General features: G+C 64.5%; 56 protein-coding genes, 1 tRNA gene and 1 pseudogene (1 of these 58 cut by a window edge). 32 read left to right on the top strand and 26 right to left on the bottom strand.

Annotation, left to right across the window (positions count from 1 at the left end; all coding sequences use genetic code 11):
- From GM676_RS13205 to GM676_RS13165, 9 genes are all read left to right on the top strand, one after another.
- Positions 1-1167, top strand: partial view of a carboxyl transferase domain-containing protein gene (locus GM676_RS13205; RefSeq protein WP_155464070.1) — the 3' portion only. Its footprint begins 441 nt before the window's first position; only the last 1167 of its 1608 coding nucleotides appear in the window; the start codon falls outside the window, past its left edge; its stop codon occupies positions 1165-1167.
- 11 nt (positions 1168-1178) lie between these two features.
- Complete coding sequence (locus GM676_RS13200; RefSeq protein WP_155464069.1) at positions 1179-1964, top strand: enoyl-CoA hydratase/isomerase family protein; 786 nt, start codon at positions 1179-1181, stop codon at positions 1962-1964.
- Between the two features lie 10 nt (positions 1965-1974).
- Entirely contained in the window at positions 1975-3315 is a 1341-nt protein-coding gene (bioA, locus tag GM676_RS13195) for an adenosylmethionine--8-amino-7-oxononanoate transaminase (RefSeq protein ID WP_155464068.1), read from the top strand.
- 2 nt (positions 3316-3317) lie between these two features.
- Positions 3318-4508: an 8-amino-7-oxononanoate synthase gene (gene bioF, locus GM676_RS13190; RefSeq protein ID WP_155464067.1), complete on the top strand. Its 1191-nt coding sequence runs from the start codon at positions 3318-3320 to the stop codon at positions 4506-4508.
- Positions 4505-5281 carry a dethiobiotin synthase gene (gene bioD / locus GM676_RS13185; protein WP_155464066.1) on the top strand — a complete coding sequence of 259 codons (777 nt, stop codon included), beginning with the start codon at positions 4505-4507 and terminating at the stop codon, positions 5279-5281. The genes bioF and bioD overlap by 4 nt, the downstream gene beginning before the upstream one ends.
- 17 nt (positions 5282-5298) lie before the next feature.
- A complete protein-coding gene (bioB, locus tag GM676_RS13180) occupies positions 5299-6345 on the top strand; it encodes a biotin synthase BioB (RefSeq protein WP_155464065.1) in 1047 nt (348 codons plus the stop codon).
- 65 nt (positions 6346-6410) lie between these two features.
- Positions 6411-8444, top strand: coding sequence for an acetyl-CoA carboxylase biotin carboxylase subunit (locus GM676_RS13175; RefSeq protein WP_155464064.1), 2034 nt, complete (start codon positions 6411-6413; stop codon positions 8442-8444).
- A gap of 9 nt (positions 8445-8453) precedes the next feature.
- Positions 8454-9386 carry a 2-hydroxyacid dehydrogenase gene (locus tag GM676_RS13170; protein ID WP_155464063.1) on the top strand — a complete coding sequence of 311 codons (933 nt, stop codon included), beginning with the start codon at positions 8454-8456 and terminating at the stop codon, positions 9384-9386.
- A gap of 1 nt (position 9387) precedes the next feature.
- Positions 9388-10299, top strand: a complete 912-nt coding sequence (locus GM676_RS13165) for a hydroxymethylglutaryl-CoA lyase (RefSeq protein ID WP_155464062.1) — start codon at positions 9388-9390, stop codon at positions 10297-10299.
- A gap of 64 nt (positions 10300-10363) precedes the next feature.
- On the opposite strand, the gene GM676_RS13160 is transcribed toward GM676_RS13165, so the two are convergent.
- From GM676_RS13160 to GM676_RS13150, 3 genes are all read right to left on the bottom strand, one after another.
- The gene (locus tag GM676_RS13160; protein ID WP_155464061.1) at positions 10364-11092 is read right to left on the bottom strand and encodes a LytR/AlgR family response regulator transcription factor; all 729 of its coding nucleotides are present in this window, start codon (positions 11090-11092) and stop codon (positions 10364-10366) included.
- A 2-nt stretch (positions 11093-11094) separates the two neighbouring features.
- On the bottom strand, positions 11095-12387 hold the full coding sequence (locus tag GM676_RS13155) for a sensor histidine kinase (RefSeq protein WP_155464060.1): 1293 nt from the start codon (positions 12385-12387) through the stop codon (positions 11095-11097).
- A 118-nt stretch (positions 12388-12505) separates the two neighbouring features.
- Positions 12506-12582, bottom strand: a tRNA-Pro gene (locus tag GM676_RS13150).
- Positions 12583-12656: 74 nt separating this feature from the next.
- On the opposite strand from GM676_RS13150, the gene GM676_RS13145 reads away from it, so the two are divergent.
- Positions 12657-13259 (top strand): hypothetical protein, encoded by a 603-nt coding sequence (locus tag GM676_RS13145; RefSeq protein ID WP_155464059.1) that lies wholly within the window; start codon positions 12657-12659, stop codon positions 13257-13259.
- Here GM676_RS13145 and rsmI read toward each other — a convergent pair.
- Entirely contained in the window at positions 13256-14158 is a 903-nt protein-coding gene (gene rsmI, locus GM676_RS13140; protein WP_155464058.1) for a 16S rRNA (cytidine(1402)-2'-O)-methyltransferase, read from the bottom strand. The genes GM676_RS13145 and rsmI overlap by 4 nt on opposite strands.
- 196 nt (positions 14159-14354) lie before the next feature.
- On the opposite strand from rsmI, the gene GM676_RS13135 reads away from it, so the two are divergent.
- Genes GM676_RS13135 through cynS form a run of 6 tightly spaced genes read left to right on the top strand, consistent with a single transcriptional unit; the run spans position 14355 to position 18258 of the window.
- On the top strand, positions 14355-15596 hold the full coding sequence (locus GM676_RS13135) for a penicillin-binding protein activator (RefSeq protein ID WP_229262667.1): 1242 nt from the start codon (positions 14355-14357) through the stop codon (positions 15594-15596).
- 7 nt (positions 15597-15603) lie between these two features.
- Complete coding sequence (locus tag GM676_RS13130; RefSeq protein WP_155464056.1) at positions 15604-15954, top strand: YraN family protein; 351 nt, start codon at positions 15604-15606, stop codon at positions 15952-15954.
- Between the two features lie 57 nt (positions 15955-16011).
- A complete protein-coding gene (locus GM676_RS13125) occupies positions 16012-16608 on the top strand; it encodes a phosphoheptose isomerase (RefSeq protein WP_155464055.1) in 597 nt (198 codons plus the stop codon).
- Positions 16601-17248 (top strand): BON domain-containing protein, encoded by a 648-nt coding sequence (locus GM676_RS13120; protein ID WP_155464054.1) that lies wholly within the window; start codon positions 16601-16603, stop codon positions 17246-17248. Before GM676_RS13125 ends, GM676_RS13120 begins: the two co-directional genes overlap by 8 nt.
- Positions 17248-17760: a peroxiredoxin family protein gene (locus GM676_RS13115; protein ID WP_155464053.1), complete on the top strand. Its 513-nt coding sequence runs from the start codon at positions 17248-17250 to the stop codon at positions 17758-17760. The genes GM676_RS13120 and GM676_RS13115 overlap by 1 nt, the downstream gene beginning before the upstream one ends.
- A gap of 54 nt (positions 17761-17814) precedes the next feature.
- Entirely contained in the window at positions 17815-18258 is a 444-nt protein-coding gene (gene cynS, locus GM676_RS13110) for a cyanase (protein ID WP_155464052.1), read from the top strand.
- On the opposite strand, the gene GM676_RS13105 is transcribed toward cynS, so the two are convergent.
- The 13 genes from GM676_RS13105 to yfcF all read right to left on the bottom strand — a co-directional run bounded on the left by GM676_RS13105 (position 18255) and on the right by yfcF (position 30751).
- Entirely contained in the window at positions 18255-19127 is an 873-nt protein-coding gene (locus GM676_RS13105; protein ID WP_155464051.1) for a DUF3034 family protein, read from the bottom strand. The genes cynS and GM676_RS13105 overlap by 4 nt on opposite strands.
- A gap of 18 nt (positions 19128-19145) precedes the next feature.
- A complete protein-coding gene (locus GM676_RS13100; RefSeq protein WP_229262666.1) occupies positions 19146-19622 on the bottom strand; it encodes a group I truncated hemoglobin in 477 nt (158 codons plus the stop codon).
- Between the two features lie 37 nt (positions 19623-19659).
- A complete protein-coding gene (locus tag GM676_RS13095) occupies positions 19660-22860 on the bottom strand; it encodes a TonB-dependent receptor (RefSeq protein WP_170304288.1) in 3201 nt (1066 codons plus the stop codon).
- A 34-nt stretch (positions 22861-22894) separates the two neighbouring features.
- A complete protein-coding gene (locus GM676_RS13090; RefSeq protein WP_155464049.1) occupies positions 22895-24172 on the bottom strand; it encodes a hypothetical protein in 1278 nt (425 codons plus the stop codon).
- Positions 24173-24247: 75 nt separating this feature from the next.
- A complete protein-coding gene (locus GM676_RS13085; RefSeq protein WP_155464048.1) occupies positions 24248-25732 on the bottom strand; it encodes a tryptophan halogenase family protein in 1485 nt (494 codons plus the stop codon).
- A gap of 178 nt (positions 25733-25910) precedes the next feature.
- Positions 25911-26333: a PaaI family thioesterase gene (locus GM676_RS13080; RefSeq protein WP_155464047.1), complete on the bottom strand. Its 423-nt coding sequence runs from the start codon at positions 26331-26333 to the stop codon at positions 25911-25913.
- Positions 26334-26335: 2 nt separating this feature from the next.
- Positions 26336-26998 (bottom strand): uracil-DNA glycosylase, encoded by a 663-nt coding sequence (locus GM676_RS13075; protein ID WP_155464046.1) that lies wholly within the window; start codon positions 26996-26998, stop codon positions 26336-26338.
- A gap of 2 nt (positions 26999-27000) precedes the next feature.
- Positions 27001-27657 (bottom strand): peroxiredoxin, encoded by a 657-nt coding sequence (locus GM676_RS13070; protein ID WP_155464045.1) that lies wholly within the window; start codon positions 27655-27657, stop codon positions 27001-27003.
- Between the two features lie 53 nt (positions 27658-27710).
- Positions 27711-27980, bottom strand: coding sequence for a type II toxin-antitoxin system VapC family toxin (locus GM676_RS13065; protein WP_211923221.1), 270 nt, complete (start codon positions 27978-27980; stop codon positions 27711-27713).
- Positions 27981-28082: 102 nt separating this feature from the next.
- Entirely contained in the window at positions 28083-28319 is a 237-nt protein-coding gene (locus GM676_RS13060) for a type II toxin-antitoxin system Phd/YefM family antitoxin (RefSeq protein ID WP_155464044.1), read from the bottom strand.
- A gap of 136 nt (positions 28320-28455) precedes the next feature.
- Positions 28456-29430: a lipoyl synthase gene (lipA, locus tag GM676_RS13055; protein ID WP_155464043.1), complete on the bottom strand. Its 975-nt coding sequence runs from the start codon at positions 29428-29430 to the stop codon at positions 28456-28458.
- A gap of 7 nt (positions 29431-29437) precedes the next feature.
- On the bottom strand, positions 29438-30097 hold the full coding sequence (lipB, locus tag GM676_RS13050) for a lipoyl(octanoyl) transferase LipB (RefSeq protein ID WP_155464042.1): 660 nt from the start codon (positions 30095-30097) through the stop codon (positions 29438-29440).
- 27 nt (positions 30098-30124) lie between these two features.
- Positions 30125-30751: a glutathione transferase gene (gene yfcF / locus GM676_RS13045; RefSeq protein ID WP_155464041.1), complete on the bottom strand. Its 627-nt coding sequence runs from the start codon at positions 30749-30751 to the stop codon at positions 30125-30127.
- Positions 30752-30862: 111 nt separating this feature from the next.
- Between yfcF and GM676_RS13040 the strand changes: the two genes are divergently transcribed.
- On the top strand, positions 30863-31756 hold the full coding sequence (locus tag GM676_RS13040) for a transcriptional regulator GcvA (protein WP_155464040.1): 894 nt from the start codon (positions 30863-30865) through the stop codon (positions 31754-31756).
- Between the two features lie 103 nt (positions 31757-31859).
- Here the strand turns inward: GM676_RS13040 and GM676_RS13035 are convergent, their stop codons facing one another.
- The 4 genes from GM676_RS13035 to GM676_RS13020 all read right to left on the bottom strand — a co-directional run bounded on the left by GM676_RS13035 (position 31860) and on the right by GM676_RS13020 (position 34653).
- Positions 31860-32135, bottom strand: a complete 276-nt coding sequence (locus tag GM676_RS13035) for a DUF493 family protein (protein WP_155464039.1) — start codon at positions 32133-32135, stop codon at positions 31860-31862.
- A 69-nt stretch (positions 32136-32204) separates the two neighbouring features.
- Positions 32205-32993, bottom strand: coding sequence for a hypothetical protein (locus GM676_RS13030; protein WP_155464038.1), 789 nt, complete (start codon positions 32991-32993; stop codon positions 32205-32207).
- 30 nt (positions 32994-33023) lie between these two features.
- Entirely contained in the window at positions 33024-33800 is a 777-nt protein-coding gene (locus tag GM676_RS13025) for a DUF2491 family protein (RefSeq protein ID WP_155464037.1), read from the bottom strand.
- A 1-nt stretch (position 33801) separates the two neighbouring features.
- Positions 33802-34653 (bottom strand): hypothetical protein, encoded by an 852-nt coding sequence (locus GM676_RS13020; RefSeq protein ID WP_229262665.1) that lies wholly within the window; start codon positions 34651-34653, stop codon positions 33802-33804.
- Between the two features lie 116 nt (positions 34654-34769).
- Between GM676_RS13020 and GM676_RS13015 the strand changes: the two genes are divergently transcribed.
- Positions 34770-35252 (top strand): phage regulatory CII family protein, encoded by a 483-nt coding sequence (locus GM676_RS13015; RefSeq protein ID WP_155464035.1) that lies wholly within the window; start codon positions 34770-34772, stop codon positions 35250-35252.
- 1 nt (position 35253) lies between these two features.
- Here the strand turns inward: GM676_RS13015 and GM676_RS13010 are convergent, their stop codons facing one another.
- Both GM676_RS13010 and GM676_RS13005 read right to left on the bottom strand, forming a co-directional pair.
- Positions 35254-37194, bottom strand: coding sequence for a DUF6600 domain-containing protein (locus GM676_RS13010; RefSeq protein ID WP_211923220.1), 1941 nt, complete (start codon positions 37192-37194; stop codon positions 35254-35256).
- Between the two features lie 78 nt (positions 37195-37272).
- Positions 37273-37911, bottom strand: a complete 639-nt coding sequence (locus GM676_RS13005; protein ID WP_155464034.1) for a LysE family transporter — start codon at positions 37909-37911, stop codon at positions 37273-37275.
- Between the two features lie 99 nt (positions 37912-38010).
- Here GM676_RS13005 and GM676_RS13000 point away from each other — a divergent pair, with 99 nt between their 5' ends.
- From GM676_RS13000 to GM676_RS12945, 12 genes are all read left to right on the top strand, one after another.
- Positions 38011-38931 (top strand): DUF808 domain-containing protein, encoded by a 921-nt coding sequence (locus GM676_RS13000; RefSeq protein WP_155464033.1) that lies wholly within the window; start codon positions 38011-38013, stop codon positions 38929-38931.
- 110 nt (positions 38932-39041) lie between these two features.
- Positions 39042-40661, top strand: coding sequence for a methyl-accepting chemotaxis protein (locus GM676_RS12995; protein WP_155464032.1), 1620 nt, complete (start codon positions 39042-39044; stop codon positions 40659-40661).
- Positions 40662-40667: 6 nt separating this feature from the next.
- Positions 40668-42080: an oxygen-independent coproporphyrinogen III oxidase gene (gene hemN / locus GM676_RS12990; RefSeq protein ID WP_155464031.1), complete on the top strand. Its 1413-nt coding sequence runs from the start codon at positions 40668-40670 to the stop codon at positions 42078-42080.
- A gap of 1 nt (position 42081) precedes the next feature.
- Positions 42082-42870, top strand: a complete 789-nt coding sequence (locus GM676_RS12985; protein ID WP_155464030.1) for a sulfite exporter TauE/SafE family protein — start codon at positions 42082-42084, stop codon at positions 42868-42870.
- Positions 42849-45296 (top strand): heavy metal translocating P-type ATPase, encoded by a 2448-nt coding sequence (locus GM676_RS12980; protein ID WP_155464029.1) that lies wholly within the window; start codon positions 42849-42851, stop codon positions 45294-45296. The genes GM676_RS12985 and GM676_RS12980 overlap by 22 nt, the downstream gene beginning before the upstream one ends.
- Positions 45296-45445, top strand: a complete 150-nt coding sequence (gene ccoS, locus GM676_RS12975) for a cbb3-type cytochrome oxidase assembly protein CcoS (protein WP_155464155.1) — start codon at positions 45296-45298, stop codon at positions 45443-45445. Before GM676_RS12980 ends, ccoS begins: the two co-directional genes overlap by 1 nt.
- Positions 45446-45521: 76 nt before the next feature.
- Positions 45522-46937, top strand: a complete 1416-nt coding sequence (gene ccoN / locus GM676_RS12970) for a cytochrome-c oxidase, cbb3-type subunit I (protein WP_155464028.1) — start codon at positions 45522-45524, stop codon at positions 46935-46937.
- A complete protein-coding gene (gene ccoO / locus GM676_RS12965; RefSeq protein ID WP_155464027.1) occupies positions 46934-47548 on the top strand; it encodes a cytochrome-c oxidase, cbb3-type subunit II in 615 nt (204 codons plus the stop codon). Before ccoN ends, ccoO begins: the two co-directional genes overlap by 4 nt.
- A gap of 1 nt (position 47549) precedes the next feature.
- On the top strand, positions 47550-47714 hold the full coding sequence (locus GM676_RS12960) for a cbb3-type cytochrome oxidase subunit 3 (RefSeq protein WP_155464026.1): 165 nt from the start codon (positions 47550-47552) through the stop codon (positions 47712-47714).
- Positions 47707-48648, top strand: coding sequence for a cytochrome-c oxidase, cbb3-type subunit III (ccoP, locus tag GM676_RS12955; RefSeq protein ID WP_155464025.1), 942 nt, complete (start codon positions 47707-47709; stop codon positions 48646-48648). The genes GM676_RS12960 and ccoP overlap by 8 nt, the downstream gene beginning before the upstream one ends.
- A complete protein-coding gene (ccoG, locus tag GM676_RS12950; protein WP_155464024.1) occupies positions 48645-50030 on the top strand; it encodes a cytochrome c oxidase accessory protein CcoG in 1386 nt (461 codons plus the stop codon). The genes ccoP and ccoG overlap by 4 nt, the downstream gene beginning before the upstream one ends.
- 11 nt (positions 50031-50041) lie before the next feature.
- Complete coding sequence (locus tag GM676_RS12945) at positions 50042-50539, top strand: FixH family protein (protein WP_155464023.1); 498 nt, start codon at positions 50042-50044, stop codon at positions 50537-50539.
- Here the strand turns inward: GM676_RS12945 and fnr are convergent.
- Genes fnr through GM676_RS12930 form a run of 3 tightly spaced genes read right to left on the bottom strand, consistent with a single transcriptional unit; the run spans position 50536 to position 52069 of the window.
- Positions 50536-51294, bottom strand: a complete 759-nt coding sequence (gene fnr / locus GM676_RS12940; protein ID WP_155464022.1) for a fumarate/nitrate reduction transcriptional regulator Fnr — start codon at positions 51292-51294, stop codon at positions 50536-50538. The genes GM676_RS12945 and fnr overlap by 4 nt on opposite strands.
- Positions 51295-51341: 47 nt before the next feature.
- On the bottom strand, positions 51342-51860 hold the full coding sequence (locus GM676_RS12935) for an RNA polymerase sigma factor (RefSeq protein ID WP_155464021.1): 519 nt from the start codon (positions 51858-51860) through the stop codon (positions 51342-51344).
- Positions 51857-52069, bottom strand: coding sequence for a YgaP family membrane protein (locus GM676_RS12930; protein WP_155464020.1), 213 nt, complete (start codon positions 52067-52069; stop codon positions 51857-51859). Before GM676_RS12930 ends, GM676_RS12935 begins: the two co-directional genes overlap by 4 nt.
- A gap of 196 nt (positions 52070-52265) precedes the next feature.
- On the opposite strand from GM676_RS12930, the pseudogene GM676_RS12925 reads away from it, so the two are divergent.
- Both GM676_RS12925 and GM676_RS12920 read left to right on the top strand, forming a co-directional pair.
- Positions 52266-53020 (top strand): annotated as a pseudogene (locus tag GM676_RS12925) (alpha/beta fold hydrolase).
- Between the two features lie 117 nt (positions 53021-53137).
- A partial coding sequence (locus tag GM676_RS12920; protein ID WP_155464019.1) for a PAS domain-containing hybrid sensor histidine kinase/response regulator family protein occupies positions 53138-56230 on the top strand: 3093 nt, incomplete at its 3' end.

The raw sequence follows: 56230 nt of genomic DNA, 5'->3' as shown, positions 1-56230 counted from the left end.
GCCAACCTGCCGAATCAGGATGACGTGTTCCCCGACCGCGACCACTTCGGCCGCATTTTCTACAATCAGGCCAACCTGTCGGCCAAGGGCATTCCGCAAATCGCGGTGGTGATGGGCTCCTGCACCGCCGGCGGCGCTTACGTGCCGGCCATGAGCGATGAATCCATCATCGTCAAGGAGCAGGGCACGATTTTCCTCGGCGGCCCGCCGCTGGTGAAGGCGGCCACCGGCGAGGTGGTGACGGCGGAAGATCTGGGCGGCGGCGATGTGCACACCCGCCTGTCCGGCGTGGCCGACCATCTGGCGCAGAACGATCTGCACGCGCTGTCGCTGGCGCGCACCATTGTCTCCAATCTGAACCGCACCAAGCCGCAGCAGGGCGCGTTGCGCGAGGCGGTGGAACCGAAGTACGCCGCGCAAGAGTTGTACGGCGTGATCCCGGTCGATACCCGCAAACCTTTCGATGTGCGCGAAGTGATCGCCCGCATCGTCGACGGCAGCGAGTTCGATGAATTCAAGGCCCGTTACGGCACCACGCTGGTATGCGGCTTCGCCCATATCTTCGGCATGAAGGTCGGCATCATCGCCAACAACGGCATTCTGTTCTCCGAGTCCGCACTGAAAGGCACGCACTTCATCGAGCTGTGCGCACAGCGCAAGATCCCGCTGGTGTTCCTGCAAAATATCACCGGCTTCATGGTCGGCCGCAAGTACGAAAACGAGGGCATCGCCCGCAATGGCGCCAAGATGGTGACCGCCGTCGCGACGGCCAAGGTGCCCAAGTTCACCGTCATCATCGGCGGCAGCTTCGGCGCCGGTAACTATGGCATGTGCGGCCGCGCCTTCTCGCCACGCTTCATGTGGATGTGGCCTAACGCCCGCATCTCGGTGATGGGCGGTGACCAGGCCGCGTCCGTGCTGGCCACCGTCAAGCGCGACGGCATTGAAGCCAAGGGCGGCGCGTGGTCGGCCGAAGAAGAAGCCGCGTTCAAGCAGCCGATCAAGGAGCAGTACGAGCATCAGGGCCACCCGTACTATGCCACCGCGCGCCTGTGGGACGACGGCGTGATCGATCCCGCCGATACGCGCATGGTGCTGGGCCTGGGGCTGTCCGCCGCGCTGAATGCGGAAATCGAAGACACCAGGTTCGGCGTCTTCCGCATGTAAGGAGCGATGAGATGACCTACACCACGCTCACGATTGAACGCGAAGGCCGCGTCGCCACTGTCACGCTGAACCGCCCGGACGTGCGCAACGCCTTCAACGAAACCACCATCGCCGAAATGAAGCAGGCCTTCAGTGAACTCGGCGATGATGCCGGCCTGCGCGCCATCGTGCTGGCGGCGAATGGCCCGGCCTTCTGCGCCGGCGCCGATTTGAACTGGATGAAAAAAATGGCGGGCTACACGCACGCCGAAAACCATGCCGACGCCCTGCAACTGGCGGAGATGCTGCGTACCATCTACCTCTGTCCCAAGCCCGTGGTGGCCAAGGTGCAGGGCGATTGCTACGCCGGCGGCATGGGCCTCGTGGCCGCGTGCGACATCATCGTCGCGGTGGAGGAGGCCAATTTCTGCCTGAGCGAAGTGAAACTGGGTCTGATCCCCGCGACCATTTCGCCTTACGTGATCAAGGCCATGGGCGAAAACGCCTCGCGCCGCTACTTCCTCACGGCCGAACGTTTCGGCGCGCAGGAAGCGCTGCGCATCGGTTTTGCGCACGAAGTGGTTTCCGCCGAGGCGCTCGACGCCAAGGTCGCGGAAATCGTCAAAGCGCTGGTCAACAACAGCCCGAACGCCGTGCAGCAAGCCAAAGTGCTGGTGCGCGAAGCGAGCGGGCAAGCTGTCAACGATGCGCTGCTGGCCGATACGGCCGAACGCATCGCGCAAATCCGCGCCTCCGACCAAGGGCGCGAAGGCGTGGCTTCCTTCCTGGAGAAGCGCAAGCCCGCCTGGTTGAATTAATGGAGCAGTTTTGGAATTGAACAAACAAAGCGACTGGGTCGCGCGCAGCCTGCGCAGCGTATGGCATCCGTGCACCCAGATGCAGCATCACGAAACCGTGCCTCTGATCCCGGTCAGCCGGGGCAAGGGCGCATGGCTGTACGACCATGAAGGCCGCCGCTACCTCGACGCGATCAGCTCGTGGTGGGTCAATCTGTTCGGCCATGCCAACCCGCGCATCAACGCGGCGCTGAAGGACCAGCTGGATACGCTGGAACACGCCATGCTGGCCGGCTTCACGCACGAGCCGGTGATTGAGTTGTCCGAGAAGCTGTCGGCGTTGACCGGCCATGTGCTGGGCCATAGTTTCTACGCTAGCGACGGCGCGTCGGCAGTGGAAATCGCGCTCAAGATGAGCTTTCACTCGTGGCGTAACAACGGCCATGAGGGCAAGCAGGAATTCGTTTGCCTCAAGGGCAGCTATCACGGCGAGACCATCGGCGCGCTGGCCGTGACCGATGTCGCGCTGTTCAAGGACGCTTACGGCCCGCTGCTGCGCGCCTCGCAAACCGTGATGTCGCCGGACTGGCGCCTCGCGCCTGAAGACGGCAGCGCCGAGGAGCGCGCGCAGGCGCAAGCGCGCCGCGCCGCCGCCGATGTCGAACGCCTGTTCATTGAACGCGGCGACAAGATCGCCGCCATCATCATCGAGCCGCTGGTGCAATGCGCCACCGGCATGGCGATGCACGATCCGCTCTACCTGCAACTGGTGCGCGCCCTGTGCGACCAATACAACGTCCATCTGATTCTTGACGAAATCGCCGTCGGCTGCGGCCGCACCGGCACCTTCTTCGCCTGCGAGCAGGCCGGCGTGTGGCCGGACTTCCTGTGCCTGTCGAAGGGAATCAGCGGTGGCTACCTGCCGCTGTCGCTGGTCATGACGCGCGACGAAATCTACCAGGCCTTCTACAGCAATGACGTCACCCGCGGCTTCCTGCACTCGCACTCGTACACCGGCAATCCGCTGGCCTGCCGCGCCGCGTTGGCAACGCTGCAAATCTTCGAGCAAGACGATGTGCTGAACGCCAACCGCGTAAAAGCCAAACGCTTGACGCAAGCGCTGCAACCGCTGGCCCAGCACGAACAAGTGCGCAACTTCCGCCAGCGCGGCATGATCTGGGCATTCGACGCCATCGATGCGCCGAAGGACTTCTCGCGCCGCTTCTTCGCCACCGCGACCGAGCACGAACTGCTGATGCGTCCTATCGGCGCCACCGTCTACATGATGCCGCCGTACATCCTCAGCGACGAGGAGATCGACGGCCTGGCCGCCAACACGCTGGCCGTGTTCAATAAAGTGATGGCGGGCTGACGATGGAACTGCTCAAGCGACTCAACCAGCAGCTGCAAGCGCTGGACGACCAACAGCTGATCCGCAAGCGCCGCACCGTCGATTCGCCGTGCGGCCCGCGCGTGAGCGTGGACGGCCGCGAACTGCTGGCCTTTTGCAGCAACGACTACCTCGGCCTGGCCAACCACCGCAAGATCAAGCTCGCGCTGCAAGAGGGCGCCGCCATCTACGGCGTTGGCAGCGGCGCCTCGCACCTCATCAGCGGCCATGCGCGCGCGCATGCGATGCTGGAAGAGCGCCTGGCACAATTCGTCGGCGCTCATCTGGAAGCGCCGCGCGCGATCAGCTTCTGCACCGGTTACATGGCGAATCTGGCCGTCGTCACCGGCCTGACCGCCGGCGACAAGGAAGCCGAAATCTTCTCGGAAGAGCTGAACCACGCCTCGCTGATCGACGGCGTGCGCCTCTCCCGGGTGAAGGCGCACGTCTACCCGCACGCCGACCTGCAAGCGCTGGAAGCCCTGCTGAAAGCCAGCAAGGCCGCCACCAAAGTCGTCGTGACCGACAGCGTGTTCAGCATGGACGGCCATTTGGCGCCGCTGCCGCGGCTGCTGGCCCTGTGCGAGCAGCACCACGCCTGGCTGGTGGTGGACGACGCCCACGGCTTCGGCACGCTGGGCGCCAACGGCCACGGCGCACTGGAACACTTCAACCTGCGCTCGCCGTACCTGGTCTACATGGGCACCCTCGGCAAGGCCGCCGGCGTGGGCGGGGCATTCGTCGCCGCGCATGAAACGGTGATCGAAACGCTGATCCAGAAAGCCCGTCCCTACATCTTCACCACCGCCGCGCCGCCGGCGCTGGCGCACGCCCTGCTGACCAGCCTCGACCTGCTGGAAGGTGAGGAAGGCCTCACGCGGCGCGCACATTTGCAGGCATTGGTGGCACAATTGGACGATGGCCTGCGCCTCCAGCGCTGGCAGCGCCTGCCCTCGAAGACTGCGATCCAGCCTGTCCTGATCGGCGATAATGCCGAAACCATGCGCGCCGGCGCAGCGTTGTACGAGCAAGGCCTGTGGGTTGGCGCGATCCGTCCGCCCACCGTGGCGCCCGGAACCGCGCGTCTGCGCGTCACGCTGTCGGCAGCACACAACAGCATGGAAGTCGCAAAATTGATAGGCGCGCTCAATGCACTGGAAAAGGAGCTGAAATGAGCCTGGACGATCCTGTGTTAGCAGTCGCTCCACAAACGCAAGCCACGGTAGCCGGCAGCGGCGTGCCGCCGCGCTTTAACTGCTTTGTCACCGGCACCGATACGGAGATCGGCAAGACGCTGATCTCGTCCGCCATGCTGCACGCACTGGTGCGGAGCGGCGTGCGCGCCTGCGGCATGAAACCGGTGGCCGCCGGCGCTGAGCTGGGCGCGGATGGCAAATGGCACAACGACGACTGCGACCGCCTGGCCGCCGCCGGCAATGTCCACTTGCTGCAATCGATCACGACGCCGTTCCTGCTGAAGGAAGCGGCCGCGCCGCACATCGCCGCCGGGCAGGAGGGCATCACCATTTCGCCGGTGCCGATTCTGGCGGCCTACGTGGAAATCAACGCCGCCTCGGATGCGGTGGTGGTGGAAGGCGTGGGCGGCTTCATCGTGCCGCTGAACGACGAATTCGACACCGCCGATCTGGCCGAACAACTGGCGCTGCCGGTGGTGCTGGTGGTCGGTCTGCGTCTCGGCTGCATCAGCCATGCGCTGCTGACGGTGGAGGCGATTTTGTCGCGCGGCCTGAAGCTGGTCGGCTGGGTGGCGAATGAAACCCAGGCCGACATGCCCTTCGCCGATGAAAACGTGCTGGCGCTGGAGCAGCGCATCCCGGCGCCATTCCTCGGCCGCGTGCCACGCCTTGAAGAGCCAACCGCCGAAGCGGCGGCCGATTATATCGATTTTACGCAGCTGCCCAACTGGCCGCTGCCAAACGCAATTTGAACGAAGAAGGAACCAAGATGTCCGAGAACACCCTGCAAGAACCAAAGGTCGTTTCCCTGCACCGCCCGACCGCGCCGATCAAACCTGCGGCGTCCACCTGGCCGCGTGAAGAAGTGCTGGCATTGTTTGACCTGCCGTTCAACGATCTGCTGTTCAAGGCCCAGCAAGTCCATCGCGCCAACTTCCCGGATGGCGATGTGGAACTGGCCACGCTGTTGTCGATCAAGACCGGCGGCTGCGAGGAAGATTGCGGCTACTGTCCGCAAGCGGCGCGCTACGACACCGGCGTGGAAGCCAAGAAGATCCTCGACATCGACACCGTGCTGGACGCGGCCAGGCAGGCCAAGGACAACGGCGCCACCCGCTTCTGCATGGGCGCCGCATGGCGCAGCCCGAAAGACCGCGACATGGACAAGGTCGAAGAGATGGTGCGTTCGGTGAAAGCGCTGGGTCTGGAAACCTGCGCCACGCTGGGCATGCTGGAGGAGCATCAGGCGCAGCGCCTGAAAGATGCAGGCCTGGACTACTACAACCACAATCTGGACACCGCGCCCGAGTTCTACGACAACGTGATCTCGACCCGCGAGTATCAGGACCGTCTGGACACGCTGGGCCACGTGCGCGAAGCGGGCCTGAAGGTTTGCTGCGGCGGCATCGTCGGCATGGGCGAATCACGCGACCAGCGCGCCGGCCTGATTGCGCAGCTGGCCAACCTGAATCCTTATCCGGAATCGGTGCCGATCAACCATCTGGTACAGGTGGAAGGCACGCCGCTGCACGGCCTGCCGCCACTGGACCCGTTTGAATTCGTGCGCACCATCGCCGTGGCGCGCATCACCATGCCGAAGGCGCGCGTGCGTCTGTCGGCAGGCCGCCGCGAGCTGGGTGAGGCGGTGCAAGCCATGTGCTTCATGGCCGGCGCCAATTCGATCTTCTACGGCGACAAACTGCTGACCACCGATAACCCGGAAGCCAACGACGACCGCGCGCTGCTGGAGAAACTGGGCTTGCGTACGCGCGGCGCGGTACTGGAATCGGTACAAAAAGAGAGCTGCGGCTGCTGATCGCAGGCCGCACCGAAGCATCACCATAAAAAAACTTCCGGCCACAAGCCGCAAAGAGAGAGACGATGTTTACAAAAATTCTGATCGCCAATCGTGGTGAAATCGCCTGCCGTGTGGCCGCTACCGCGCGCCGCCTGGGCATCAAGACCGTGGCCGTGTATTCGGAAGCGGATGCCAACGCCAGGCACGTCGCCGTGTGCGACGAGGCAGTGCTGATCGGCCCCGCCGCCGCCAAGGAGAGTTACCTGCGCGGCGACAAAATCATCGCCGTGGCCAAGGCCACCGGCGCGCAGGCCATCCATCCGGGCTACGGCTTCCTGTCGGAGAACGCGGAGTTTGCCGATGCCTGCGCGGAAGCGGGCCTGGTGTTCATTGGCCCGCCGGCATCGGCCATGCGCGCGATGGGCTCCAAGTCGGCCGCCAAGCAGCTGATGGAGAAGGCCAACGTGCCGCTGGTGCCGGGCTATCACGGCGAGCAGCAGGATGCGGATTTCCTGCATGGTCAGGCCGATCGCATCGGCTACCCGGTGCTGCTGAAAGCTTCGGCCGGCGGCGGCGGCAAGGGCATGCGGGTGGTGGAAAACTCGGCGCAGTTCAAGGATGCGCTGGCGTCCTGCAAGCGCGAGGCGATCAGTTCTTTTGGTGACGACAAGGTGCTGGCGGAGAAATACCTCCAGCGCCCGCGTCACATTGAAATTCAGGTGTTTGCCGATACGCTGGGCAATTGCATCTATCTGTTTGAGCGCGATTGCTCGGTGCAGCGGCGTCACCAGAAGGTGCTGGAAGAAGCGCCAGCGCCGGGCATGCCGGCCGAGCGACGCGTGGCGATGGGCGAAGCCGCCGTTGCCGCCGCGCGGGCGGTGGGCTACGTTGGCGCGGGCACGGTAGAGTTCATCGCCAATCAGGATGGCACGTTCTACTTCATGGAGATGAACACCCGTCTGCAAGTCGAACACCCCGTGACCGAGATGATCACCGGGACCGATCTGGTGGAATGGCAGCTGCGCGTGGCGGCCGGCGAGCCGCTGCCGAAGCAGCAGCATGAACTGGCCATCAACGGCCACGCGATCGAGGCGCGCGTCTACGCCGAGAATCCAGAGAAAGGATTCCTGCCATCGATCGGCACCCTGCGCCATCTCGGCACGCCGGATGCGGTGTCCTTCGAGTTGGGCGGCGTCGCCGCAGCGCCGGCGGCCGTGCGCATCGACTCCGGCGTACGCGAAGGCGACGCCATTTCACCGTTTTACGATCCGATGATCGCGAAGCTGATCGTGTGGGGCGTGGACCGCAAGCAAGCGCTTGCCCGCATGGCGCAGGCGCTGGCGCAGTACCAGATCGTCGGCCTGGCGACCAACATCGCCTTTCTGAAACGCCTGGTTGAAGGCCAGGCCTTCGCCAACGCCGATCTGGATACCGGCCTGATTGAGCGCAATCACGACAGCCTGTTCCCGGCCGCGCAGCCCGCGCCGGCAAGCGCACTGGCCTTGGCTGCCGCCGCGCTGCTGGCCAGCGAATCGCGTGCCGCCACAGCACCAGCCGCCAGCGCTACCAATGCCGCCGATCCGTGGAGCCACACCACCGGCTGGCGCCTGAACCAATCCTATGCCCGCAAACTCGCCTTCGCCGACGAGCACAAGGCCTACGACATCTTCGTAACGTATCGCGCCGAAGACTGGCTTTTCAGCACCAGCGCGGACGCGCCGCAAACCCTGTCGCTGGCCGCGCATGACGGCAACGACTACAGCATCAAACTGGGCGACACCGCCACCCACGGCACCGTCCTGCGCGACGGCGACATCTTCCACGTCTTCGCCAACGGCGCCCACCACCAACTGGCCTGGAACGACCCGATGGCCCACGCCGGCGAAACCGAATCCGAAGGCGGCCGCCTCACCGCGCCGATGCCGGGCAAAGTCGTCGCCGTCCTCGCCAGCAAAGGCCAGGAAGTGAAGAAGGGCGAAGCCCTCGTCATCATGGAAGCCATGAAAATGGAACATACCATCGCCGCTCCGCACGACGGCGTGGTCGACGACATTCTCTACGCGGTAGGCGACCAGGTGGCGGACGGCGCACCGCTGCTGGCCTTCAAGGCGGCGTAAGGAGACTTCATGCGCATCCTGCTACACCGCGCCGACGGCAAAACCGAACCATGGATCAAGGACTTCGGCAAATACCTGCCGGAGGCCGAAATCGAAATCTGGCACGCCGGCGAAAAGTGCCAGGCCTGCGACTACGCCGTGGTGTGGTCGCCGCCCGAGGCCATGCTGGCGGAACTGAGCACCGTCAAAGCCATCTTCGTCACCGGCGCCGGCGTCGACGCGCTGCTGAAATTCGGCGACGCGCTGCCGCACCACATCCCCATCATCCGCCTGGAAGATGCGGGCATGGCGCTGCAAATGGCCGAATACGTGACGCATTCCGTCCTGCGCTACTTCCGCCGCTTCGACGAATACGAAGCGCAGGCGCGGCAAGGCCTATGGGCGCCGCTGCCGCAACATCACAAGGAAGATTTCTCCATCGGCGTACTGGGCATGGGCGTGCTGGGCACCCGCGTGCTGGAGGCGCTGGCGCCGTTCGGCTTCCCGCTGCGCGGCTGGAGCCGCACCGAGAAAAGCATGGCGGGCGTGCAGTGCTTCACCGGCCCCGATGGCCTGGACACCTTCCTGCGCGGCACCCGCGTGCTGGTCTGCATGCTGCCGCTGACGCCGGACACCGGCAACATCATGGACCGCACCAACATGAACAAGCTGCCGGAAGGCGCATACGTCATCAACGTCGCGCGCGGTGCGCACATCGCCGAGCCGGATCTGCTCACGTTGATCAAATCCGGCCACATCGCCGCCGCCACGCTGGATGTGTTCCGCAACGAGCCGTTGCCGGCGCAGCATCCGTTCTGGCAGGAGCCGCGCATCACCATCACGCCGCACATCTCCGCGCTGACCTTGCGCCGTGAGAGCGTGCAGCAAATTGCCGCTAACATCCGCAAGACCGAGGCGGGCGAGCAAGTCGCCGGCCGGGTCGACCGCACACTGGGATATTGAAATGAGCAGCTTACCGAAACAAGTCAAAATCGTTGAAGTCGGCCCGCGCGACGGCCTGCAAAATGAAAGGGAAAACGTCCCGGCCGAGATCAAGATCGAGCTGGTGAACCGCCTGACCACGGCCGGCTTCCAGAACATTGAAGCGGCGGCTTTCGTGTCGCCGAAATGGGTGCCGCAGATGGCCACCAGCGCCGAAGTCATGGCCGCCATCAAGCGCAAGCCGGGCGTGATCTACTCCGCGCTGACGCCGAACATGCAGGGCTTTGAAGCCGCGCTGGCGGCGAAGGCCGACGAAGTGGTGATCTTCGGCTCGGCCTCGGAAGCCTTCTCGCAAAAGAACATCAACTGCTCGATCGCCGAATCGATTGCGCGCTTTGAGGGCGTGGCGAAGGCGGCAAAGGAAAACGGCATCCGCCTGCGCGGCAGCATCAGCTGCGCTTTTGGCTGCCCGTATCAGGGCGAAGTGCCGCTGGACGCGGTGGCGGACGTGGTGGGCCGCATGCGCGATCTGGGCTGCGATGAGATCGACATCGCCGACACCATCGGCGTGGCCACGCCGCGCAAGACGCAAGCGGTGATGGAGCGCGCCATCCGCGAATTCCGCGTGGACGGCTTGTCCGGCCACTTCCACGATACGTATGGACAGGCGCTGGCCAACATCTACGCCAGCCTGGAGGTGGGCATTGCGATCTACCACTCATCGGTGTCCGGCCTGGGCGGCTGCCCGTACGCCAAGGGCGCGACCGGCAACGTCGCCACCGAGGATGTGCTGTACATGATGCAAGGGCTGGGCATCGAGACCGGCATCGACCTCGATATCGTGGTGGATGCGGGCCAGTTCATCTCGCAGTTCCTCAACCGCAAGGGCGCCAGCCGCGCCGGCAACGCCATCGCCGCCAAACGCGCCGCCTAAACCCGGGGTCAGTTCTTGCAATCCGACACGGGCTCATGTATGAATGCAAGAACTGACCCCGGGTTTACATCTGCTTGAACTGGCGCGTGTAGGCTTCGCTGACGGTGAGTTTTTCGGCGCGGCCTTTGAGGCGCATTTCCATCGCCGTGCCGTCGCGGTCGATGCGGTCCACCGCTTCCAGGTTGACGATGGCGCCACGGTGGATTTGCGCGAACTGTGTCGGGTCCAGCTGCCCGATCAGGTTTTTCAACGGCAGGCGTATCAGCGCCTCGCCATCATGCGTGACCACACGCGTGTATTTGTCGTCCGAGCGGAAGTACAGCACGTCGCGTACCATCACCAGCCGCACGGTGTTGCCGGCCGAGGCTTTGATCCACTTGAGATGCTGCACCGGCGCCGGCCCGATCTGCTGCCACACGCCGGCCGGCACCGGCGCCGCGCTGCGGGTCTTCAAGCGCTTCACGGTTTGCAGCAGCCGCGCCGCCGTCACCGGCTTGACGATGTAGTCCACCGCGCCCGCTTCAAACGCTTGCACCGCATGCTCGGTGTAAGCTGTCACGAACACGATCTGTGTCGCTTCATCCGCATGCTGCGCCACTTCCATGCCGCTCAGGCCCGGGATCTGGATGTCGAGGAACACCACGTCCGGCCGCAGCGCTTCCAGCATCGATACCGCCTCCACGCCGTTGGCGGCGTGGCCGGCGATATCCAGTTCCGGCCACAGTGCTTGCAGCTGGTCGCGCAGTTCAGCCGCCAGCAACGGTTCGTCTTCTACGATCAAGGCGATCGGCATCCTTACTCCTTGTTGATGGCCAGCGTGGCGACCACGCCGCCGTGTTCCCCCGCCGTTACCGACAGCGCGGCGCGATCGCCATACAGCAGTTGCAAGCGCTCGTGGATGTTCGACAGGCCAAAGCCCTGTCCCATCTGCTCGGTCAGGCCGACGCCATCATCGCACACCTGCACACGCAGGGCGTCGCTGTGCAGCACGGCGGTGATGACGATCTCGCCATCGCGGCTGGCGCGCTCCAGTCCATGCTTGACGGCGTTTTCCACCAGCGAGATCAGCATCGCCGGCGGGAAGGGCTGGGCCTGCGCGATGGCGTCGGCCTGGATGTGGAAGCGCAGACGATGACCCATGCGGATCTGCATGATGGACAGGTAGTCGCGCACCAGCGCCAGCTCGCGTTCCAGCGTCGATGACACCGAGCGCATGTCGGGCAGCGCGTTTTGCAGGTAGCCCACCAGGTGATCAAGCATTTGCTGCGCGGTGTCGGTATCGGTGCGGATCAGGTATTTCAGGTTGGCCAGGGTGTTGAACAGGAAGTGCGGTTCGACCTGCGCCTGCAAGGCGGACAGCTTGGCGTTCAGCGCCGCGCGCTCCAGTTCCTCTTCGCGCTTGATGGCGCGCAGAACGCGGTCTTTTTGCTCGAACTGCGCCCGCAGATGCGCGGCCACGGTTTCCACCGCCTGCAAGGCGCCGCCGCGCTGCACGGTGAAGAAGTCATAGCCGAAGCGGCGCCGGATACGCACTTCCACCGGCCGGCCCGGCTCGCCGACCACCAGCACTTCGGTGCATTGCGTCAGCCATACCGGAGCGCGCGGACCGATCAGGATTTTCCCCTCGAACGGCGAGTAACGGAACGCTGGCGGCCCGCCATAGCCCAGCGCCATGCCGACCGCGAGGCCGGACAAGGTCTCGGTGCAGATGTTGTAGGTGGTCAGCGGATCAAGCGGCGACACCAGCACCCGGCTGGGCCGCGCGCTGATCATGTCTTCCGTCAGCGGCGTGCCGGCCTCGGACAGTTCCTTGAGGCGCGCCAGCATCAGGTTGTTGGCGATGATCAGTGGCACCAGCACCGGCCACACAAAGCCGAAGAACATATTCACCCACGTCCAGCCGCCGCTATGCAGGGAAGGCCGATGCGGCAGGGAATACAGCACGGCGATCAGCACCGCCGCGACCACCACGCTGGCCGTGACGGTGGCAGCCGACATGCGCAGCAGCGATTGCCGGCGGTAACGCCGCACCAGCCTGGGGTCGTGCTCGACGTCGGCGGGTTTGAGGTAGAAGGGTATCGTATTCATGCGGCCATTCTAGCGCCAGCGGCGCGCGGCGACGGCGCTTGCGACGAAAGGGCCAAAATCGGGAGCGGAAAGGAAAAAACCCTGTTTGACGTTGCCATCAAACAGGGTTTTTAGATTTTGGTCGGAGTACAAGGATTCGAACCTTGGACCCTCTGGTCCCAAACCAGATGCGCTACCGGGCTGCGCTACACTCCGAAGAAGCAAGATAATACATGCTGGCCGGCAGGCCGTCAAGTGCCCGTTCAAATCGGTGCTATTATCCAAAGATCATGCATGCCACAATTTCATTCGACAGGCCGGCCCGGTTGCGGCGCCCGGGCATCATCGCGGGGATTGCCATCTCGCTGGTGGTGCACGCCGTGCTGCTGTTCGGCTACCGGTTGTCCAGCCCGCCTGCACAGCAGGAGCCGGCGCGGGCCATGACGGTGTGGTTGCAGCCGCCAGCGCCGCCGAAAGTCGTGGCCCAGGTCGAGCCGCCGCCGGCCAGGCCGGGACCGCAGCGCAAGCGCGAGCCGCGCGAACCGGCCCGGGTCGCTCCACGCGAGCGCGCGCCAGCTGCGCAGCCAGCTGTCGAACCGCAGGCCATCACGGTGGTTCCGCGCGAACAAGACCCGCTGTACGCGGATCAGCAACAGAAAAAATTCGATATGGATGAGGCGCTGAAAACCGCGCGCAGCGTGGCCAAAGAGAAGGCCAAGCCCGGCACGCTGACGGCACAGCTGGAATCACATCCGCTGTACCCGGAGGACAATCAGACTCAGCTGCAAAAAGGCGTGGCCAGCGCCAAGAAGCATGATTGCCTGCAAGCCGGCGCCGGGGCAGGCCTGCTCGCCCCGCTGGTCTGGATGATGGACAAGAAATGCAAGTTTTAGCCTTTGAGCGCCAGCGCGCGGTCGTACAGGGCGTTTTTTTTGCGGCCGGTGATTTGCGCCGCCAGGCCGGCTGCCTGTTTGACCGGCAGTTCGGACAGCAGGATTTGCAGTAAGCGGTCGGCTTCGGCGTCGTTTTCGTCATCGGCCGGGGCCGCGCCTTCCAGCAGCACCACGAATTCGCCCTTTTCCCGATGCGCGTCGGCCTTGATCCACGCTTCCGCCTCGGACAGCGGGCAGCGGTAGATTTCCTCGAACATCTTGGTCAGCTCGCGCGCGAACACCACCTGGCGGGCAGGCTCGAACGCGGCGGCCAGCGCGGCGGCGCAGTCCAGGATGCGGTGCGGCGCCTCGTAGAACACCATGGTGGCCGTCACCGAACGCAGGGTAGCGAGGAAATTCTCGCGCTGCCTGGCCTTGGCCGGCAGGAAGCCGACAAAGTAGAATTGATCGTTCACCAGCCCGCTGGCCGACAAGGCCGTCACCGCCGCCGACGCGCCCGGCAGCGGCAGCACGCGCAAGCCAGCCGCCCGCACCGCATCGACAATCCGCGCGCCCGGATCGGACACCGCCGGCGTGCCGGCATCCGACACCAGCGCGAGGCGCTCGCCGGCTTGCAAGCGCGCAATCAAGGTTTCCGCCACCTCACGCTCATTGTGCTGATGCGCGGCAATCAGCGGCTTGTGCAGGCCGAAGCGGTTCATCAAGGTGGCGGTATTTCGCGTGTCCTCGCATGCAACAGCATTGACCAGGCTCAAAACGTGCAGCGCGCGCAGGCTAATATCGGTCACATTGCCAATGGGGGTCGCCACGACGTACAAGGTTGCGCTAGGATAGGTCTGGTGCGCCGTTTCGCCCAGGACGGGCAGGCTGGCGATGGAACTGGAATCGAGGTCGCTCATTGGGGGTAGGATGAAAAGTGTGAGGTTGACGCTGCTGTGCATGGCCGCCGCGGTGCTGAGTGCGTGCAGCACGCCGTTTTGCGACGCGCCGGGAGGATTGTGCTCGCCCCAGCCGGCAAAAACAAGTCTGCCGCCGCCGCCAGTCGTCGTCCAGCCCGCCGCGCCGCTGCCGCGCAAGGCGCCGCCCGGACCGGACTTGCCGCCGGCCGAGGTGTTTGCCGTCACCGCGCCCGGCGCCACGGTCGAGCCGGACACCGGCAATGGCGACAAGCAGGCGGCCCTCCGCCAGGCCGACACCGGCGCGCGCTTCGTCAATGAAAGCATGCCGCCGTCCGGCACGCCGGTCCGCATCGGCCTGCTGCTGCCGCTGCGCTCGGACACGCTGGGCGCGGCCGCCGAATCGTTGCGCGCCGGCTTCATGGCCGGCCTGGAGCGCGACCGCGACAACATCACCGTCACCGTGGTGGAAACCGGCGATGTGCCGCAGGACATCCTCGGCGCCTACGTGCGCGCCCTGCAAAGCGAAGACATCGTGGTCGGCCCGCTGTCGCGCACGGCGGTGGCGGCCGTGGCCGGCAGCGCGCTGGTCAGCAAGCCCACCATCGCCCTGAATACGCCCGAAGGCCACGGCCAGCAGGGCGCCACGCCGCTGCCGCCGCAGATGCTGGCGATCGGCCTGTCGATCGAGGAAGAGGCGCGCCAGGCCGCGCAATGGGCCGCCGCCGACCAGCCCGGCGGCAGCGCGCTGGTGCTGACCACCAGTTCGGCCTGGCAGCGCCGCGTGGCGGCCGCCTTCGCCAATCAGTGGGAAGGGCGCTTGGGCCGGCCGTTGCGCATCGTGGAATTGAGCGCGCCGGACGGCTACCTCAGCGATCCGGAACTGGTGCAACTGCGGGCCCGCCTGCGCCAGGACACGCCGGCCGTGCTGTTCTCGGCCATGGGCGCGGACCAGACCCGCCAGCTGCGCATCGCCCTCGGCAGCGTGCTGACCACCGAGCCGGACAACCCGATTTTCAGCACCGCCGACAAGCTGCCGCCGCCGCCCGCCGTGCCGACCGAGCAATTCGCCAGCCTGCCGATCTACGGCACCTCGGCGCTGAATCCGGGCGCCGGCGCCGGCTTCCCCGGCCGCGACCTGGAAGGCGTGCGCCTGCTGGACCTGCCATGGCAAGTGCAGCGCGATCATCCGGCGGTGATGGTCTACCCGCGTCCGCTGCAAAGCGGGGTCGGCAGCGCCGACATGGCGCGCCTGTACGCGCTCGGCATCGACGCCTTCCGCGTGGCGCGGGAAATTGCCCGCCATCCGGCCGGCCGCTTCCAGCTGGACGGCGTCACCGGCAAGCTGACGGTCGACTTCGGCCAGGGCCCGGCCAGCTTCGAGCGCATCGAGCAATCGGCCATCTACCAGAACGGCGCGCCGGCGCCCGCCCGCCCATGAGGATGCCATGCCGCGCACCCCACAGCAGCGGCTGGGCCGGCAGGGCGAGGACCGGGCGCTCAGCCACCTCCTCGCCCAGGGCCTGACGCTGCTGGAGCGCAATTTCCTGTGCAAGGCCGGTGAAATCGACCTCATCATGCTGGAGGGTCCGGTGCTGGTGTTCGTGGAAGTGCGCCAGCGCGCCGGCAGCCGCTTCGGCGGCGCGGTCTACAGCGTCACCCCGGCCAAGCAGCAGCGTCTGTTGCGGGCCGCGCAATATTATCTGTTACGCCACAAAATCCCCCCGCCGTGCCGCTTCGACCTGATTGCCATCGATGATGAAAAGTTGTCTTGGATACAAAACGTGCTGGAGATGTAAGCATTTTTAACAGCGCTTGTCCGGCCAGCGGGACGACTGCACTATAATCAGCACACTATGACTAATCAACGCATCCTCTCGCACTTCCACGAAAGTGCCGAACTCAAAATCCAATCCGCCACCGTCCTCGCCCCGCACATTGCGCAGGCGATCGAGATGATGTTCTCGGCGCTGTCCAACGGCAACAAGATTCTGGTGTGCGGCAATGGCGGTTCGGCCGCCGACGCGCAGCACTTCGCGGCCGAGCTGGTGGGCCGTTTCGAGCGCGAGCGCTTCCCGCTGCCGGCCATCGCCCTGACCACCGACACCTCCATCCTGACGGCGGTGGCCAACGATTACAGCTACCGCGAGATCTTCTCCAAGCAGGTGCAGGCGTTCGGCCAGGCCGGCGACATCCTGCTGGCGTTCTCCACCTCGGGCAACTCGGCCAACGTGATGGCGGCCATCGAGGCGGCGCTGGAGCGCGAGATGCGTGTGGTGGCCCTGACCGGCAAGGGCGGCGGCGCCATCGGCAAAATGCTGACCGACGCCGATGTGCATATCTGCGTGCCGCACGACCGCACCGCCCGTATCCAGGAAGTCCACCTGGTGACCATCCATTGCATTTGCGACGGCATCGACGTCGCCCTGTTCGGAGGAGATGTGAATGAGTAATTCCAGCGCTATCTGGAAAAAGGTACAACGTCCGCTGGCCATGAGCGTGCTGTGCGGCGCCATGCTGGCATCCCTGTCGGGCTGCGTCGCGCTGGTCGCGGGCGGCGCGATTTCCGGTACGCTGGCGGCCTCCGACCGCCGCACCTTCGGCGCGCAGACCGAAGACCGCGCGATTGAAGTCAAGGCGGCCATCAAGGTCAACAACGTGGCCGGCGACGCCGCGCACGTCAACATCAACAGCTTCAACCGCCGCGCCCTGCTGACCGGCGAGGTGCGCGATGAAGCCATGAAGGCGCAGCTCGAACGCGAAATCCGCGGCATCGAAGGCGTGATCGACGTCATCAACGAACTGGAAATCGCCGGCCCGTCGAGCTACACCTCGCGCTCCAGCGACACGCTGATCACCACCAAAGTGAAGGCTAGCCTGGTCGATGCGAAGGACATTTCGGCCAACTCCTATCAAGTCGTGACCGAACGCGGCGTGGTCTATCTGCAAGGCCGCGTGACCCAGCGCGAAGGCCAGATCGGCGCCGACATCGCACGCGGCGTCAGCGGCGTGACCAAGGTGGTGAAGGTGTTTGAATACATCACCGAGGAAGAGTGGAAAACTTATCAGCCCAAACCGGCAGGCAGCCAATAATGAGCAACTCCTCCCGCGCCTGGATCAAACCGGTGATCGCCGCCGTGGCGATTGCCGCCATCGGCTTTGGCGCCTACGCCACGGTGTCCAAGCGCGAGGTGGCGCCGGAGCTGGCCTTCCTCAGCATCAAGGGCGAGAAGATCACGCCCGAGAGCCTCAAGGGCAAGGTGGTGATGGTGAATTTCTGGGCCACCTCGTGCACCACCTGCGTGGCCGAGATGCCCAAGATGGTCGACACCTACAACAAGTTCAAAGGGCAGGGCCTGGAGTTCGTCGCCGTGGCGATGAGTTACGATCCCCCCAACTACGTGCTGAACTACGCCGAAACCCGCCAGCTGCCGTTCAAGGTGGCGCTGGATGCGGACGGCTCGGCCGCCAAGGCCTACGGCAGTGTCGCCATGACGCCGACCACTTTCGTGATCGGCAAGGACGGCAAGATCCTCAAGCGCTACCTCGGCGAGCCGGACTTCCCGGCCCTGCACAAGCTGCTGGCGGAGTCGCTCAAAGGCTGATTGGCACGCCGCTTGCATGACGTCTGGCTTCTCCAACCACCAAGGGAAGCCACCATGGACCGCCAGCAAGTCACGCAAAAAATCATCGCCACCAAGGTCGCCAACAAGCTGCGCTGGGCGGATCTCGCCACGCACTTCGGCCAGAGCAAGGAATGGACCACCGCCGCGCTGCTCGGCCAGATGACCTTCAACCGCGAACAGGCCGACAAGGCGCAGGCACTGTTCGGCCTCACCGACGAAGAAGCCGCCTGGCTGCAAATCGTGCCCTACAAAGGTTCGCTGCCAAGCGCCGTGCCGACCGATCCGCTGATCTACCGCTGGTATGAAATCGTCAGCGTGTACGGCACCACCATCAAGGAATTGATCCACGAAGAATTCGGCGACGGCATCATGAGCGCGATCGACTTCTCGATGGATATCCAGCGCGAAGCCGATCCCAAGGGCGACCGCGTGCAGGTGGTCCTGAGCGGCAAATTCCTGCCTTACAAAACCTACTAAAAGCCGGCCTGCAAGGACAAATACAAGCCCTTCTGCTTCTTCGGATTGAAGATGGTGATGTCGCCGAGATTGGCGTAGGCCGCCGTCACTGAAAAATTCTTGGTCGGGAACCAGGCGATGAAGGCGTCGTAATACGCCTTCTCGTCATCCACGCCGAGGTTGTGCGGCTTGAAACGGTACTCGGCGCCCAGCGCCAACTTGCGGTTGATGAGATAGGCGGCCGAGAACTCCGGCTTCAGGCGCGTGTCGTCATTCCTGTCGCCGCCAAATCCCAGGATGCCCATCTGGTTGGCGCGCGTGGCGCGCAGCGTGGCGTTCAGCAGCAGGCTGTATTCCAGATAAATCTTGGTGGCGGAGACGTAGTAGTCGTAGCCGCTGTCATCCCTGGCGCCAAGCTGCCTGACGTTGGTGACGCCCAGCGCCTCCAGGCCGTGGATGCCCTTGTTCTTCTTGTACATCAGGCCCACCGCCACCTGCGGCACCCACGTATCCTGCTCGTACACCGCATCGCCCAGCACTTTCAGCTTGAGGCCGATGATGTCCTGCTTGACGTTGAGCTTGTCCAGCGGCGCCAGGCTGCCCTTGAATTCCTGGTTGGCGAACGACAGTTCCAGCCGGTCCTGGATGCCGGCCGTGACGCCATAGGTATTCAGCTTGTAATCCTGGGTGCCGACGTAGGTGTAGTGTGCGTTGGCGCCCCAGCTGTCGCGCGTGCCGTAGCCGCTGATCAGCGCCCACGGCGTGATGCCGCCGCCGCCCGCGCCTTCCACTTGCGAGACGCCGCCGGTGGCCAGCAGCTTGCCCATGTCCTGCGCGCCCACGCCGGCGCACGCGCAGACAGCCAACAGCGTTGGAATGATTTTTTTCATGGCTCTGCTCCGGGCGGATTATTGGGTGACGATGTCGCGTTGCATCGGCGCCAGCCTGGCCACCAGCTTGAGCGCAACGCCGCTCGGCACATGGTGCTGTTCCATCGCGATCTGCAAATCCTCGGTCAGCGCGTTGAACATGGCGTTGGTGATCTTCAGATCCTGATGCACGGTCTTCATGTCGCGCACGGTGCCGACGCCGTCCATGGTCTTGTCGCGGTATTTGCCGGTGTACTTGCACGGGCCGCCGGCGAATTCGCAGAACTGCTCCTGCAAGCGCTGGTTGATTTGCGGGATATCGAAATCGGCGAAGTTATCCTTGATGCGCGGATCGGCCAGCACCAGGGTGAGGAAGGTATCGACAATCTTCTTGATACCTTCCTTGCCGCCCAGCCCCCGGTAGGTGGAGTCCTCGGGGTAGGGCGTTTGTGCCGCTGCCAGCGACGAAGCCAGCAGCAGGCCGATAGCGACCGTGCGGTAGCGTTGGATCATCATTCATCCTCATGAGTAATGCGGCATGAGGATGAATGTATCAGAAGTGATAACCCATTGCTACCCGGAAGCTGCGGCCCGGATCGAACCAGGAGCGCCCCGTGTTGCCGATGAATTGCTGATTGGTCTGCTTCGTCACCGTCCGGGTCAGGTTGCTGACCGCCGCGCTGGCCCACAGACTGGCGGTGAAGTTGTAGTTGAGACTGGCGTCCCACTGGCCCACGGCCTCCTGCCACACCGGCAGTCCCCAGCCAACGTCCGTCGGCGCCACGCCGTTGACCAGGCGTGCCGGATCGGCGCTGACCGCGTCGTTGCCGCCGGCGCCGAAGGCATTGGTCGCCAACAAAGTGCGCGAGCGCCAGCTATACGCCAGCCGTGCCGAAATCGGCCCGCGGTCGTACATCAAGCCGAAGTTGAAGGCATGCTTGGACATGTTGACCACTGGCAGATCCTTGAAGGGCAGGCCGTTGGTGTCGCAACCGTAGAGATTGTTCATGGTCGTGGCGGTACCGTTTTTCGGGCAATACGGCGCCGTGTACGGATGGTACAGGTCCTGCTTGCCGTCCAGGTAGGTCCAGTTGGCGGAAACGCCGAAGCCCTTCGCCCAGTCAGGTATGCCCTCCAGGCCGGGCAGTTTATCCAGGTAGGTCTGGCCGGCGATTTCAATGCCACCCTGCCACAGCTTGGCCGCGTTGGCCGGCCCGGTAATGACGAACTCCTGCGAATTGCCAGCCAGATCCTTGATGCTTCTGGTGTAGGTATCGTTCATGATGATGTCCTTGATCTTCTTATAGAACACCACTGCCGTGAGCGACTGGCCGGCGCGCGGATACCATTCCAGCGACAGATCGAAGTTGTTCGATTTAAGCGGCTTGAGGTTCGCGTTGCCCGAGTTGGTACCGACGTAGCTGACCGACTTGATGATGCTGACGCCGTTGACGGTGGCGTTTTCCACCTTCTGCTGCAGGTTGACGTACTCCTGCAACTGGTCGAAGCCAGGACGGGCGATGCCCTGCGACAGCGCAATGCGTGACTGTAGCTTGTCGGTCAGGCTTACCTTCAGGTTCAGGCTCGGGATCACGTCGGTATGACTGCCCTTGACATCCAGCGGCTCGTTGAACACCCCGAACCGTGGCAGGGACGGGTTGGTGGTGTTGCTGTATTGCGGATTGAATACCGTGTAGCCGTGCGACTGGGAGTTCGAGCGGATCACCCGCGCGCCCACATTGCCTTCCACCGGATACTTCCAGTTGTCAAAGCCGAAGCGCAGGGTGCCATACAGGGCCTGGGTGGTTTCGCTGGCCGTCGACAGCGCGCCCTGCTCGGGATTTTGCGGGTTGACGTCCTTGGGATCGTTCGAGAATATCATCGGGCGCCAGTCGCTGCCCTGGGTCGAGCAATCGTTGTTGGTGTTCCTGAGCTTGTTGGCGTCCTCGCATTGCAGGCGCTTCACCGCCAGCAGCGCCGCATCCTGGGCCGGGTAGTCGCGCACCGCGGCCATGGTCGGCACCACGATGGTTGGCGGCGTGCCGATCCTGCCGTTGAAGAAGTTGGGGAAGGTGTATTGCTGGACCGGGGCGAGCTTGGCATACCGCGGATCGCTCAGGTAGCCGAAATTGCCGCGCGGTTGCCAATTGCTCCCCCACTCGGCGGCAGTCGGCGGCCGGCCCGGCACCGGGCTCTGTAGCACCGACCACGGCTCGGACAGCGAATACCAGCCACTGCCGACGCCGATCGCATGCGACATCGAGCGCTTGCTCAGACGCACGCCAAAACGCAGATCGCGCAACACCTCGCTGTCGAAGACGAACTTGGCGTCGCCCTTCCAGGCATACATGTCGCCCTTGGCCTTGTTGAGGTAAGGCTGCAGGGTGTTGAAGTAGTAGTTGCCCGGATCGGCCAGGGCGGCGCGGGCGGCGGCGTCGAAACCGACGGTGGGCCGGGGCGTGGTCAGGTCGAAGCTCATGCTGGGCACGAACGTGCCCATATTGATCATGTTGCCATCGCCGCCATTGGTGGCGTGCACCCACTGCAGATCGCTCTGGAAGGTCCAGCGCTCATCCATCCGCCACTTCAGGTTCCAGGAGATATCGCGCGTGCGTCCATGCGCATTGTCATAGGAGCTGGTGGTGCCCGCGGACAAACCGCCGGCCGCGAACTGGTTCTGGCCGACGCCGCCCGGATAGCTCAACGTGCCTTTTTGCAGGACGCCGTTGGCGTCATACTGGGCGTTGGTGAGCTTGAGGTCATACGGATTCAAGCCGAGGTTGCCGTCCGACGCGGTGCTGAAGATGCCGCCGTTGACGCTCTCGGAACGGAAACCCGAATCGAAGTAAGTCAGCGACGACTCCTTGTCGTTCGTCTTCCATTGCAACGCGCCATAGATCCCTGCGCGTTCCGACTCGCCCTCGCTGGTCCCCCAGGAGACGCCGTTCGGTACCCACACCGTCTTGCCGGGCACCGGCTTGCTCAGCGGGTAGTAGGCGCCGAGGCTGTAGGAGTCGGAACGGAACGCGGATTTGCCGTAGGAGACATCGATCAGCGCGCCGATTTCGCCCATGTCGATCGACCAGCGGTTGGAGTACAGGCCGGAGAACGACGGCGTATTTTTCTTGCCAAACGGGGTATAGCTGTCCGAGAAGGAGAAGGCGCCCGATTGTCCCTTGGAATCGAACGGCAGCCGGGTGCGCAGATTGACCTGGCCGCTGATGCCGCCTTCAATCAGCTCGGACGAGGGATTCTTGTACACGTCCACGCCCGCCATCAGTTCCGGCGGGATGTCGCCCCAGCTCAATTCGCGTCCAGGCCAGCCGGCCGAGAAACCTTCGCGGCCGTTCAGGGTGGACGAGCCCCACGACAGGCCGCGGATCTGCACGCCCGAGCCCTCGACGTTGTAGGACAGCGGATTGCTGGCCGCGTTGGTGCGGGTGCGCGAGGTGTTGCGGTCCATGGTGACGCCCACCACCCGTTGCAGCACCTCGGTGATCGACTTGTCCGGCAGCTTGCCGGCCTCGTCGGCCACGACCGAGTCGACGATCAGCTCGGACTCCTGCTTGATTTTTTGCGAAGTCTCCAGCTGCTTGCGCTGGCCGGTCACCACCACGATCTTGTCCGGCGGCGTGTCCTTGGCGGCCGGCGCCGAGGTGTCGGTCTGCGCCAGCGCACCACCGCTGGACAGCAGCGCCAGCTGCGCCGCCGCCATCGCCAGCGCGGTCATCTTGAGCGGTTTCCTGTTGCTCATCGTCCCTGTGTTTTTCATTATATTGATCCTCTTGTCATTGGAAGCTGATGGCGCCGGTCAGCGTCAGCTTGCTGGTAAAGGTCGGCGCGGCCGTCCCCGTGCTCGACACCGTGGTGTTCACGTTCACCGCGGAAAACTCGATCTTCGCGATCGGGTAGTCCTGCAATTCATTCCACAGATCCAGCCCGGTCAGGCCGCATGACTCGTTGACCGTGAACTTGTCCCTGAGCCCGATGCTGTAGTCGGTAGCGGCCGCCTGGGTCGGCGTCACCACGGCGCGCAGCTTGACGTTGCAGTCCTTGCCGTCCTTGAGCGTGTAATGGCCAAGGTACAGATCGACGTTGATCGCGTTCTTGCCGGTGCTGAGCCACTCGCTGTTCTGCGCCAGATTGAACTTCAGCGCAGCCTGGGCGTCGATGCGCACGCCGAGCAGCGTATCGGTGCCCTTGTTCATCTCCTTCAGGGTGCCGGCCATCATGGTGAAGCCCCAGTAGCCGTTCAGGCCGACCGGATCCGCCGGCTGGATACTGTAGAAATACGAGAAGCTGCCGCCATCGGCGGAGACGGCGCTGCCGCACCAGCTGCCGCCGCACCAGTAGCCATCGGCGTTGCTGCCCGAGTAGGTGCCGATGCTGCCCTGCTCCTTGGTGGTCGAAGTATCCTGATAGCCGCTCAGGAAAGTCAGCGCAGGCGCCTTTTCCGTGCCGATAGGAATGCTCCGGTCCAGCTTCACGCTCTCAAAAATATCGTCGCCGCTCTGCGTGGCGGTGACCACGCACAGGCCATTGGCCAGCTTGGACAGCGCGTTGCCGCTGACCGAGCACACCGTCGGCGTGCTGGTCGAGAAGGCCACGGGCCGGCCCGTGTTGGCGGCCGCACTCAGCGTTGCCGGCTGCCCATCCAGCGCCTGCGAGCCTGGATTGCGGAACACAATCGTCTGCGGCCGCTTGGGTATGACGAACAACTGGCTCTGCGAGGCCGCGGCGTAGCCCTGATAGCCGGGCTGGGTGGCGGTCACCGAGCACTCGCCAGCGATCAGCAGTGACACGGTGCTGCCGCTGACGGTGCAAACGGTCGGCGTATTTGAGGTGAAGGTGATCGGTCCGCCGGAACTGGCCGTGGCCACCAACTGGGTGGTCGCCACGGCGGGCGGGACGGCCACGGTGGCGCCGCCCGGAAAGTCGAAGGCGATGGTCTGCACCGCGCCGCCGGACCCGCCACTGCCGCCCCCGCCGCCGCCGCAACCGGCCAGCAGGGCGATGGCGGCCAAGCCGATGGCCGGCAGTCGGAATCCTGTCACTCGTTTCATCATGATGGTTTGTCTCCTCGATTGTGCTTACAGAAATGTCCCGTCAAGGCTGGCAGCGATGACAGGGAAAACGCGTCGTCAGCGGGCCAGCACCCGGCGCAGATAGGCGTCATGGCTGGGCATGGCCGCCGCCACGGCGGCGAAGCGCGCGCGCCGCTGGCGCAGGGCCTGCGACGCCTCCGCGCGGGTGAGTTCTTCCAGCCCCGGATCGGCACGTTCCGGCCAGTGCCCCATGCCGGCATGGATCGCCAGCCAGCTGTGGGCGTCGAAGCCTTCCCACGCGTACTGATGCAGCACGCCGGCCTGGCGCCAGGCGTGCAGCTTGAAGGCCAGGGTCTCGGGCAATTCCATGCTGGCCACATCGCGCCACAAGGCGCTGTCGCGGCGCGCCGTCAGGCAGTAGTGCAGGATGATGAAATCGCGGATGCGCTCGAACTGGCGCGTCATGCCGGTGTTGTAGTGTTCGATCTCGGCCGCGCCCGGTGCCGGACTCTCCTGCAACACCGGAATCAGATGACCGAGGCCGCTCTGGATCAGGAAAATACTGGTGGATTCCAGCGGCTCCAGGAAGCCCGATGCCAGCCCCAGCCCGACCACGTTATGCACCCAGCAACGCTGGCGGTGGCCGGTGGTAAAACGCAGCAGGCGCGGTTCGGCCAGCGGCCGGCCGTCCAGTTGGCGCAGCAATTGTTCGCGCGCGCGCTCCTCGTCGAGGTAGCGGCTGGCGAACACGTGGCCATTGCCGATGCGCGAACTGAGCGAGATACGCCAGGCCCAGCCCGCCTCCAGCGCGGTGGCGCGCGTGTATGGCGTCATGTCCGTCCCGTCGGGTTCGCTGGGCACGGCCCAGGCCCGGTCCACCGGCAGCCAGTGGCTGAAGTCGATGAAGGGCTCGTTCAGGGTACGGCCCAGCAGCAGCGCGGAGAAACCGGAGCAGTCGATGAACAGATCGCCCGCCAGTTCGCGGCCGTCGGCCAGTTTGAGCCCGGCCACGCCGCCGTCGGCGCGGCGCCGCACGTCGACCACCCGGCCCTCGGTGCGGCGCACGCCGCGTTGCAACGCCAGCTTGCGCAGGAACACCGCATACAGCACGGCGTCGAAGTGGTAGGCGTAGTTGAAGGGTTTGTTCTCCTCCGAGGCCAGGCCCTGGAAGCGGCCCATGCTGGCCATCACGCTCGGCAGGCACTGCTCGCCCAGCGTACCCAGGCTGGCGTCGTCCAGGCGGCGGAAATGCCCCCACAGGCAGTCCGGTCCGCTCAGATCGCCAAGGTCGCCGAAGGTATGGAAATAGTGCTCGCCGCGCACGCGCCAGTCGCGAAATTCGATGCCCAGCTTGTACGTGCCCTGGGTGGCGCGCAAGAACTCCGCCTCGTCGATGCCGAGCAAGCGGTGCAAATTGCGGATCGCCGGAAAGGTCGCTTCGCCCACGCCGATGACGCCGATTTCCTCGGATTCCACCAGCTCCACGGTGTGGGCAGGCAGCGCGGTGGCCAGCGCCGTTGCGGCCATCCAGCCGGCCGTGCCACCGCCAACGACCACGATGCGTTTGTATGCGCTGCCCATCCCTGTCTCCGCTGATGTAACCAGCGCATCAAGGCTATAGCTTCAACCAGGGCGCAAGTTTTTTATATATTGGAAACACTATTTTGGGATGAAATACTTCAAGCAGACAATTGCTAAAACACTCAAAACAACAGAGAAAATTGCGTAACCTAGCGGCGCGGTGGATCGTGCGCGGGGGCTATTTCGGGTACAAAATCATTTGCGTGCAGCGGAACAAGGCGATGGTTTTGTCGGTGGCTTTGTCGGTCACGGTGGCGTCCCACACCTGGGTGGTGCGGCCGAGATGTACCGCGCTGGCAGTCGCCACCACCGTGCCCTGGCGCGCCGTGCCGAGGTGGTTCGATTTCAGTTCGATGGTGGTGAAGTTCTGCGCGCCGTCGGGCAGGTGCGAGAAGCAGGCGTAGCCGCAAGCGGTGTCGGCCAGCGTGACCACGCTGCCGGCGTGCAGGAAGCCGTTCGGCGCCAGGTGGTTTTGCGTGACGGCGAACTCGGCCACAATCTCGTTTTCCTTCACCGAGGTGATGACGATGCCGAGATGATCCGGCAGCGTGCCCTTGCCGAAGGTATTGAAATATTCGGGAGTGAATTTATTGGCGTCCATGCTCATGCCCACTGGATTGGCGCTTGGCCGTTGGCGGTTAAATAATCGTTCGCGCGCGAGAACGGTCTGCTGCCGAAGAAGCCCTTGTGCGCGGAGAACGGCGACGGATGCGGCGAGGTGATCACCAGATGCTTGCGGCTGTCGATCAGCGCGCGCTTGGCGATGGCGTAGCTGCCCCACAAAATGAAGACGATGTTCTCACGCTGCCGCGACAAGGCGCGGATGGCGCTGTCGGTGAAGGTTTCCCAGCCCTTGTTGGCGTGCGAGCCGGCCTCGCGTGCGCGCACGGTCAGCACGCTGTTCAGCAGGAACACGCCTTGCCGCGCCCAGTCGCTGAGATCGGTCTGGCGGCGGTCGAGGCCGAGATCATTGTGCAATTCCTGGAAGATGTTCTGCAAGCTCGGCTGTGGGCGGTTGCCGTCCGGGACCGAGAAGCAAAAGCCCATGGCGGCGCCGGGCGTGTGATACGGGTCTTGGCCGAGAATGACCACCTTCACGTCATGGAAGGGCGTCAGGTCGAAGGCGCGGAAGATATTCTTGCCGGCCGGGCAGCACTGCCCGGCGGCGTATTCGCCACGCACAAAGGAGGTCAGGGATGCCCAGTAAGGCTGCTCAAACTCGTGCTGCAATTGCTGCTTCCACGACGCCTCGATGCGTACGCTCATGCTTAAACCGGCTGCTTGGTCACGCGCAGGTAAGGCTTGATGGTGCGGAAGCCGGGGAACCTGGTTTCCGCTTCCTCGTTGCTGACGGCGGCGGTGATGATGACGTCGTCGCCGTTCTTCCAGTTCACCGGGGTGGCGACCTTGTGCTTGGCGGTCAGCTGCATCGAATCGAGCACGCGCAGGATTTCGTCGAAGTTGCGGCCGGTGGTCATCGGATAGGTGAGCATCAGCTTGATCTTCTTGTCCGGGCCGACGATGAACACCGAGCGCACGGTGGCGTTGGTGGCGGCGGTGCGGCCTTCCGAGGTGCCGGCTTCTTCGGCGGGCAGCATGTTGTACAGCTTGGCGACGGCCAGATCGGTATCGCCGATCATGGGATATTTGACGGCGGCGCCCTGGGTTTCCTCGATATCGGCGGCCCATTTCTCGTGGTTCTCGACCGGATCGATCGACAGGCCGATCAGCTTGGCGTTACGCTTGGTGAACTCCGGCTCGATCTTGGCCATGTAGCCCAGTTCGGTGGTGCAGACTGGCGTGAAGTCTTTCGGATGCGAGAACAGGATGGCCCATTGGTCGCCGATCCATTGATGGAACGCGATCTGGCCGTGGGTGGTATTGGCGGTGAAATCCGGAGCGGTGTCATTAATGCGCAGCGACATGTGGCGTTCCTATAATGTGGAGGTAAATTATAGAAATAATACTACCAAACCACTCACACCAGTTCCACCAATTCCGAGTAATCCGCCAAAACCCGGTCGGCCGTCAGCAAAGTCACCGACTCGCACATGGCTTGCGCCACCAGCATGCGGTCAAAAGGATCGCGGTGGATGTAAGGAAGCAGCCTCACTCTGGTAGCGTGTTCATGAGAAATCGGCAACTGCTTTAATTTGATTTGGGCAATTTGAAGTCGCAGCTCATTCAAATCGAGGTTGTACTTGCCCACACTGATCTTCAGCGCAATCTCCCAGATCGCTGCTGACATAGACCATAGGCGTGGTCAGAATCCTGCTACGTACAGGCTTGGATAACTTGGGGTTGTCTTGCAAGCACCAAAGCAAGATGTGAGTGTCCAACAATAGCGACACTATTTTCCCTCGAACGCGGCTTGTATATCATCGGGCAAGGGAGCATCGGCGTCATCGGCAATCCAAATCTTGCCTTTCATGGTGCCGAACTGACGGATGCCGGTCATAGATTGGATAGCAACCAATTCGGCGACGGGCTCACCATCTCGTGAAATGACGACGCTGTCCCCGCGACGGACCGCTTCTAACAGTTCAGGCAGTTGATGTTGCGCTGCATTGATGTCGATGGTTGGCATAAGACCTCCTGAAATTCAGTCTATCCTGCCCCGCCCCTAACGCAAGACGCTATACCTGATGCAAATCAAAAGAAGCTCATACTAAAAGGCAGCTATCGAGATTCTTGCGCTGAAGCTCCCGAAGGAGCTTTTTTTATCAGCCTGCGGCCAGGACGTTATGTGCCTGCTCGTCCGCGTGGTAGGAGGAGCGCACCATGGCGCCGACGGCGGCGTGCTTGAAGCCCATTTTGTAGGCTTCTTCCTCGAACATCTTGAACACGTCCGGGTGCACGTAGCGGCGCACCGGCAGGTGGCTGTTCGACGGCGCCAGGTATTGGCCGATGGTCAGCATGTCGATGTCGTGCTCGCGCATGTCGCGCATCACTTGCAGGATTTCTTCGTCGGTCTCGCCCAGGCCGACCATGATGCCCGACTTGGTCTTCACGTTCGGGTACAGGGCCTTGAAGTCTTTCAGCAGCTTCAGCGAGTGCATGTAGTCCGAACCCGGACGCGCTTCCTTGTACAGGCGCGGCACGGTTTCCAGGTTGTGGTTCATCACGTCCGGCAGGCCGTCGGCGAAGATGGCCAGCGCTTTTTCCAGACGGCCGCGGAAGTCCGGCACCAGCACTTCGATCTGGGTCTTCGGCGACAGCGCGCGGGTGTTGGAGATGCACTCGACAAAGTGCTGGGCGCCGCCGTCGCGCAGGTCGTCGCGGTCCACCGAGGTGATCACCACGTAGCTCAGGCGCAGCTTGGCGATGGTGTGCGACAGGTTGGTCGGCTCATCCTTGTCCAGCGGGTCCGGGCGGCCGTGGCCGACGTCGCAGAACGGGCAGCGGCGGGTGCACTTGTCGCCCATGATCATGAAGGTGGCCGTGCCCTTGCCGAAGCATTCGCCGATGTTCGGGCAGCTGGCTTCTTCGCACACCGTCACCAGCTTGTTCTCGCGCAGGGTTTCCTTGATTTCGTAGAAACGGGTGTTCGGCGAACCAGCCTTGACGCGAATCCAGTCCGGCTTCTTCAAGCGCTCGACCTGCTCGACCGGCACGATCTTGATCGGAATGCGCGAGGTCTTGCTGGCGCCTTTTTGCTTTTCGCTCGGGTTGTACGCTGGAGTAGTTTCGGTGGTCATAATCAGTTTATTCGTTTGTCGCCAGGACGCGGACTAATTCCTCGGCCAGCTGCTGTTGCACATCAGACAGGATTGCCTGCGCGCCAACGGTGCGCATATCGACTGTTTCCAGCCCGGCATAGCCGCAGGGATTAATCCAGGAAAACGGGGCCAGGTCCATCGCCACATTCAGCGACAGCCCGTGGTAGGTGCAGCCATTGCCGCGTACCTTCAAGCCCAGTGCGGCAATCTTGGCGCCTTTGTGGTCGCCGCCGGCCATGTAGATGCCCGGCGCGCCTTCAACGCGCTCACCGACGAGATTATACGCTTGTAAAACATGGATGATCGCCTGCTCGATTTTATGCACGAACTGGCGCGCGTACAGCTTGCCACCCGGCTTGTTGCGGCGCAGGTCCATCAGCAGGTAAATCACCACCTGGCCGGGGCCGTGGTAGGTGACTTCGCCGCCGCGATCGGTCTGCACCACCGGGATCTCGGCGGCGCCGGCCAGCAGGTGACCGCGATCGGCGCCCAGCCCAAGCGTGTAGACCGGCGGATGCTCGACGATCCACAGTTCGTCGCGCGTGTCCGGCGTGCGGGCGTCGGTGAAGGCCCGCATGGCGGCAAACGTGCTGTCGTAATCGGCTTTGCCGAGATGCTTGATCTCAGGAGAGGTTGGGGACGTCATCCCGGCATTATACCCCGGCTGCCGCGTTCAGCCCGGCTGGTGCCTCGCCAGCCAGGCCTGCACGGACGGCCGCTGCCACTGGAAATCCACGTATTCCTGCAACTTTGACGGTACCGGATCGCCATTGCGCACGAGGCGGCTCAGCATGATGGCGAGGTCGGTATCGGCGATCGACCACGCGCCGAACAGGTGCTGCGGCCCTTGCACGAAGCGCTCGGCCACATGCACCAGCTTGGCGGCGGCCTGCTGCGCGGTCTCGGTCAGCGGCGAGCAGGGTTTGCCGAAAAACACCGTCTCGGTGTCGCGCTCCACGCGCACCGGCACCAGGTCGCTGCGCACCCAGGCCTGGAGTTGACGTGCCCGCGCCCGCTGACGGCGGTCCTTGGGATACAGCGCCACGTATTCCGGCGCCGGGAACGTCTCGTCCAGATATTCGGTGATGGCGCTGGACTCGGTCAGCACGAAGTCGCCCTCGACCAGCGCCGGCACGCGGGCGGTCAGCGCGCGCTCGGCGTAAGCGGCTTGGCGCTGCGCACCGCTTTCCAGATCGACGGTCTTGACGGTGAACGGCAAGCCCTTCTCGGTCAGCGCCACGAAGGCGGACAGGGCGTAAGGACTGGTGTAAAGGTTATCGACGTATAGTTCAAAAGACATGGCAGCTCCGGCTTAGGTAGATTTATTCACATAGTAAACCTTGTTTAAGTACCTGTATAACGGTATATTTTCGCAATTCTTGTTAGTTTTACTCACATAGTTATCCACAGGATGACACGCCGCCTGCCCAATTTTTCCGCATTACGCGCCTTCGAGGCGGCGGCCCGCCACGAGAATTTCTCGCGCGCGGCGGAGGAGTTGCACCTGACGCACGGCGCCATCAGCCATCAGGTGCGCGGTCTGGAAGAGGAGTTGGGAAGGCCGCTGTTCGTGCGCCACGGCCGGCAGGTGAAAATAACTAACGACGGGCTGAAGTTCGCCCAGTTTCTTGGCAAGGCCTTTGCCGACATTGCCGCCGCCACCGACGCCATGCGCGCGGCCAGCATCAGCCAGCGGCTGACGATCACGTCGATTCCCTCGTTCGCAGCGCGCTGGCTGGCGCCGCGGCTTGGGCGTTTCATCGAACTGTATCCGGATATCGAGGTGGTGCTGCAATCGAGCGGCGCCCTGCAAGACCTGGCGCGCGAGGGGGTGGACGTGGGCATCCGCTTCGGGCGCGGCCACTATCCGGGCATGGTGGTATTGCGGCTGATGGGGGACGTGTACTACCCGGTGGTAAGTCCCCACTATCGCGGTGGGCAACTGCCTGTGGCGCCTGCCGACCTGGCACGGCACACGCTATTGCGCTCGGTCGAACACTGGACGCCGTGGTTCAACGCGGCCGGGCTGGACCTGCCGGAACCAGCGGGCGGGCTGCTGTTTGAGGATTTATCGATGCTGATCCGTTCCGCTGCCGACGGCAACGGCGTGGCGCTGGTGCGGCACGTGGTGGCGATGCAGGAGATCGCCTCCGGGCAGCTGCTGCGGCTGTTCGACATCGCCTCGCCCAGCCCGGATGAATACTACTTCGTCACGCCGCCCAACGCGGCCAGCAAGCCGCAGGTGCAGGCGTTCCGCGACTGGCTGCTGGAGGAGATTGCCACCTTCCAGCGCCAGCAAGCCTGAGAGAGGTTGCTTCAAAATGAGCGCAGCGAGGCGCGGCGACGAAGACAGTGCGCCTGCACGGCCAGGAGCCGCAACGAAGCTGCGCTCTTTTTTAAGCGACCTCTTACATCACGATCTTGACCATCGGGTGCGCCGACAGCTCAGTGTACAGCGCATCCAGCTGCTCGCGGCTGGTGGCGCGCACGGTGCAGGTCAGGCCGGTGTAATTGCCTTTGGCCGAAGGGCGAACTTCGAGCCGGCCTTCGTGGAACTCGGCGTCATGCTTTTGCACGACCAGAATGATGGTCGGGGCGAAATCCTCGTGAGTCGGCCCCATAACCTTGATCGGGAAGTCGCTCGGATATTCGATGAGGGACTCTGATGGTGGGATGGCGCGCATAATACTTTCCAATCTAATAATAGGTGACCGCCGCCACAATGACGGCAATCACCCTATATTGTAGCCCGATCAGGACTTTGCAAGCGCCAGCGGCTCCTGCGCAGGCTGGCCGGACAAGCGCTGCAAGCGCGCCAGCGCCGACTCATTGCCCAGCGCCGGCTGGCTGACCGATTTGCGGATCGCCTCCAGCTCGGCGGCCTGATCCAGCGGCTTCTGGCCGATGTCGGTGACGATGCGCAAGCCCTCGGCATCGTTGCGGATGCTTTCGGCGCGGCGGGTCAGGGCGCTCAGCGCGCTGGACTGGCCGCGCATGCCTTGCAGGCCGGCCAGCTGGGCCTGGCGCTCGGCGCGCAGCTGCTGCAAATCCTGCTGGGCGCGCGCCGAGGCCAGCGCCTGCATCGCCTTTTTCGCCTGCGCGTCGAACTCGGCCAGCTGTTTGGACAGGGCGTCGACAATGGTTTGCAGCTCGTCCATGTACTGCCTGGCGTCGGCTTCCTCTTGCAGCTCTTGCGGCAGGCGCGCCTTGTTGCCTTCCAGCTCGTCGCAGAACAGGGTGATGGTCGATTCCGAAATCTTGCCGGCGGCCAGACGCTCGGCCAGCGTGCCGGCGGCCTGTTCGTCGGTGGCGATCAGCTGGCGCAGCTTGACCACGTCCTCGGCCTCCTTGTTGAAGGCGGCGCGGGCGGCGGCCAGCTTCTGGGCGGCGCTGCGCAGATTGTCGGCCAGGCGGTCGCGGTCGGCCTCGGTGGCGGTTTCAGGATCGAAGTTGGCGATCGCCTCGGAAACGCGATTGCCCAGCGCGCCAAAATGCTTGGTGATCAGTCGCGCGGTCAAACCCCAGCCATTCAAGTTGCTCATGTCAGTCTTCCTCGTTTCAAAAGTTGCGCATCATTGGATAACGACGCGTTGCTGCTCCACCGGGATGCCAATGACGAAGTCGACATGGATCCCGCGTTTGCTCGGGTCGCCGTTCACGCTGTGGATGATTTCCGTCGTGATCAGCAGATACTCGTGGCCGCCGCCGCGCAGCTGGCGCACGTACGGCATGAAATACATTTCCTGACGCAAGCCGGTGCTGCCGCTGGCGTCGTCCAGCCGGGTTTCGGTGCCGGTGAAGGGCGGCATGTAGGGCGTTTCCGGATCGCCTGCGTCGCGCCAATAGTCCAGGCCGTCCTCGGCGCCGAAGATCAGTTCGAGATCCAGGTCCAGATCGGCCAGTTGCTCGCGCCACAGGGTGTAGCTGCGGTCGCCCAGGCCGGCGCCGGACTGGCCGGTGTAGGCGTCCTGGTCCTCGGCGGTTTCAGGGATCACGCGCGCCAGCTGGGTGCAGTACATGATCTCGCTGACCTGGCCGCTGGCGTTCTGGTAGACCTGCAAGAACTTCTCCTTGTCGTCGCGGTCGCCGGTTTCCAGGTAGTAGCGGTACAGGCCGCCGGATTGCTTGAGGCGGATTTGCGAGACCGCCACGATGCGGGTGTCGTCGGCGTCCGGCAGGACGATCAACGAGCCGTCGGCCACGGCGCGCAGCAGCGGCGATTGCTGGATGCCGACCACGCTGCCGATGCGCGCCCCCAGCGGCAGATCGGTGTCGGTGCGCGGGGCGTCGTTGCCGGCCAGCTTGGCCGCGCCGTTGCGCAGGTAGTTAACTGCATCGGTCCAGCCCATCTCAATTCCTTTCAAACGAATAATTCGGAGCGGCGCGCAGGCGGCGGAACTTGCGCACCGAGTACACGGCGGCCCAGCCCAACAGACTCAGCACCGACAGCCAGGCGAACCAGCGCAACACGCGGGCCAGGAACGATGGCTCGGGCGGCGGGGCTGGCGGCTGCGCTGCGGCCGGGGCCGGCTGGCCGAGGCCGGGCATGCCGCCCACCATGCCGGTATCCGGCGTCGTTGCCGCGCCGGTCGCGGCGCCGATCCCGACGGCGGTGGTCCCGGACGTGGCACCAGGGTTCGCCACTGCCGCGTCAGGCACGGTCGCCGCGGGATTGGGCGCCGGCTGGGGGCTGGTGGTCGGGTAGGCCACCGGCTGGTTGCTCTGGCTCATGGCGCGGCCCAACATGAAGCCCAGCAGGCCGTGCATCAGGCCGCTCGACTGCTGGGCCGGCGGGGCGTAGACCGGCGGCGGCCCGGCGTATGGCGGCGCGCCGTACGCCGGTGCCGGGCGCTGCGGTTGTGGTTGCGCCGGCGAGCGCAAGGTATCGTTCAGCGGCGGCAGCGCGGCGTTGGCGTTGCGGCGCTGGTCCAGCGTGTCGAGGGCGCGCTGGCGGGCGGCGCTCTGGTCGACATCGCGCGACATGGCCGAGGTGCCGCGCTGCGGCTGGGCCGGCGAACCGGCCTGCTTGCCGAACGCTCCCGGGCCGCTCTGGCGGTTGGCCGGCGGCGGCGCCGGACGGCTGTGCGCGGCGGAGTTGCTCTTTTGTGAAGAAAATCCGCTTTTAAACCCCGACGATGTGCCAGAATGTGAGGCCGGCCGCGCTTCCGCCGGCACGTTGCCCAGAAAGGCAAGGCAAACCATCAAAAGCAGCGCAGATCGAAATGACTTCATGATGTCGTTTCACAAAGAAGTTGAATGAAAAACAGCATAGCGCCGCGCGTTCGCGGTTGCATCGGTAATAAAAGGCACGCTTCACCATGACTCGCAAATACCTGGACATGAATCAGCACGACGCGCTTTACAAGGTGGCGCGCGCTTATCCCGGCGGCATCGACGCCCTGGCGCAGGCGATGGGGATCTCGGTCAACGTCCTGCGCAACAAGCTGGCGCCGACGATTGCGTCGCACTATCCCTCGTTTGAAGAGGTGTCGACGGTGGTGGACTTGTGCCACAAGGCGGGCGTCAACGACGCCCATCTGCCGCTGCACGCGCTGCTGACGCGGCATGGCATGGCGGCATTCATCGTGCCGGCGCCGGACACCATCGGCGATGACGATTTATCGCAGACGGTGTGCAAGGTGATGAGTCAGGTGGGGGCGGTGGCGGAAGCGGTGTCCAGCGCGCTGATGGATGGCAAGGTGACCGCGGCCGAGGCGGATCTGATCGAGCGCGAGTTCCAGGGCGCGCTGTCGGCGCTGGGCGAGTGGCGCGCGCGCTTGCGCCTCAAGGCCCAGCAATAACTTACTTGTCGTTCTGGCGGTTGCGGCGATCGCCTTTTTCCTCGCTGCGGCGCTCCGGTTCGTGACGTGGCTCGCTGCGGTGTTCGCGCTGAGGCTGTTGCGGTTGCGCTTGCTGCGGCAGCTGCTGTACCGGCGGCGGCGTGAACTGGCGCGGCTGTGGCTGTGGCTGCGCTTGCTGCGGCGGCTGCGCCGGCGGCGTGAACTGACGTGGCTGTGATTGCCCGGACTGGGTCTGCTGCATCGGCATTGGCGTCGGCTGCTGACGCTGCTGCGGCTGCTCCTCTCGCTGGCGGAAACGGCGGTTGTCGTCGCCACGGTCGTTGCGGTCATAACGATCATATCGATCATTGCGATCGTTCACCGGCGGCTGTTGCGGCGGCTGCGGCGCGACTTGTATCACCGGCGCCGCCGTCATCGGCGTGTGCGGCTGCGATGGCTGGTTGTAGCGCGGACGCACATCGATGCGCACATCGTTCGGATTGATGGTCTGCGGCGGCGTGTCCGGCTGGCCGAACTGGTTCGGCGCCAGCGTGCTGATATGGCCGCGCGGCTGCTGCGGCGACACCTGCACCGGCTGCGACGGCGCGGTGATCACCCGGCCCGGACGGTCGTTGCGGTCGTTGCGGTCGTTGCGATCAGTACGTCCATCATTGCGGTCATAGCGGTCCGGGATGCCATCATGGTCGCGGTCGCCCCAGCCGCCGCGGTTGCGGCCCGTCGGTTGCGGCGGCGTCACCTGCGTCGCGTTATGCACGAAATTGGTCGCCGGGATCACCGGCGTATTGCGATTGACCACCACATTGCGGCGTCCTTCAAACTGATCGCGCGGCAGCACCGTCAGGCCATCGCGGCGACCATTCCAATCGTTGCGCGGCGAGAATGGCTTGCCGTTATGCGTCCACGTCACCCGGCGCTCATAATCGGCCGACACGCGGTAGCCCGGCACAAAGCGGTCACGCGGCGACAGCGGATACCAGCCCAGCCCCGGCCCGCCATGATTGCCGCCACCATTGCCGCCCACCCAGCCCACCAGCGCCGGCGACCACGCCGGCCGGCCCACCGGACGCCCCGGCGCCCAGCACCAGCGGCGATTCACCAGCACCCAGCGCCCATAGTGCGACGGCGCATAGCCCCACGGCGCGTTATCGACCCAGGTCCAGCCCCACGGCGCCAGCCAGATCCAGCGGCCGTCGCGATACGGCGCCCAGTCGATCGCCACATTGCGCGGCGTCCACAACGGGCCGTACTCGACGCTCTCGGTCCAGCTGCCGTTGCGGTCCAGCTCCTCGTAGCCGGTCATGCCGTTGGAGACGAAGCGGGTGGTGCTGGTCACGCTGTCGAGCCGGTCGCGGTCCTCGGCCCAGATATCGAAGCCATCGCGCCGCGCCACACTGGTGCGCACGTCCTCCGCGCCGACATCCACATGGCGGCCATTGTTCACCACCACCGACGAGCCGGCGCCTTCCACCCGCGCCGCGCCGGCCAGCACGGTGATCTGGCTGGTGTCCGGCGTACGGTCCACGTCCACCCGCAGCACGCCCGGCTCGATCATGGTGATGCGCGCCTGCGGCGTGCTCAGTTCGAAATCGCGCAACAGCTCGGGGCTGCGCACGCGGATGCTGACGCTGCCGTAATTCAGGCGCAGGCGCAGCAAATCGTCGTCCATGCCGGTGATTTCCAGATCGGAATCGCCATCCACCCGCACCGCCGTCGAGCCGACGCGGAACTCGGTGCGCGCGCCGGACGCGGTATTGATGTGATTGAAAGCCGTCACCGGCCAGTTCAGCGACGCGCCGACCGGCTCGCCATCCCCCACCAGCGTGACCTGGCCCTGGACGCTGGAAATACGCCCGACCATGGCGGGCGGGTCTTCGGCGAGGGCCAACGCACTCCAGCCGGCCAAAGCGGCCAGCACGACGGTATGGATGATTTTGCGGCTCATGGCAGCGTCTCCTGTGGATATGATTGATTTAACGCCGCACGTTTCAATTCGACTACATGGGTTACACGGGGTTACAAATCAGGCGGTGGCGCCACCGCGCTTGACGAAGAACAGCGCCGCGCCGACCGCCATCAGCAGCCCGCCGAACACCCGGTTCTGCTTTTTCACCGCGCCCGCGTCGCGGAAGAAGCGCTGCATGGACGAGGCCAGGAAAGCGTAGCTGTGCATCACCACCAAGTCGATGCAGCACATGGTCACCGCCAGAATCAGCAACTGCGGCAGCAGCGGCGCGTCCTTGGTGATGAACTGCGGCAGCACCGCCACCATGAAAATGATGCCCTTGGGGTTGGTGGCATTGGTCAGGAAACCGGTCAGGAAGCGCTTTTTCACCGAAGGCACGGCCACTTCCGCGCGCTTCTGCTCGCCGATGCTGACCTTGGCGCGCCACTGGCTCAGTCCGAGGTAAATCAGGTACAGCGCGCCCACCGTCTTGACGATGTTAAACGCCACCTCCGACGCCAGCAGCAGCGAACCGACGCCCGCGCCGGCAATGAACAACACCACCAGCAAGCCGCTTTGCAGGCCGACGATGGTGGGCGTGGTGCGGCGCACGCCATACGACAGGCCGTGCGACATCGACAACACGGCGCCCGAGCCCGGCGAGATGGCGATGATGCAGGCGGCGACGAAAAAGGTGAACCAGGTGGCGAAGCTCATGACAATTCCTTCAAATAAGCGATCCCTATTGTAGCGGTATCGCCCGCCCTCGCGCTTGGGTTAATATTGCTGATCCAACCACACACGGAGTTTTCCCAAATGGCCGGTTCCAGCCTGTTAGCCCTGATCGACGATATCGCCACCATCCTCGACGACGTCGCCGCGATGAGCAAGGTGGCGGCCAAGAAAACCGCCGGCGTGCTGGGCGATGACCTGGCGCTGAACGCGCAGCAGGTGGCCGGCGTGCGCGCCGAGCGCGAGCTGCCGGTGGTGTGGGCGGTGGGCGTCGGCTCGCTCAAGAACAAGGCCATCCTGGTGCCGGCCGCGCTGGCGATCAGCGCCTTTGCGCCGTGGGCCATCACGCCGCTGCTGATGGTCGGCGGCCTGTACCTGTGCTTCGAGGGCTTCGAGAAAATCGCCCACAGCCTGCTGCACCGCGCCGACGACGCACACCACAAGAACGAACTGCACCAAGCGCTGACCAATCCGGACGTCGACCTGATGGCGCTGGAAAAGGACAAGATCAAGGGCGCGGTGCGCACCGACTTCATCCTCTCGGCCGAAATCATCGTCATCGCGCTGGGCACGGTGGCGAACGCGCCGTTCACCCAGCAGGTGACGGTGGTGGTCGGCATCGCCCTGCTGATGACGGTGGGCGTGTACGGCCTGGTGGCGGCCATCGTCAAAATGGACGATGCCGGCCTCTACCTGAGTCAGCGCGGCGGCGCGGCCGTGCGCGCGCTGGGCCGGGTGCTGCTGAGCGCCGCACCCAAGCTGATGAAATTGCTGGGCGTGGTCGGCACCGTCGCCATGTTCATGGTCGGCGGCGGCATCCTGACCCACGGCCTGCCGTTCGCCCACGATCTGATCCACCACGCCGCCGAAGCCGCCGGCCCGGCGCTGGGCACGGTCGTCCCCACCGTGCTGGACGCCGTCACCGGCGTCATCGCCGGCGCCTTGGCGCTGGTGGTGGTGACAGCCGGTAGCAAAATGTTAAGCCTATTCAAAAAAGGCGACTAACACGCCCAATCCGGGGGTTTTTGATCTACATCAATAAATTTGCGGGGTGGACTACGTAAACTGGCTATGCCTATTGCGATACAGCAATAAATCTCAGCCGGAGTTACGTCATGCGCAACAATCAACCTGTTACCAACCTCGAAGTGGAAGTCCTGGATGACCAGGCCATCGTTTCGAAAACTGATCTGAACGGCAATATCACCTACGTGAATCCGTATTTCACGGAGATCAGCGGTTTCAGTGAACCAGAGTTGATTGGCGCGCCGCAGAACATCGTGCGCCACCCGGACATGCCGGCCGAGGCGTTCGCCGACCTGTGGGCCTCGATCAAGTCCGGCACGCCGTGGACCGGCATCGTCAAGAACCGCTGCAAGAACGGCGATTTTTACTGGGTACGTGCGAACGTCACGCCGATCCGCGAAAACGGCCGCACCATCGGCTACATGTCGGTGCGCACGCGCCCGGAGCGCAACCAGGTCGCCAGGGCCGAACAGGCCTACAAAACCATCCGCACCGAATCCAGCCACCGCATCCGCATCAAGAACGGCCAGGTGATCCAGCCCGGCGTCGGCTCGCTGCTGTCGCGCCTGAGCCATGTGTCGCTCGGCATGCGCATCTGGCTAGCCACCAGCGTGGTCAACGTGCTGCAGGTGGTGGTGTGCGCCGCCGCGCTGCTGAACGGCACCAGCGCCCAGAACTACGGCATCTTTGCCGCCACCTTCTTCGGCCTGCTGATCAACGTCTTCCTGTGGTACACGCTGCGCGTCTCGGTGCTGCAACCGCTGGAGCGCGCACTGCATGGCGCGCGTGCCATCGCCGCCGGCGACCTGTCCTCCGGCTCGTTCGACACCGAAGCCACCGACGAAGTGGGCCAGCTGCTGCGCGCCCTCCAGCAAATGAACAGCAACCTGATCGCCACCATCCGCGATGTGCGCGTCAACGTCGAGACCATGGCCGTGGCCACCCGCCAGATCGCCGCCGGCAACGCCGACCTGTCCGGCCGCACCGAAGCGCAGGCGGCCAGCCTGGAGGAAACCGCGTCGAGCGTGGAGCAGTTCTCCTCCACCGTGAAGCAGAACGCCGACAACTCCGAACAGGCCAACAAGCTGGCGCAAAGCGCCTCCGAGGTGGCGGTGCAGGGCGGCGAGATCGTGGCCGACGTCATCGCCACCATGGACGAGATCAACAGCTCCTCGCGCAAGATCGTCGACATCATCGGCCTGATTGAAGGCATCGCCTTCCAGACCAACATCCTGGCGCTGAACGCCGCCGTGGAAGCGGCGCGCGCCGGCGAACAAGGCCGCGGCTTTGCGGTGGTGGCCGGCGAGGTGCGCAACCTGGCCCAGCGCAGCGCCACCGCCGCCAAGGACATCAAGAACCTGATCGACGTTTCGGTCGGCAAGGTCAGCGCCGGCATGGCGCAGGTCGACCGCGCCGGCGCCACCATGAAGGAAGTGGTGGCCTCGGTGCAGCAGGTGACCGCCATCATGAAAGAAATCTCGGTCGCCTCGCAAGAGCAAAGCATCGGCGTGGATCAGGTGAATTCGGCCATCGCCCACATGGACCAGGTCACGCAGCAGAACGCCGCGCTGGTGGAAGAAGCGGCGGCGGCCACCGCCAGCCTGGCGTTGGAGGCGGGCGGCCTGACGCAAGCGGTCAGCCTGTTCAAATTCGGCCCGCCGCGCGCGGCACGCCGCCCGGCCACGCACCTGAAACGTCTTGCGGCATAAACCATCATGAACACGCCATTTCCACCCGTTGAATTCGATGCAGGGATCATCGGCAAACTGAGCCAGTCCGGCCCGCGCTACACCTCGTACCCGACCGCGGACCGCTTCCAGAGCGACTTTGGCTACGGCCAGTTCCTGGAAGCGGTGGCCGGCCTGCGCATGCGCCGCAGTCGCCGGCCGCTGTCGCTTTACATCCACATCCCGTTCTGCGACACGGTGTGCTACTACTGCGGCTGCAACAAGATCGTCACCAAGGATCACAGCAAGGCCGCCGTGTATCTCGGCTACCTGAAACAGGAAATCGACATGCAGGGCCGCCTGTTCGACGGCATGGGCCAGATCGAGCAGCTGCACTTCGGCGGCGGCACGCCGACCTATCTGAGCGACAAGCAGATGGGCGACCTGATGGCGCATCTGCGCGCCAACTTCGATTTCGCCGACGATGCGCATGGCGAGTATTCGATCGAGATCGATCCGCGCACGGTCAGCGTGGAGCGCGTGCACAGCTTGCGCAAGCAGGGCTTCAACCGCATCAGCCTGGGCGTGCAGGACTTCGATCCGGAAGTGCAGAAGGCGGTCAACCGCATCCAGCCGGAAGCCGAAACGCGCGCCGTGATGGACGCCGCGCGCGCCGCCGGCTTCCGCTCGATCAGCATCGATCTGATTTACGGCCTGCCCAAGCAGACCAAGGACAGCATGGCGCAAACGCTGGACAAGGTGATCGCCGCCAATCCGGACCGCATCGCCTTGTACAACTACGCGCACCTGCCGCACATCTTCAAGCCGCAGCGGCGCATCTCGGAAGCGGACATGCCGTCGCCGGCGGTCAAGCTGGAATTGCTGGCGATGAGCATCGAGCGCCTGTGCGCGGCCGGCTACATCTACATCGGCATGGACCATTTCGCCAAGCCGGACGACGAGCTGGCGGTGGCGCAGCGGCAGGGCCGCTTGCAGCGCAACTTCCAGGGCTACTCCACGCGCTCGGAGTCGGAGCTGATTTCGTGCGGGGTGTCGGCCATCAGCGCGGTCGGCGCCACCTACAGCCAGAATGAGAAGACGCTGGATGCGTATTACGCAAAGTTGGAGAGCGGCGTGCTGCCGATCACGCGCGGCATCAAGCTGGATAACGATGATCTGCTGCGCCGGATCGTGATTCAAAAGTTGATGTGCAATTTCGAGTTGTCGATGTCGTCGATCGAGCAGGGTTTTCCGATCCGCTTCCGCCAGTATTTCATGACGGAGCTGGTGAAGCTGAAAGCGTTCGAGGACGACGGCCTGCTCACCATCGATGACGAATGGATTTCGGTGACGCCGAAAGGCCGTCTGCTGATCCGCAATATCTGCATGGTGTTCGACCGCTATCTGGGCATGGCGCAGGAGGTCGCGCCGCAACCGCTGCGTTATTCGAAAACGATTTGATATGAACGGCGCACAGCTATTGCCGGTGTTTGTGGTCGGCCTGGCCGGCAGCATCCACTGCGCAGGCATGTGCGGGGGGATCGTCACAGCGATTTCCGCCACCGCCCGGAAACCCGTAGCCGTCATTCCGGCGAACGCCGGAATCTATGCTGAGCGTGCAGGCACGCGTTCTATGGGTCCCGGCGTTCGCCGGGACGACTGGGTTTACGTCCTCGCTTATAACGCTGGCCGCATCGGCAGCTACATGATCGCCGGCGCACTGGCGGGCGGCGTGGCGGGCGGTGCGCGCAGCATGGCCGCGCTGGCGGGCGTGCAGCTGAGTTTTTACTGGCTGGCCAACGCCATGCTGATCGCCCTCGGCCTGTACCTGATGAACGCCTGGCGCGGACTCGCCGTGCTGGAGCAGGGCGGCCGCGTGCTGTGGCGCCACATCTCGCCCGCCATCAAGCCGCTCATGCCTGCCGACACGCCAGCCAAAGCCTTCACCCTTGGCGCGCTATGGGGCTGGCTCCCCTGCGGCATGGTCTACAGCGTGCTCACCACCGCGATGCTCAGCGGCTCGGCCGCCGACGGCGCCGCCGTGATGCTGGCCTTCGGCCTCGGCACCCTGCCGATGCTGACCGGCCTTGGCCTGCTGGGCGCGCGCGTACAGCAGGCCATGCGGCGCCGTCCCGTGCGCATCGCCGCCGGCCTGCTGGTGCTGGCGTTTGGCGTGATCGGCCTGGCCCGCGCCGCCGGTGGCATCACGCCTGAATGGATGAATATGTTATGCCTCACACCACACGCCTGAAAGACGCTCCGGCAGTCTGCTACCACTGCGGCCAGGCCTTGCCCGGCGACGCCACGTGGATGGTATCGATCGACCGCGTCGAACACGCCATGTGCTGTCCCGGCTGCGCGGCGGTGGCGCAAACCATCGTCGATCTGGGACAGGAAAGCTACTACCGCGACCGCACCGCCTACGCCAACAGCGCCGAGGGTGCGCAGCAGCTGCCGCCCGAACTGCAACTGTACGACAACACCGATCCGCGCTTCGCCCTCGATGAGGACAGCCGCGAATCCACCTTCACCGTGGAAGGCATCCGCTGCGCCGCCTGCGTGTGGCTGATCGAACAGCGCCTGACACGCCTGCCCGGCGTGGAAAGCGCACAGCTCAACGTCGCCACCGAAAAACTCTACGTGCGCTGGCGCAGCGACGATTGCAAACCCGGCGACATTCTCGGCGCGCTGCACACCATCGGTTACACCGCCTGGCCCTATGACGCCGGCCGCCACGCCGACCATCAGCAGCTCGCCGCGCGCACGCTGGGTCGCCAGCTGTTCGTGGCCGGCTTGTCGATGATGCAGGTGATGATGTACGTCGCTCCCGCCTACCTGGCCGAAGATGGCACGCTGGACGACAGCATGGCCGCCCTGATGCGCTGGGCCAGCCTGCTGCTGACGCTACCGGCCATCTGCTACTCGGCGCTGCCGTTCTGGCGCGGCGCGTGGGCCAGCCTGCGCGCACGCGCGCCGGGCATGGACGTGCCGGTGGCACTGGGCATCGCCGCCGCCTTTGGCGCCAGCGTGATCGCCACCGTCAGCGGCAAGGGCGAGGTGTGGTACGACTCAGTCACCATGTTCATCTTCCTGCTGCTGTGCAGCCGCTATCTGGAACTGCGCGCGCGCCGCAAGGCCGGCGCGGCGCTGGAGCGCCTGCAACACGCACTGCCGGCGTCGGCCTCGCTGCTGGAGCATTATCCAGCCAGCCACGCCGCCACCATCGTGCGCGCGGCGGCGCTGGCTGTGGATAACGTGATCGTGATCAAACCCGGCGAAGCGGTGGCCGCCGACAGCATCATCATCGACGGCCGCACCTCGCTCGACCTGTCGCTGCTGAGCGGCGAAAGCGCGCCGCAGCCGAAGCATGTGGGCGACGCCATTCCCGGCGGCGCCATCAACGCCGGCAGCGTGATCCTCGCCCGCGTCACCAGGCGCGCGCAGGACAGCACCTTGTCCGATCTGATTAAACTGATCCACCGCGCCGGCGGGGAGAAGCCGCGCATCGCGCAATGGGCCGACCACGTGGCCGCGTGGTTCGTGGCCGGCCTGCTCATGTTTGCGCTGGCCGCGTTCAGCTTCTGGTTCCTGCTCGATGGCAGCGCCGTGCGCGCATGGCCGATCGCCATCGCGGTACTGGTGGTTTCCTGTCCGTGTGCGCTGTCGCTGGCCACACCGACCGCACTGGCCGCCGCCACCGACCAGTTGTTGCGGCAGGGCGTGTTGATCACCGGCGCGCAAACGCTGGAGACCTTGCACCGCGCCACCCACATCGTGCTCGATAAAACCGGCACGCTGACCTGGGGCCGGCCGGTGCTGCAAACAGTACAGACGCTGGGCGCCATGCGCGCCGGCTTCTGCCTGCAAATCGCCGCCGCGCTGGAAGCCGGCAGCGCGCATCCGCTGGCGCGCGCCATCATCGCGGCCGCCGACGAGGCAGGACGCGAAAACTGGAATGCCTCCTCGCTGACCGAAACCGCGGGCAGCGGTCTGGAAGGGGTGGTGCACAACCGCCGTTACCGCCTGGGCAGCGCGCAATTCGTCGCCGGCATCACCGGCACAGCGCCGCTGCGCGACGTGCCCGAGGGTGTCACACCGGTCTATCTTGGCGTGGAAGACCAGTGGCTGGCCTGCTTTCACCTGCACGACGGCCTGCGTCCCGATGCGCAAGAGACCGTCGACTACTTCCGCAAACGCGGCAAGACCATGGTGCTGGTCAGCGGCGACGACGATGTGCTGGCACGCCGCGTTGGCGACCAGTTGGGCATTGAAACCACCGTCGGCGGCTATCTGCCGGCCGATAAACTCAACTTCGTGCAGCAGCTGCAACGGCGCGGCTGCGTGGTGGCGATGGTGGGCGACGGCATCAACGACGCCGCCGTGCTGGGCGCCGCCGACGTCTCCTTCGCCATGGGCGGCGGCGCCGCGCTGGCGCAGGCGCATGCGGACGCGGTACTGCTCAACGGCCGCCTGAGCGCGGTGGCCGACAGCGCCCGCACCGCCGCGCGCACCATGCGCATCATTCGCCAGAACCTGTGCTGGGCCACGGTGTACAACGTGGCGGCGATTCCCGCCGCCGCGTTCGGCCTGCTCAATCCCTGGCTGTCCGGCGTCGGCATGGCGGTCAGTTCCGCCGTGGTGGTGCTCAACGCTTTACGTCTCCGCAGGAGCTCATGATGGAAGCATTGTTCTTACTGATCCCCCTCAGCGTGGCGATGGTGTTTGCCGCGCTGTGGATTTTTTTCCGCGCCTCCGACGACGGTCAGTTCGACGATCTGGTCGGCCCGGCGTATCGCGTCCTCCAGGACGATGACAGCACATTTTGATCCACATCAAAGTTTTTTAAGGTGCTCCTAAGTAATCTTTGACCTACATCATCAAAGTGTTCTGGGGAGAACTCAATTGGATCAACACTACAACTACAAGGTCGTCAAACAGTTCGCTGTGGCGACGGTAGTCTGGGGCGTCATCGGGATGCTGGTGGGCGTGATTATCGCCGCCCAGCTGGCCTGGCCGGCGCTCAATCTCGACATACCGTGGCTGACCTACGGCCGCCTGCGCCCGCTGCACACCAACGCGGTGATTTTCGCGTTCGGCATCTGCGGTTTATTTGCCACTTCTTATTACGTGGTGCAGCGCACCTGCCAAGTGCGTTTATTCTCGGACAAGCTTGCCGCTTTTACCTTCTGGGGCTGGCAGGCGGTGATCGTGAGCGCCGTCATCACGCTGCCGATGGGCCTCACGCGCGGCAAGGAATACGCTGAACTGGAATGGCCGATCGCCATCCTGATCGCCGTGGTGTGGATCGCCTACGCCGTGGTGTTCTTCGGCACCCTGCTCAAGCGCCGCGTCAAGCACATCTACGTCGCCAACTGGTTCTTCGCCGGCTACATCCTGGCCGTGACCATCCTGCACGTGGTGAACGGCGCCGTCATGCCGGCCTCGCTGTTCAAGTCCTACCCGGTGTACGCCGGCGTGCAGGACGCCATGATTCAATGGTGGTATGGCCACAACGCGGTGGGCTTCATCCTGACCGCAGGCTACCTCGGCATGGTGTACTACTTCATTCCGAAACAGGCCGAGCGTCCGGTGTACTCCTACCGCCTGTCGATCGTGCACTTCTGGGCGCTGATCTTCACCTACATGTGGGCCGGCCCGCACCACCTGCACTACACCGCGCTGCCGGACTGGACGCAATCGATCGGCATGGTGTTCTCGCTGGTGCTGCTGGCGCCAAGCTGGGGCGGCATGATCAACGGCATGATGACCTTGTCGGGCGCCTGGCACAAGCTGCGCACCGATCCGATCCTGAAGTTCATGATCGTCTCGCTGTCGTTCTACGGCATCGCCACCTTCGAAGGCCCGATGATGTCGATCAAGACCATCAACGCGCTGTCGCACTATACCGACTGGACCATCGCCCACGTCCACGGCGGCGCGCTGGGCTGGGTGGGCTTCATCACCATGGGTTCGATCTACTACCTGCTGCCGCGCTTGGCCGGCGAGCAGAAGATGTACTCGACCAGGCTGATCGACCTGCACTTCTGGGTCGCCACCATCGGCATCGTGCTGTACATCGCCGCCATGTGGATCGCCGGCGTGATGCAGGGCCTGATGTGGCGCGCGGTCAATCCGGACGGCACCCTGACCTACACCTTTGCCGAAAGCGTGAAAGCCACTTATCCGTACTACGTGGTGCGCTTCACCGGCGGCTTCCTCTACCTGAGCGGCATGTGCGTGATGGCCTACAACACGTGGATGACCTTGCGTAACCGCGACACCGCTGTCGCCCGTATTCCCGGACTGGAGCTGGCATGAAATTCTCTCATGAATGGATCGAGAAAAACCCGTGGCTGCTGATCGCGCTGGTGACGCTGGTGGTCAGCGTCGGCGGCGCGGTGGAGATCGCGCCGCTGTTCTTCCAGAAATCGACCACCGAGCCGGTGGCCGGCCTCAAGCCGTACTCGCCGCTGCGCCTGGTCGGCCGCGACATCTATGTGCGTGAAGGCTGCTACAACTGCCACTCGCAGATGATCCGCCCGTTCCGCGCCGAGACCGAGCGCTATGGCCATTACTCGGTGGCGGGCGAGTTCGTCTACGACCACCCGTTCCAGTGGGGTTCCAAGCGCACCGGTCCCGACCTGGCGCGCGTGGGCGGCCGCTACAGCGATGAATGGCACCGCACCCACCTGAACAACCCGCGCGACGTGGTGCCGGAATCGAATATGCCGAACTATCCGTGGCTGGCCAAAACCTCGCTCGTGCCGGCGGAGGTGGTGCCGAAGATGAAGGCCTTGCGCCGCGTCGGCGTGCCCTATACCGACGCCGAGATCGCCGCCGCGCCGGACGAGCTCAAGGACAAGACCGAAGAAGACGCCCTGGTGGCCTACCTGCAAGGCCTGGGCACCCTGATCAAGACAAGGAATTAACATGGATACCCTGTTTAACCATGCCAGCAGCGTGATGACGGTCGTTTCCTTCATCACCTTCTCCGGCATCCTGTGGTGGGCCTATGTGCACCACAAGGAAACCGACTTTGCCGCCGCCGCGCAGCTGCCGTTCGCCGACGATGAGGAGGGAACGCGCCATGGCTGACTTCACCAACAGCTTCTGGGACTGGTACATCGTCGTGCTGACGCTGCTGGGCGTGATCGGCTGCGGCGTGCTGCTGTATTCGCAATCCAAGGTCAAGCTGCACAAGAACGCCGAGGGCAAGATCGACACCACCGGCCACGTGTGGGACGAAAATCTCACTGAACTGAACACGCCGATGCCGCGCTGGTGGATGTGGCTGTTCTACCTGACGATCGTGTTCGGCCTGGCCTACCTGTTCCTGTATCCGGGCCTCGGCACCTACGCCGGCAAGCTGGGCTGGACTTCCAGCGCCGAGTACAAGGACGAGCTGAAAAAAGCCGACGCCGATTTCAGCCCGCTGTTCGCCAAGTACCAGAAGCAGGATCTGAAAGCGGTGGCGGCCGATCCGCAAGCGCGCGCCATCGGCGAGCGCCTGTTCCTGACCTACTGCGCCCAGTGCCACGGCTCGGACGCGCGCGGCAACAAGGGCTTCCCCAACCTGACCGACAAGGACTGGCTGTTCGGCGGCGAGCCGGCCACCATCAAGGAAACCATCCTGCACGGCCGGATTGGCGCCATGCCGCCGATGGGCGCTGCCCTCGGCAGCGACAAGGATGTGGAAAACGTCGCCCACTACGTGCTGAGCCTGTCCGAATCGACCCACGACCCGATCAAGGCCGTGTTCGGCAAAGAGAAGTTCGGCGCCTGCATGGCCTGCCACAGCGCCGGCGGCAAGGGCAACCAGACGCTGGGCGCGCCCAATCTGAGCGACAAGATCTGGCTGTTTGGCGGCAGCCCGGAAACCATCATGGAAACCATCCGCAAGGGCCGCACCGCCACCATGCCGCCGTTCGAGGACTTCCTCGGCGACGCCAAGGTGCACGTGCTGGCCGCCTACGTGTGGGGCTTGTCCAACCATCCCAACGACCCGCCGCCTCCGGTAGCTGAAAAATGAACGCCCCGCAGCCCCAAGTCATCAAGATGTACGCCGCCCGCGAGGAAATCTATCCGCGCGAAACGGACGGCCGCTATGCCCGCCTGCGCTGGCTGTTTGTCTGGCTGACGCAGCTGGCGTTCTACTGCACGCCATGGCTGCAATGGAACGGCCGGCAAGCGCTGCTGTTCGATCTGGGCGCGCGCAAGTTCTACATCTTCGGACTGGTGCTGTGGCCGCAGGACTTCATCTACCTGGCGCTGCTGCTCATCATCAGCGCCTACCTGCTGTTCCTGGCGACGGCGGTGGCCGGGCGCGTGTGGTGCGGCTTCGCCTGTCCGCAAACGGTGTACACCGAAATCTTCCTGTGGATAGAACGCAAAATCGAAGGCAAGCGCAGTGCCCGCATCGCGCTGGACCGGCAGCCGGCCTCGTTGAAAAAGTTCGGCAAGAAGAGCGCCAAGCATCTGGCCTGGGGCGCGGTGGCGCTGTGGACCGGCTTTACCTTCGTCGGCTACTTCACGCCGATCACGCATTTGATGGGCGAGGTGGCGACGCTGAACTTCGGTCCGTGGGAATGGTTCTGGGTGCTGTTCTACGGCTTCGCCACCTACGGCAACGCCGGCTGGATGCGCGAGCAGGTGTGCAAATACATGTGTCCGTACGCCCGCTTCCAGAGCTCGATGTTCGACCGCGACACCCTGATCATCACCTACGACAGCAAGCGTGGCGAGCCGCGCGGCCCGCTGTCGAAGAACAGCCACGGCAACGGCGGTTCCTGCATCGATTGCTCGCTGTGCGTGCAGGTGTGCCCGACCGGCATCGATATCCGCAAGGGCTTGCAGTACGAATGCATCGGCTGCGCCGCCTGCGTGGACGCCTGCAACACGGTGATGGACAAGACCGGCCAGGCGCGCGGCCTGATCCGCTACAGCACCGAGCGCGCCATGGAGGATCATCTGACGCCGACCGAGATCCGCCGGCGCGCCTTGCGCCCGCGCGTGAAGATCTACAGCGCCGTGCTGGGCCTGATTGTGCTGGCCACCTGCGCCGCGCTGTACCTGCGCATGCCGCTCAAGCTGGACGTGATCCGCGACCGTGGTTCCATGGGGCGCGAGGTGGAGGACGGCATGATCGAGAACGTGTACCGCCTGCAAATCATGAACACGTCCGAGCAAGCGCATGTGTACAAGATCGCGGTGAGCGGGGTCGACACGCTGGCGCAGGTCACGTCCGACCGCGTGCAAGTGGACGCCACCGAGACCAAGGCGTACCCGATGCGGCTGCGTACCGCGCACGGCGCCGGCAAGCCGGGCTCGAACAAGATCGCCGTGACGCTGACCGCGGTCGACGACGCGTCGCTGCATGTGAAGGAATCCGCGGTGTTCATCGTGCCGCGCTGAGGAGAAAGATCATGAGTACCTTAACCATGCCGGTTACCCCATGGTGGAAGCAACGCTGGCCGTGGCTGCTGATGGCCGGCCCGGCCATCGTGGCGGTGGCCAGTATTTATACGGCTTACCTGGCCATGTCGGCGCCGGATGCGCTGGTGGTGGGCGATTATTACAAGCAGGGCAAGGCCATCAATCAGGATTTGCGGCGCGACCACGTGGCCGCGCAGATGGGCTTGTCGATGGCGCTCGGCTACGATGCCGCCACCGGCGTGCTGAGCGGACGCATCAACCGCAAGGAAACCGGCCCGCTGCTGCTGCACCTGTCGCACGCCACGCTGCCGGACAAGGACATCAAGCTGATGCTGGTGCCGGATGAGAATGGCACGTTCAGCGCATCGCTGCCGCTGCTGGAGCGCAGCCGCTGGATCGTGCTGGTGGAGGGGCCGAAGCGCGAGTGGCGCCTGGCCGGCAGCTGGAGCTGGCCGGCGCAGCGCGGCATCGCATTGCTGCCTGATTAACCGCAGGTTTCGGTGCCGGCGGTGATGGCTTTCAGCATGCGCGTATCGAGCAATTCGATTTCGCGGTTGCTGACGCGCACCAGGCCTTCCTTCTTGAACTTGGACAGCAGGCGGCTGATGCTCTCGATGGTCAGCCCGAGGTAATTGCCGATCTCCTCGCGCGACATGCGCAGCTGGAAGGTGTTCGGCGAATAGCCGCGTGCCTCGTAGCGCGACGACAGGTTGATCAGGAAGGCGGCAAAGCGCTGGGTGGCCTGCATATTCCCCAGCAACAGCATCACGCTTTGCTCGCGCGTGATCTCCTGGCTCATCATGCGGTGGAAGTGGCGCAGCAAGGTTGGCATTTCGGCCAGCAGCTGTTGCAACGTCGCGAAAGGAATCTCGCACACTTCGCTGTCCTCCAGCGCGACGGCGGTGCAATGGTGCTGGTCGGCGCTGATGGCGTCCATGCCCAGCAGCTCGCCGGCCATCTGGAAGCCGGTGATCTGTTCCGCGCCCTCGCGGTTGACCTGGTAGGTCTTGAAGTGACCGAGACGGATCGCATACAAATTCTGGAACGCGTCGCCGATGCGGAACAGCGTGGCGCCACGCGCGACCTTGCGGCGGCGGCCGATGATCTGGTCCAGCCGCTCCATGTCGTTGTTGTCCAGCCCCATCGGCAAGCACAGCTGGTGCATGCTGCACGAGGCACAGCTGGCCTTGAGGATTTCGATCGTCGCGCCGGGAATGACCAGCGAAGGAAGTTCTTTTATCATGCGGCTAGTGTAGCCGATCGGCCTCCGGTTGCGCGCCTATTTCGCAGTCATCCGATCAGGTATTCGCGCGCCATTTGCCTTGCACGATGCAAGCGGCTTTTCACGGCGGCCACCGAGTCGCCGGTCTCTTCGGCGATCTCGGCGATCGACAACTCGGCGAAGTCGCGCAGCAGCACCACCTTCAGATAATCGGCCGGCAGCGACTCCAGCGCGCGGATCAACTCGATGCGCAGGCAGGCCGTGTCCTGGCCGGCCAGCCATTGCTCGGCGCGCTCATCGTCCCACGGATCGTGGCCGAGCGCGGTGCGCGCCAGCCGGTGGCACTCGCGCTTGACCACCTGGAACAACCAGCCGGAAAACGCCGCCAGCATGCGCACCGACGACAGCTTGCGCGACAACACCAGCAACGCTTCCTGCACCGCATCGTCGACATCGCCGATCAGGCAATTGCGCTGGGCGTAGCGGCGGATGTCGGGCTGGCACAGCCGCAGCAATTGCGCCAGCGCGGCCGGATCGCCGCGATGGGCGGCGTCCAGCACCGGCATGTGTTGTTCCGCAAGACTCATGGTTTTCTTTGTTGGTCCAGACGGCGGCCCACCATGGCGCACATCGGGCAAAAACCGAACAGGCCGGACGCGACGATGCCGGCCGCCGACAACGCCACCACCGTGCCCCACAGGCCGCCCAGCAGCGCCAGCGCCGCCACCGCGACGATCAGGCCCAGCACCACGCGCAGCACGCGCTCCCAGCCTGGTACATTTTTAACGTAGAACATTGTGCACTCCAAAAGGTGATCGAGGAAGTCCCTCGCCAGCTAAGAGGGCGGTGGCGGAGATTCGGATTCGCGGCCGGAAAAATATTTTTTAAAACCTATTGCATGCGATTGAATTGCGAGCTATAGTTCACCCATCAACGCATCGAACGCGATTGAATCGCTAACTAATTCACTACATAACGTAAGGAGAACCACCATGAAACGCACCCTGATCGCTACCGCCCTGCTGGCCGCCACCGCTTTCGCCCACGCCGCCACGCCGCCACGCCGGCCAACGACACCACCATCGTGCTGGTCCACGGCGCCTTCGCCGACGGCTCCAGCTGGGACAAGGTGATTCCCATCCTGCAAGCCAAGGGTTATAAAGTCGTCGCCGTGCAGAACCCGCTGAGCTCGCTGGCGGACGACGTCGCCGCCACCCAGCGCGTGGTCGATGCGCAAACCGGCAAGGTGGTGCTGGTCGGCCACTCGTGGGGCGGCACCGTGATCACCCAGGCCGGCACCAGCGACAAGATCAAGGCACTGGTCTACGTGGCCGCGTTCGCCCCATCGGAAGGCGAGGCCACCGGCAACCTGGGCAAGGACTACGCCGTGCCCCCTGGCATCGCCACCCTGCAAGTGGACGCCGGCGGCTACGCCTGGCTGCCGGCCGACTCGGTGGCCAGGAACTTTGCCCAGGACGTGACGCCGGCACAGGCCGCGCTGATCGCCGCCACCCAAGGCCCGATCGCCGCCAAAGCCTTCGGTGAAACCACCACCGTGGCCGCGTGGAAGAACAAAGCCAACTACTACATCGTTGCCAGCAAGGACCGCATGATCGCGCCGGAACTGGAGCAGGCGTTCGCCAAAAAAATCAACGCCGTCACCACCACCCTGCCGACCAGCCACGTGCCGATGGTGTCGCAGCCGGCCAAGGTGGCGGAAGTGATCCTGGCCGCGGCCCAGCGTTAATCCCGTTTCATGCCTTGAAAAAAGCCAGCGCGCCCCGGGCACGCTGGCTTTTTCCTTCTTGCCAACGTCAGCCTTTGATAGGAGAATCGGTCCAGCCCCCCATACATCAAGGATGATATGCAGCCTCTCGGCATCAAGGCTAAAGTCGCGCTTGCCACCAGCATCACCTCGGTGCTGATGATCGGTCTGGTCACGCTGGTGCTGACCCGGCGCATGCAGGAAGATTACCAGCGGGTGTTGTTCACGCAACAGACCGCGCTGATCAACCATGCCGCGCAAGAGCTTGACGACAAGCTGACCATGCTGCTGGATATCATCGCGCTATCGGCCCGCAACCAGCCGGCTGCGCTTGGCACCTCGGCCGAAAAACTGCGCGAGTACTACCAGAACCGCGCCGTGCTGGCCCTGTTCGACGATTTGCTGGTGATGGACCCGCGGGGCAAGATCATTTCCGACCTGCCGCTGGTGCCGGGCCGGGTCGGCATCGACGCTGCCGACCGCGCCTACTTCAAGACCGTGATGCGCACCCGCAAGCCGCTGATCACCGAACCGCTGATCGGCCGCGCCAACAAGCAGCCCATCGTGCAGATGGTGGCGCCGGTGCTCAACGACAAAGGCGAAGTCACCAGCGTGCTGATCGGCGTGCTGCGCCTGTACAAGGACAACCTGCTGGGCCACCTGCGCACCGCCAAGGTCGGCCGCAGCGGCTACTACTTCGCGCTGACCCGCAGCGACAATCCGGTGTACGTGCTGCATCCCGACATCACGCGCCTGCTCAAGCCGCGCGCGGCCAACGCCAACCCGGCCACCACGCGCGCGCTGGAAGGCGATTTCGAGGGCACGGTGATGGGCCTGGGCGACGGCAAGCCCACCCTCAACAGCTACAAGCGGCTGAAGTCGGTCGACTGGCTGCTGGCCACCTCGTTGCCGGCCGAGGAAGCCTTCGAGCCCTTCGACGGCGTGCTGCGACGCGTGCTGATCTGGAGCGGGGTGGCCGCCGTGCTGACCGCACTGCTGATCAGCGCGCTGACCTTGCGCCTGATGGCGCCGCTGGTCAAGCTGCGCAACGCGATTGTCGGGCTGCGCGCCCACCCGGCCCGCTTCACGCCGCTGCCGGTGCACGCGCGCGACGAGGTCGGCCAGCTGACCTCGGCCTTCAACGATTTGATGCACGAACGGCTGGCGGCCGACGCCCGCCTGCAAAGCCTGGTCGAGTTCGCGCCGAACACGATCGTCGTGGTGGGGGTGGACGGCCGCATCGAAACCTTCAACCGCGAGGGCGAGCGCTGCTTCGGCTACGAGCGCGACGAGGTGCTCGGCCAGCCGCTGGAAATCCTGGTGCCGGAGCGCCTGCGCGAGCAGCACGCGGCGCACCGCAACCGCTTCTTCGCCGACCGCCTGAGCGCCGAGCCGGTGCGCATGGGGCAGGGCAAGGTGCTGTACGGCCGCCGCCGCGACGGCAGCGAGTTCCCGATCGAGGTCAACCTGAGCGCGGTGCGCACCGACCAGGGCACCAAGGTGCTGGCGGTGATTTCCGACATCACCGAGCGCCACCGCCTGCGCATCGAGGTCGAGGAGCGGGCGCTGGAGCTGGAGCGCGAACGCGACCGCGCCCAGGCCGCCAATCGCGCCAAGAGCGATTTCGTGGCCAATATGAGCCACGAGATCCGCACGCCGATGAACGCGGTGCTGGGCATGGTCTACCTGCTCGGCAATACCCAGCTGTCGCCGCAGCAGCGCAAGTACCTGAACATGGTGCGGGTGTCGGGCCAGTCGCTGCTGGGCATCCTCAACGACGTGCTGGACTTTTCCAAGATCGAGGCGCGCAAGCTGGAGCTGTCGCCGGTCGACTTCGCGCTCAACGATGTGATGGATTCGCTGGCCACCATGATGACCATGAGCGCCGGCGACAAGGAACTGGAGCTGGCCATCAGCGTCGACCCGGCCGTGCCCAACCGCCTGCGCGGCGACTCGATGCGGCTGCAACAGATCCTGGTCAACCTGGCCGGCAACGCCATCAAGTTCACCGAGCAGGGCGAGGTGGTGGTGAGCGTGCAATTGACCGCGCGCGACGATCGCAACGCGCTGCTGCGCTTCGATGTGCGCGACACCGGCATGGGCATGACCGAGGCCCAGCTGGGCCAGCTGTTCAACGCCTTCTCGCAGGGCGACCAGAGCATCACCCGACGCTTTGGCGGCACCGGCCTGGGCCTGGCCATCACCAAGCGCCTGATCGAGCTGATGGGCGGCCAGATCGCCGTCAGCAGCAAGCCGGCGCAGGGCTCGACCTTCTGGTTCAGCCTGCCGTTTGACATCCAGGCCGACCAGACCGACGAACGGCGCAAGCCGGCGCTGGGCCAGCTGCGCCTGCTGGTGGCGGACGACAACCGCACCAGCCGCGAGCTGGTGGCGCGCCTGATCCGTGCCTGGGGCTGGCAGGCGGACGAGGTCGATTCCGGCGAGGCCGCGCTGCGGCGTTACCGCCAAAGCCTGGAACAAACCCAGCCGTACGACGTGGTGCTGGCCGACTGGCACATGCCCGGCATGGACGGGCTGGCCACCGCCAAGAGCATCCGCGCGGCGGCGAGCGCGAGCGCGCCGGCCGGGCGGCCGCAACCGATCGTGGTGATGCTGAACGCCTTCGCCCGCGACCGCATCGAGGAAATCTCCAGCGCGCACGAGGCGGACGTGGTGCTGGTCAAGCCGATCACCAGCTCCAGCCTGTTCGACGCGCTGCACCAGGCGCTGGCCACCCAGGGCGAGGCCGACCAGCAGGCGGCGGCCGAGCAGGGCGTCGTCGGCAGCCTGGCCGACATCCATTTCCTGCTGGTGGAAGACAATCTGCTGAACCAGGCGGTGGCGCGCGGCATCCTGGAACACGCCGGCGCCACGCTGGACATCGCCGGCGACGGCCGCCAGGCGGTCGAGATCCTGCGCGCCCGCCCGGCCGAGTACGACATGGTGCTGATGGACATGCAGATGCCGGTGATGGATGGCTTCACCGCCACCCGCATCCTGCGCCAGGAACTCAAGCTGAGCTTGCCGATCATCGCCATGACGGCCGGCGTGCTGGAGTCCGAGCGCGAGCGCAGCCGCGAGGCCGGCATCACCGACTTCATTCCCAAGCCGATCGAGGTGGACGAGATGCTGGCGGTGCTGCGGCGCCATCTGCCGCGGCCGGCCCAGCCGGCGGTCGCCGCGCCGGTGGCG

The organism is Duganella radicis, from assembly GCF_009720825.1.
GTDB classification, from domain to species: Bacteria; Pseudomonadota; Gammaproteobacteria; order Burkholderiales; family Burkholderiaceae_D; genus Rugamonas; species Rugamonas radicis.
Note: the sequence above shows the minus strand (reverse complement) of the source record. Positions and strands in the feature narration are given on the sequence as shown.

Coding starts and splice junctions, on each gene's coding strand:
- GM676_RS13200 (WP_155464069.1), top strand. CDS start 1,179: ATGACCTACACCACGCTCACGATTGAACGCGAAGGCCGCGTCGCCACT.
- bioF (WP_155464067.1), top strand. CDS start 3,318: ATGGAACTGCTCAAGCGACTCAACCAGCAGCTGCAAGCGCTGGACGAC.
- bioD (WP_155464066.1), top strand. CDS start 4,505: ATGAGCCTGGACGATCCTGTGTTAGCAGTCGCTCCACAAACGCAAGCC.
- bioB (WP_155464065.1), top strand. CDS start 5,299: ATGTCCGAGAACACCCTGCAAGAACCAAAGGTCGTTTCCCTGCACCGC.
- GM676_RS13175 (WP_155464064.1), top strand. CDS start 6,411: ATGTTTACAAAAATTCTGATCGCCAATCGTGGTGAAATCGCCTGCCGT.
- GM676_RS13170 (WP_155464063.1), top strand. CDS start 8,454: ATGCGCATCCTGCTACACCGCGCCGACGGCAAAACCGAACCATGGATC.
- GM676_RS13165 (WP_155464062.1), top strand. CDS start 9,388: ATGAGCAGCTTACCGAAACAAGTCAAAATCGTTGAAGTCGGCCCGCGC.
- GM676_RS13160 (WP_155464061.1), bottom strand. CDS start 11,092: ATGCCGATCGCCTTGATCGTAGAAGACGAACCGTTGCTGGCGGCTGAA.
- GM676_RS13155 (WP_155464060.1), bottom strand. CDS start 12,387: ATGAATACGATACCCTTCTACCTCAAACCCGCCGACGTCGAGCACGAC.
- GM676_RS13145 (WP_155464059.1), top strand. CDS start 12,657: ATGCATGCCACAATTTCATTCGACAGGCCGGCCCGGTTGCGGCGCCCG.
- rsmI (WP_155464058.1), bottom strand. CDS start 14,158: ATGAGCGACCTCGATTCCAGTTCCATCGCCAGCCTGCCCGTCCTGGGC.
- GM676_RS13130 (WP_155464056.1), top strand. CDS start 15,604: ATGCCGCGCACCCCACAGCAGCGGCTGGGCCGGCAGGGCGAGGACCGG.
- GM676_RS13125 (WP_155464055.1), top strand. CDS start 16,012: ATGACTAATCAACGCATCCTCTCGCACTTCCACGAAAGTGCCGAACTC.
- GM676_RS13120 (WP_155464054.1), top strand. CDS start 16,601: ATGAGTAATTCCAGCGCTATCTGGAAAAAGGTACAACGTCCGCTGGCC.
- GM676_RS13115 (WP_155464053.1), top strand. CDS start 17,248: ATGAGCAACTCCTCCCGCGCCTGGATCAAACCGGTGATCGCCGCCGTG.
- cynS (WP_155464052.1), top strand. CDS start 17,815: ATGGACCGCCAGCAAGTCACGCAAAAAATCATCGCCACCAAGGTCGCC.
- GM676_RS13105 (WP_155464051.1), bottom strand. CDS start 19,127: ATGAAAAAAATCATTCCAACGCTGTTGGCTGTCTGCGCGTGCGCCGGC.
- GM676_RS13100 (WP_229262666.1), bottom strand. CDS start 19,622: ATGATGATCCAACGCTACCGCACGGTCGCTATCGGCCTGCTGCTGGCT.
- GM676_RS13095 (WP_170304288.1), bottom strand. CDS start 22,860: ATGAGCAACAGGAAACCGCTCAAGATGACCGCGCTGGCGATGGCGGCG.
- GM676_RS13090 (WP_155464049.1), bottom strand. CDS start 24,172: ATGATGAAACGAGTGACAGGATTCCGACTGCCGGCCATCGGCTTGGCC.
- GM676_RS13085 (WP_155464048.1), bottom strand. CDS start 25,732: ATGGGCAGCGCATACAAACGCATCGTGGTCGTTGGCGGTGGCACGGCC.
- GM676_RS13080 (WP_155464047.1), bottom strand. CDS start 26,333: ATGGACGCCAATAAATTCACTCCCGAATATTTCAATACCTTCGGCAAG.
- GM676_RS13075 (WP_155464046.1), bottom strand. CDS start 26,998: ATGAGCGTACGCATCGAGGCGTCGTGGAAGCAGCAATTGCAGCACGAG.
- GM676_RS13070 (WP_155464045.1), bottom strand. CDS start 27,657: ATGTCGCTGCGCATTAATGACACCGCTCCGGATTTCACCGCCAATACC.
- GM676_RS13065 (WP_211923221.1), bottom strand. CDS start 27,980: ATGTCAGCAGCGATCTGGGAGATTGCGCTGAAGATCAGTGTGGGCAAG.
- GM676_RS13060 (WP_155464044.1), bottom strand. CDS start 28,319: ATGCCAACCATCGACATCAATGCAGCGCAACATCAACTGCCTGAACTG.
- lipA (WP_155464043.1), bottom strand. CDS start 29,430: ATGACCACCGAAACTACTCCAGCGTACAACCCGAGCGAAAAGCAAAAA.
- lipB (WP_155464042.1), bottom strand. CDS start 30,097: ATGACGTCCCCAACCTCTCCTGAGATCAAGCATCTCGGCAAAGCCGAT.
- yfcF (WP_155464041.1), bottom strand. CDS start 30,751: ATGTCTTTTGAACTATACGTCGATAACCTTTACACCAGTCCTTACGCC.
- GM676_RS13040 (WP_155464040.1), top strand. CDS start 30,863: ATGACACGCCGCCTGCCCAATTTTTCCGCATTACGCGCCTTCGAGGCG.
- GM676_RS13035 (WP_155464039.1), bottom strand. CDS start 32,135: ATGCGCGCCATCCCACCATCAGAGTCCCTCATCGAATATCCGAGCGAC.
- GM676_RS13030 (WP_155464038.1), bottom strand. CDS start 32,993: ATGAGCAACTTGAATGGCTGGGGTTTGACCGCGCGACTGATCACCAAG.
- GM676_RS13025 (WP_155464037.1), bottom strand. CDS start 33,800: ATGGGCTGGACCGATGCAGTTAACTACCTGCGCAACGGCGCGGCCAAG.
- GM676_RS13020 (WP_229262665.1), bottom strand. CDS start 34,653: ATGGTTTGCCTTGCCTTTCTGGGCAACGTGCCGGCGGAAGCGCGGCCG.
- GM676_RS13015 (WP_155464035.1), top strand. CDS start 34,770: ATGACTCGCAAATACCTGGACATGAATCAGCACGACGCGCTTTACAAG.
- GM676_RS13010 (WP_211923220.1), bottom strand. CDS start 37,194: ATGAGCCGCAAAATCATCCATACCGTCGTGCTGGCCGCTTTGGCCGGC.
- GM676_RS13005 (WP_155464034.1), bottom strand. CDS start 37,911: ATGAGCTTCGCCACCTGGTTCACCTTTTTCGTCGCCGCCTGCATCATC.
- GM676_RS13000 (WP_155464033.1), top strand. CDS start 38,011: ATGGCCGGTTCCAGCCTGTTAGCCCTGATCGACGATATCGCCACCATC.
- GM676_RS12995 (WP_155464032.1), top strand. CDS start 39,042: ATGCGCAACAATCAACCTGTTACCAACCTCGAAGTGGAAGTCCTGGAT.
- hemN (WP_155464031.1), top strand. CDS start 40,668: ATGAACACGCCATTTCCACCCGTTGAATTCGATGCAGGGATCATCGGC.
- GM676_RS12985 (WP_155464030.1), top strand. CDS start 42,082: ATGAACGGCGCACAGCTATTGCCGGTGTTTGTGGTCGGCCTGGCCGGC.
- GM676_RS12980 (WP_155464029.1), top strand. CDS start 42,849: ATGCCTCACACCACACGCCTGAAAGACGCTCCGGCAGTCTGCTACCAC.
- ccoS (WP_155464155.1), top strand. CDS start 45,296: ATGGAAGCATTGTTCTTACTGATCCCCCTCAGCGTGGCGATGGTGTTT.
- ccoO (WP_155464027.1), top strand. CDS start 46,934: ATGAAATTCTCTCATGAATGGATCGAGAAAAACCCGTGGCTGCTGATC.
- GM676_RS12960 (WP_155464026.1), top strand. CDS start 47,550: ATGGATACCCTGTTTAACCATGCCAGCAGCGTGATGACGGTCGTTTCC.
- ccoP (WP_155464025.1), top strand. CDS start 47,707: ATGGCTGACTTCACCAACAGCTTCTGGGACTGGTACATCGTCGTGCTG.
- ccoG (WP_155464024.1), top strand. CDS start 48,645: ATGAACGCCCCGCAGCCCCAAGTCATCAAGATGTACGCCGCCCGCGAG.
- GM676_RS12945 (WP_155464023.1), top strand. CDS start 50,042: ATGAGTACCTTAACCATGCCGGTTACCCCATGGTGGAAGCAACGCTGG.
- fnr (WP_155464022.1), bottom strand. CDS start 51,294: ATGATAAAAGAACTTCCTTCGCTGGTCATTCCCGGCGCGACGATCGAA.
- GM676_RS12935 (WP_155464021.1), bottom strand. CDS start 51,860: ATGAGTCTTGCGGAACAACACATGCCGGTGCTGGACGCCGCCCATCGC.
- GM676_RS12930 (WP_155464020.1), bottom strand. CDS start 52,069: ATGTTCTACGTTAAAAATGTACCAGGCTGGGAGCGCGTGCTGCGCGTG.